The organism is Psychrobacter sp. Pi2-1 (assembly GCF_904846645.1).
Lineage (GTDB): Bacteria > Pseudomonadota > Gammaproteobacteria > Pseudomonadales > Moraxellaceae > Psychrobacter.
In genome coordinates this window covers 1-57,671 of record NZ_CAJHBO010000006.1, presented here as the reverse complement: position 1 = coordinate 57,671, position 57,671 = coordinate 1, and the positions used below count along the sequence as shown (strand labels likewise).

45 protein-coding genes, 2 tRNA genes and 1 pseudogene (1 of these 48 running past the window's edge) are annotated in these 57,671 nt (G+C 42.2%); 20 read left to right on the top strand and 28 right to left on the bottom strand.

Features of this window, described 5'->3' with window-relative positions; all coding sequences use genetic code 11:
- The 6 genes from JMX91_RS05190 to JMX91_RS05165 form a co-directional block, all read left to right on the top strand.
- Positions 1–185: the final stretch of an inovirus-type Gp2 protein gene (locus tag JMX91_RS05190; protein ID WP_201548005.1), read on the top strand. The gene continues 706 nt to the left of window position 1, outside the view; the window shows 185 of its 891 coding nt (coding positions 707–891); its start codon lies beyond the left edge, outside the window; the stop codon is at positions 183–185.
- A 176-nt stretch (positions 186–361) separates the two neighbouring features.
- Positions 362–640, top strand: a complete 279-nt coding sequence (locus JMX91_RS05185; RefSeq protein WP_201548004.1) for a hypothetical protein — start codon at positions 362–364, stop codon at positions 638–640.
- Positions 641–690: 50 nt separating this feature from the next.
- The gene (locus JMX91_RS05180; RefSeq protein WP_201548003.1) at positions 691–1,686 is read left to right on the top strand and encodes a DUF932 domain-containing protein; all 996 of its coding nucleotides are present in this window, start codon (positions 691–693) and stop codon (positions 1,684–1,686) included.
- Positions 1,687–1,808: 122 nt separating this feature from the next.
- Positions 1,809–2,942, top strand: a complete 1,134-nt coding sequence (locus JMX91_RS05175; RefSeq protein ID WP_201548002.1) for a lambda-exonuclease family protein — start codon at positions 1,809–1,811, stop codon at positions 2,940–2,942.
- Between the two features lie 108 nt (positions 2,943–3,050).
- Complete coding sequence (locus JMX91_RS05170) at positions 3,051–3,956, top strand: hydrolase or metal-binding protein (RefSeq protein WP_201548001.1); 906 nt, start codon at positions 3,051–3,053, stop codon at positions 3,954–3,956.
- A 167-nt stretch (positions 3,957–4,123) separates the two neighbouring features.
- Positions 4,124–4,375: a helix-turn-helix transcriptional regulator gene (locus JMX91_RS05165; RefSeq protein WP_201548000.1), complete on the top strand. Its 252-nt coding sequence runs from the start codon at positions 4,124–4,126 to the stop codon at positions 4,373–4,375.
- Between the two features lie 217 nt (positions 4,376–4,592).
- Here JMX91_RS05165 and JMX91_RS05160 read toward each other — a convergent pair.
- Positions 4,593–4,800 (bottom strand): annotated as a pseudogene (locus JMX91_RS05160) (hypothetical protein); the annotation flags it as partial.
- A gap of 237 nt (positions 4,801–5,037) precedes the next feature.
- On the opposite strand from JMX91_RS05160, the gene JMX91_RS05155 reads away from it, so the two are divergent.
- Complete coding sequence (locus tag JMX91_RS05155; RefSeq protein WP_201547999.1) at positions 5,038–6,393, top strand: hypothetical protein; 1,356 nt, start codon at positions 5,038–5,040, stop codon at positions 6,391–6,393.
- Between the two features lie 11 nt (positions 6,394–6,404).
- On the opposite strand, the gene JMX91_RS05150 is transcribed toward JMX91_RS05155, so the two are convergent.
- Positions 6,405–7,490: a helix-turn-helix transcriptional regulator gene (locus tag JMX91_RS05150; protein WP_201547998.1), complete on the bottom strand. Its 1,086-nt coding sequence runs from the start codon at positions 7,488–7,490 to the stop codon at positions 6,405–6,407.
- A gap of 115 nt (positions 7,491–7,605) precedes the next feature.
- Here JMX91_RS05150 and JMX91_RS05145 point away from each other — a divergent pair, with 115 nt between their 5' ends.
- Positions 7,606–9,660, top strand: a complete 2,055-nt coding sequence (locus tag JMX91_RS05145; RefSeq protein WP_201547997.1) for an alkyl/aryl-sulfatase — start codon at positions 7,606–7,608, stop codon at positions 9,658–9,660.
- A 524-nt stretch (positions 9,661–10,184) separates the two neighbouring features.
- Here the strand turns inward: JMX91_RS05145 and JMX91_RS05140 are convergent.
- Both JMX91_RS05140 and JMX91_RS05135 read right to left on the bottom strand, forming a co-directional pair.
- Positions 10,185–10,703 carry a Holliday junction resolvase-like protein gene (locus JMX91_RS05140; RefSeq protein WP_413786775.1) on the bottom strand — a complete coding sequence of 173 codons (519 nt, stop codon included), beginning with the start codon at positions 10,701–10,703 and terminating at the stop codon, positions 10,185–10,187.
- A 50-nt stretch (positions 10,704–10,753) separates the two neighbouring features.
- Entirely contained in the window at positions 10,754–11,641 is an 888-nt protein-coding gene (locus tag JMX91_RS05135; RefSeq protein ID WP_201547995.1) for a competence protein CoiA family protein, read from the bottom strand.
- Between the two features lie 111 nt (positions 11,642–11,752).
- Here JMX91_RS05135 and JMX91_RS05130 point away from each other — a divergent pair, with 111 nt between their 5' ends.
- Complete coding sequence (locus JMX91_RS05130) at positions 11,753–12,817, top strand: hypothetical protein (RefSeq protein ID WP_201547994.1); 1,065 nt, start codon at positions 11,753–11,755, stop codon at positions 12,815–12,817.
- Positions 12,818–12,961: 144 nt separating this feature from the next.
- Here the strand turns inward: JMX91_RS05130 and JMX91_RS05125 are convergent, their stop codons facing one another.
- From JMX91_RS05125 to JMX91_RS05060, 15 genes are all read right to left on the bottom strand, one after another.
- On the bottom strand, positions 12,962–16,210 hold the full coding sequence (locus JMX91_RS05125) for a type III restriction-modification system endonuclease (RefSeq protein ID WP_201547993.1): 3,249 nt from the start codon (positions 16,208–16,210) through the stop codon (positions 12,962–12,964).
- 11 nt (positions 16,211–16,221) lie between these two features.
- Positions 16,222–18,117 (bottom strand): site-specific DNA-methyltransferase, encoded by a 1,896-nt coding sequence (locus JMX91_RS05120; protein WP_227679285.1) that lies wholly within the window; start codon positions 18,115–18,117, stop codon positions 16,222–16,224.
- A 56-nt stretch (positions 18,118–18,173) separates the two neighbouring features.
- Entirely contained in the window at positions 18,174–18,968 is a 795-nt protein-coding gene (locus JMX91_RS05115; RefSeq protein WP_201547992.1) for a DUF4391 domain-containing protein, read from the bottom strand.
- On the bottom strand, positions 18,965–22,291 hold the full coding sequence (locus JMX91_RS05110) for a helicase-related protein (RefSeq protein WP_201547991.1): 3,327 nt from the start codon (positions 22,289–22,291) through the stop codon (positions 18,965–18,967). The genes JMX91_RS05115 and JMX91_RS05110 overlap by 4 nt, the downstream gene beginning before the upstream one ends.
- 154 nt (positions 22,292–22,445) lie before the next feature.
- Complete coding sequence (locus JMX91_RS05105) at positions 22,446–23,807, bottom strand: tyrosine-type recombinase/integrase (protein WP_201547990.1); 1,362 nt, start codon at positions 23,805–23,807, stop codon at positions 22,446–22,448.
- A 163-nt stretch (positions 23,808–23,970) separates the two neighbouring features.
- Positions 23,971–24,057: transfer RNA gene (locus JMX91_RS05100), tRNA-Leu, on the bottom strand.
- 124 nt (positions 24,058–24,181) lie between these two features.
- A tRNA-Cys gene (locus tag JMX91_RS05095) sits at positions 24,182–24,255 on the bottom strand.
- Between the two features lie 181 nt (positions 24,256–24,436).
- A complete protein-coding gene (locus JMX91_RS13305) occupies positions 24,437–24,571 on the bottom strand; it encodes a putative transporter small subunit (RefSeq protein WP_219621825.1) in 135 nt (44 codons plus the stop codon).
- Positions 24,572–24,655: 84 nt separating this feature from the next.
- Entirely contained in the window at positions 24,656–26,305 is a 1,650-nt protein-coding gene (locus JMX91_RS05090; protein ID WP_320157586.1) for a sodium:solute symporter family protein, read from the bottom strand.
- Positions 26,306–27,088: 783 nt separating this feature from the next.
- On the bottom strand, positions 27,089–28,171 hold the full coding sequence (fdhD, locus tag JMX91_RS05085; RefSeq protein ID WP_227679284.1) for a formate dehydrogenase accessory sulfurtransferase FdhD: 1,083 nt from the start codon (positions 28,169–28,171) through the stop codon (positions 27,089–27,091).
- Positions 28,172–28,265: 94 nt separating this feature from the next.
- Positions 28,266–30,587: an FdhF/YdeP family oxidoreductase gene (locus JMX91_RS05080; RefSeq protein ID WP_201547988.1), complete on the bottom strand. Its 2,322-nt coding sequence runs from the start codon at positions 30,585–30,587 to the stop codon at positions 28,266–28,268.
- 215 nt (positions 30,588–30,802) lie between these two features.
- Positions 30,803–31,597: an ABC transporter ATP-binding protein gene (locus JMX91_RS05075; RefSeq protein ID WP_057759272.1), complete on the bottom strand. Its 795-nt coding sequence runs from the start codon at positions 31,595–31,597 to the stop codon at positions 30,803–30,805.
- A 64-nt stretch (positions 31,598–31,661) separates the two neighbouring features.
- A complete protein-coding gene (locus JMX91_RS05070; RefSeq protein WP_101204314.1) occupies positions 31,662–32,561 on the bottom strand; it encodes an ABC transporter permease in 900 nt (299 codons plus the stop codon).
- Positions 32,562–33,002: 441 nt separating this feature from the next.
- Positions 33,003–34,043, bottom strand: coding sequence for an ABC transporter substrate-binding protein (locus tag JMX91_RS05065; protein ID WP_057759276.1), 1,041 nt, complete (start codon positions 34,041–34,043; stop codon positions 33,003–33,005).
- Between the two features lie 77 nt (positions 34,044–34,120).
- Positions 34,121–35,170: an ABC transporter substrate-binding protein gene (locus JMX91_RS05060; RefSeq protein ID WP_057759277.1), complete on the bottom strand. Its 1,050-nt coding sequence runs from the start codon at positions 35,168–35,170 to the stop codon at positions 34,121–34,123.
- A gap of 603 nt (positions 35,171–35,773) precedes the next feature.
- On the opposite strand from JMX91_RS05060, the gene JMX91_RS05055 reads away from it, so the two are divergent.
- Positions 35,774–36,163 carry a hypothetical protein gene (locus JMX91_RS05055; RefSeq protein ID WP_201547987.1) on the top strand — a complete coding sequence of 130 codons (390 nt, stop codon included), beginning with the start codon at positions 35,774–35,776 and terminating at the stop codon, positions 36,161–36,163.
- 112 nt (positions 36,164–36,275) lie between these two features.
- Here JMX91_RS05055 and metG read toward each other — a convergent pair whose 3' ends face one another.
- Together metG and JMX91_RS05045 are read right to left on the bottom strand one after the other, a co-directional pair.
- Complete coding sequence (metG, locus tag JMX91_RS05050) at positions 36,276–38,375, bottom strand: methionine--tRNA ligase (RefSeq protein ID WP_201547986.1); 2,100 nt, start codon at positions 38,373–38,375, stop codon at positions 36,276–36,278.
- 449 nt (positions 38,376–38,824) lie between these two features.
- Positions 38,825–40,240: a GntP family permease gene (locus JMX91_RS05045; protein ID WP_201547985.1), complete on the bottom strand. Its 1,416-nt coding sequence runs from the start codon at positions 40,238–40,240 to the stop codon at positions 38,825–38,827.
- Positions 40,241–40,649: 409 nt separating this feature from the next.
- Here JMX91_RS05045 and JMX91_RS13385 point away from each other — a divergent pair, with 409 nt between their 5' ends.
- The 7 genes from JMX91_RS13385 to dcd all read left to right on the top strand — a co-directional run bounded on the left by JMX91_RS13385 (position 40,650) and on the right by dcd (position 46,331).
- A complete protein-coding gene (locus JMX91_RS13385; protein WP_265089164.1) occupies positions 40,650–40,964 on the top strand; it encodes a TIGR00366 family protein in 315 nt (104 codons plus the stop codon).
- A gap of 26 nt (positions 40,965–40,990) precedes the next feature.
- Positions 40,991–41,497, top strand: a complete 507-nt coding sequence (locus tag JMX91_RS13380; RefSeq protein WP_265089163.1) for a TIGR00366 family protein — start codon at positions 40,991–40,993, stop codon at positions 41,495–41,497.
- 267 nt (positions 41,498–41,764) lie between these two features.
- Entirely contained in the window at positions 41,765–42,478 is a 714-nt protein-coding gene (locus JMX91_RS05035; protein WP_201547984.1) for a CoA transferase subunit A, read from the top strand.
- A gap of 125 nt (positions 42,479–42,603) precedes the next feature.
- Positions 42,604–43,233, top strand: a complete 630-nt coding sequence (locus JMX91_RS05030) for a 3-oxoacid CoA-transferase subunit B (protein WP_201547983.1) — start codon at positions 42,604–42,606, stop codon at positions 43,231–43,233.
- Between the two features lie 141 nt (positions 43,234–43,374).
- Positions 43,375–44,175 (top strand): 3-hydroxybutyrate dehydrogenase, encoded by an 801-nt coding sequence (locus JMX91_RS05025; RefSeq protein ID WP_201547982.1) that lies wholly within the window; start codon positions 43,375–43,377, stop codon positions 44,173–44,175.
- A gap of 196 nt (positions 44,176–44,371) precedes the next feature.
- On the top strand, positions 44,372–45,595 hold the full coding sequence (gene apbC / locus JMX91_RS05020) for an iron-sulfur cluster carrier protein ApbC (RefSeq protein WP_201547981.1): 1,224 nt from the start codon (positions 44,372–44,374) through the stop codon (positions 45,593–45,595).
- A gap of 160 nt (positions 45,596–45,755) precedes the next feature.
- The gene (gene dcd, locus JMX91_RS05015; protein WP_058024138.1) at positions 45,756–46,331 is read left to right on the top strand and encodes a dCTP deaminase; all 576 of its coding nucleotides are present in this window, start codon (positions 45,756–45,758) and stop codon (positions 46,329–46,331) included.
- Between the two features lie 149 nt (positions 46,332–46,480).
- On the opposite strand, the gene JMX91_RS05010 is transcribed toward dcd, so the two are convergent.
- The 6 genes from JMX91_RS05010 to JMX91_RS04985 form a co-directional block, all read right to left on the bottom strand.
- Entirely contained in the window at positions 46,481–46,918 is a 438-nt protein-coding gene (locus tag JMX91_RS05010; RefSeq protein ID WP_102078541.1) for a ClpXP protease specificity-enhancing factor, read from the bottom strand.
- Between the two features lie 132 nt (positions 46,919–47,050).
- Entirely contained in the window at positions 47,051–47,665 is a 615-nt protein-coding gene (locus tag JMX91_RS05005) for a glutathione S-transferase N-terminal domain-containing protein (RefSeq protein ID WP_201547980.1), read from the bottom strand.
- 195 nt (positions 47,666–47,860) lie between these two features.
- A complete protein-coding gene (locus tag JMX91_RS05000) occupies positions 47,861–48,574 on the bottom strand; it encodes a cytochrome c1 (RefSeq protein WP_201547979.1) in 714 nt (237 codons plus the stop codon).
- On the bottom strand, positions 48,574–49,779 hold the full coding sequence (locus JMX91_RS04995; protein ID WP_201548053.1) for a cytochrome b: 1,206 nt from the start codon (positions 49,777–49,779) through the stop codon (positions 48,574–48,576). Before JMX91_RS04995 ends, JMX91_RS05000 begins: the two co-directional genes overlap by 1 nt.
- Before the next feature lie 22 nt (positions 49,780–49,801).
- The gene (petA, locus tag JMX91_RS04990) at positions 49,802–50,386 is read right to left on the bottom strand and encodes a ubiquinol-cytochrome c reductase iron-sulfur subunit (RefSeq protein WP_201547978.1); all 585 of its coding nucleotides are present in this window, start codon (positions 50,384–50,386) and stop codon (positions 49,802–49,804) included.
- Positions 50,387–50,907: 521 nt separating this feature from the next.
- The gene (locus JMX91_RS04985; protein ID WP_201547977.1) at positions 50,908–52,851 is read right to left on the bottom strand and encodes an ATP-binding cassette domain-containing protein; all 1,944 of its coding nucleotides are present in this window, start codon (positions 52,849–52,851) and stop codon (positions 50,908–50,910) included.
- Positions 52,852–53,082: 231 nt separating this feature from the next.
- Between JMX91_RS04985 and JMX91_RS04980 the strand changes: the two genes are divergently transcribed.
- The 3 genes from JMX91_RS04980 (at position 53,083) to JMX91_RS04970 (ending at position 56,859) form a co-directional block, all read left to right on the top strand.
- Positions 53,083–53,340, top strand: a complete 258-nt coding sequence (locus JMX91_RS04980) for a SlyX family protein (protein WP_201547976.1) — start codon at positions 53,083–53,085, stop codon at positions 53,338–53,340.
- 219 nt (positions 53,341–53,559) lie between these two features.
- Entirely contained in the window at positions 53,560–55,059 is a 1,500-nt protein-coding gene (locus JMX91_RS04975) for an outer membrane protein transport protein (protein WP_201547975.1), read from the top strand.
- Positions 55,060–55,434: 375 nt separating this feature from the next.
- Positions 55,435–56,859, top strand: coding sequence for an outer membrane protein transport protein (locus JMX91_RS04970; RefSeq protein WP_201547974.1), 1,425 nt, complete (start codon positions 55,435–55,437; stop codon positions 56,857–56,859).
- A 424-nt stretch (positions 56,860–57,283) separates the two neighbouring features.
- Here the strand turns inward: JMX91_RS04970 and JMX91_RS04965 are convergent.
- Positions 57,284–57,671: transposase (locus JMX91_RS04965; protein WP_201547973.1), on the bottom strand; the 388-nt coding region annotated here is incomplete at its 5' end.

Genomic DNA, 57,671 nt, shown 5'->3' with positions numbered 1-57,671 from the left:
GTCTTGCACGCTACGGCAAACTTGGTATCGGGATGATCCATCGTAACAACATGCAAGAAGTTGAGAATGCGGTTGAAGCTGCCTTGTATTTAACCCGTCCTGATAAGCGTGATGGTAGCTATCAACGTCTTAAGGTGTCTGTACCCAATATGAATACCTTTGGGCAAAGCATGCCTTCTAGCTAGGTCAATGGTCAATACACCTAAAACGCGTGGGCGTATCTCATAGCAAAATAATTACAGATATATAGTATCCCCATGAGATAAGGAGCTATTGCTTCCTCATCAATCTAACCCTAAACGTCTAATCAAGGTCTGCTTTATAGCAGGCCTTTTTTATGCGCCACTCTCAAGGAGATCCTATGAAACCTATTTGCCCTTACTGTCACTCATCCGATGTAATCAGTCAATCTAATCCCGTCTCATCAATATTCGAGCAGTTGTGCTCTCAAGCAACGCTGACAAGCCTTGGTGTGAGCATTTGTAAATACTACAAAGTCAATCCTGCCATTGGTGTGATCACAGCCACCGCGATTGCCTCTGCTGTTAGCGTAGCAACGCGCCGCGCACAAACGCCGCTGATCACAATCCCTCAGCAAAACTACCTTTGTCAGCGCTGTTTTAAACCCTTCACGCTATAACCTTATTCATCAGTAATCATTTCATTAAAACTTATCAAGGAGCAGTACTCATGGCACATTTAATCGAATCAATGGCATACGTCGGTGATACCCCCTGGCATGGACTAGGACAAGAGTTGTCCCCTAAGCAGCCTATAGAGGTCTGGGCTAAAGAGGCAGGTATGGACTGGCGTATTGAGTCCTCAGACGTCAGCTACATGGCAAGCAATGAAAAAGGGCAAAGCCTGATCATGCCGTTTGACAGCAATAAAGTGTTGTATCGTTCAGATAACCTAGAGCCATTATCAGTAGTGAGTCAACGCTACCAAGAAGTACAACCGCGTGAGATTTTAGAGTTCTATCGGGATCTGACTGAGCAAGCAGACTTTGAGTTAGAAACGGCAGGGGTGTTAAAAGGCGGCCGTAAGTTCTGGGCACTCGCTCGTACTGGTCAATCGGCAACGCTACGTGGCGGTGATGTCAGTCATGGCTATTTGCTGCTAGCAACCGCTTGTGATGGTACGCTTGCCACCACAGCGCAGTTCACTAATATCCGTGTGGTGTGTAATAACACCTTAGCAATCAGTCTGGCTGATGGCAGCGGCGGCGTGGTCAAAGTTCCGCATAGCACTACCTTTGATGCCGACAAAGTCAAACAGCAACTAGGCGTATCGGTCAGTCAGTGGGATGACTTTAACTATGAGATGAAACAGCTTACTAATAGACGAGTGACGCAAGCAGAAGCGGCTAATTACTTAAATCGCGTGTTTAACGATGTCAAAGACGATGGCCTTATTCTATTTAATACCGCTAAGAAGGAGAAAGAAGCGGTTCCGAATGCTCGTGCCATGAATCAGGTGATGACGATGTTTAATGGTCAGGGTCGTGGTGCGGATCTAGACTCTGCTAAAGATACCGCTTATGGCCTGCTGTCAGCCATGACAGAGTTTGTGGATCATGAACGCCGTGCTATGTCGAGGGATCATCGCTTAGACTCAGCTTGGTTCGGTGCAGGGGCTAAACTTAAAGATAAAAGCCTCGATGAAGCGCTGCGCTTAATTGCCTAATCTCTTAATTACTGTAGTTACTTGATAAATCAACCACGCCTTTGAGCGTGGTTTTTTTATGCCGTCAATCAAACAAAGCACTGCATTACTTATTAATAATAAATCTAATGAAGGAGTTCACTATGAACATGATCGCATTAAATAATACAAATACGACGCAGCCAAGACTTAAGCGTGCCACCGTTAAGGGTAAAGTCCCACTAAACGCTCGGCACAATAGCGTAGAGATGCCAACAAAGCCTAAGGCTGAAAATAAACCCGTTAAGCCGTCTGCTAATCAATCAAGCACGGCTAAACGTTTGGTCAACACCAAATCGTTAAGTCATGAAGAGTGGCTAGCTGTTCGCAAGCAAGGTATCGGCAGTAGTGACGCTGCTGCCGCTTGCGGTATTCACCCTTTTCTATCCATGCTTGAATTATGGATGATTAAGACTGGGCGTATGGCATCAAATATTGATGAAGGTGCTGAGGGTTATGCGCCACTGTATTGGGGTAACACCTTAGAACCAATGGTGGCTAGATATTATCAAAAGCACACCGGCAATAAGGTGCGCCGCGTCAATGCTGTCTTACAGCACCCTGATCCTGACAACCACTTTATGTTAGCCAATTTAGACTACTCGGTGGTTGGCAGTGATGAAGTACAAATACTTGAGTGCAAAACCACAGGGGAGCATGGAGCCAAGCTTTGGAAGCATGGCGTGCCGTTATATGTGACGTGCCAAGTACAGCATCAGCTAGCGGTCACAGGCAAAACGGCGGCGCACATCTGCGTACTACTCTGTGGACATGAGGCTAAGATTTATAAAGTTGAGCGTGACGAGCGCTTGATTGAGTCTATCATGGAGCATGAGCGTCTGTTCTGGCAATACGTATCAACCGATACACCGCCAACGCCTGATCATTCTGAATCTGCAGCTCAGGCATTAAAGCAGCTGTATCCAACGCCTAAACCTTCAAGCAAGGTTGATCTGCGTGATGACGATGGCGCTAACAAGCTATTTGAGCAATTGCTGAGCTACCGTGATTACATGCAAGAGTTAGAGCAGCGTCATGATCAGGTAAAGCATCAACTACAAAGCCTGATCAAAGACCATGAGGTGGCGATCTTTGATAAAGGGGCTATCTCATGGAAACGATCCAAGGACAGCGTAAGCTTAGATACCAAGGCGGTGATCAAAGCCCATCCTGAGTTTATGGAAAAGTTTAGTAAAACCCGTCAAGGTAGCAGACGCTTTGTTATCTTGAACGATTAAAGCGCTATCTATTCAATCGACACACACAAACCAAATCTAGCGCATAACCGCCCACCTAGCACAGGTGGGCTTTTTTATGGCTAACTAAAACATATAAGGAATATCACTATGATTAAAGGTCTCACCATAACCCCGCCCGTACTTGGTCGTATCAGTATTGGACGTGTCATTCAAAAAGACGGTAAACGCCTTCCTGCTAAGGACGATCAATTCACCATTACCAGCCAAGTGCAAAATAAAGACGGCTGGATCAATCATCCACTAGACGAAAAACTACGTGCAAATAATGACGGTAAGCTCAGACAAATACCCGTGCGTATGCTGTTTAATGATCCTGAGCTTAATTTGCGAGCTGAGTACACACTGTTTGATCGGCAAACGGGCAGACCGCTATGTGTAGGTGATGGTGAGCAGTGTCAGCGCCGAACCAATAATGGCGTGGAAACACTACCATGCCCATCACCTGATCGTTGTCCACTGGCCCAAGGCGGTGCTTGTAAGCCTTATGGCAGGCTCTACGTCAATTTATCTGAAGACGACGAGTTAGGTACGTTTATCTTTCGCACCACTGGCTTTAATAGCATTCGTACACTTGCAGCACGTCTAAGCTACTTTGCTGCGGTATCAGGCAATAAGCTGTCATGCTTGCCGTTGCAACTCACCTTGCGAGGTAAAAGCACGACGCAAAGCTATCGCACGCCGATTTACTTTGTGGATTTGACGTTACGTGATGGGATAACGCTTAAAGATGCGGTACAACATGCTAAAGCGATTGATGCAGAGCTGTGTGAACACGGCTTTGATCAAGCGGCGTTAGAGGAAGCAGCTAAGGGCGGTTATAGCAATTCGTGTTTTGAGGTTGATAACGATGGTCTGCTAGATGTGGCTGAGGAGTTTTATCCAGTCGAGATAGGGGATAGTAGCAATCAGCAAAGCTTTAATCACGGTATTGCTACGCATAACGTGACTAGCATTGAGCAAGGATTACGGCAAAGCGTGACGGCTGTGAGTTAAGCCAATCAAGTCAGATAGGCAACATAGAAAAGAGCTGATTCATTCAGCTCTTTTTTATTGCGTTATCTAAGAGTAGCCGCCGGACTATATAAGATGCCGTAAAAAAATATAGGACTCCCTCACTGTATGAGAAGAAAGATTCTCATAAACTTATAAAGGAGATCACCATGGAACAATTAAACGCAGCACAACCAGTAATCGAGCAATGCAATCATATACCGCAGCTACTTAGCCTCAAAGACGTCAAAGAATATACAGGTATTAGCCGTTCGACTATCTATGCAATGGCCGATGTGAATTCTGCTCAATATGATCCAACGTTCCCTAAAAAGGTAAAACTGACAGAGAAGAGGGTGGCGTGGGTAGCAAGTGAGATTGCAGAGTGGATTAATAATAAGATAGATTCAAGATCGGCTTAAGGTTGTCAAGCCGCCCTAAATTTAGAAAGTAGGGCGGTTCATTTTTTTGTCTCGTTTTAAAACTGATAGTTCAAAAAAACACCATTTGATAAGTTTAATTAGTAGTCTATATATTACGCAGTGCTGAAATAATAATAGCCATCCCTAGAAGTGCTGCTGATGTAGCTAATATATCTCATGTCGATAGTTGTATCCCACCAACAACTCATAACTATGGTATTGCCACTATTACATACACACCGCTATAGGTAGCATAAACTCTGTCAACAGCGGTTGGGTGTAAATTCAGCAACCAAACTAAGCGTACTGGGTACAAGAGGCCATATTAACTTACTCTCTCTCGGCCATAAATATGTCAAATAGCAACCTATAATCTCTGCTAATGCTGTAATGGCTAAGTGCTTAACTATCTTTAATTCAGACAAAAAGCTTTCCCGTATAGTTATGCGTAGTAAAGCCCTTAAGCTGACTATGTCATTACTTAAATAGATGGCTTTTTTTAACTACGAATATGTACTATGAACCTATGACCCGAATAGACATAGGGGCTGTATTTGGTTGACTCGAATAAACCTATTTAATTAGTAACAATCTTGTTAGATTTATTACAGTAGTCAGCATAATGCTGTACAAGGACGTAATGATGATAAACAGGAGTGACTATGATTAATCTAAAAAGACTTACCTTAACCATTGCTATGATCGTTAGCATTAGTTTGTTGACAGCTTGTAATGACGATAATGAAACTACTGTTATTATTCCAGATACTAATGAGCCTGAGGACGTTGGAGGCTGTTTCTGGGGCGGCCCCTACAGTATTGATAATCCAGAATCAAACTTTGCTTACCCTGATACGGGCGCCACTTATTGGCACGCTAAATATAGCTTACCAGAAGGAGCTAGTTTAAAGCTAAATGGAGAGTTCCCTTACGCTCGCTACATGTCATTCAACAGTTATCGTCAAGATAACTCTCCGGCATTTGCGCTAAGAGATCAGCAAATACTTGCCAATAATGGTTCAATCAACCCTTTTACTCAAGGAGCAGAGCGTAATAATGACAAACGAAGCTATCAGATCGAATTAGCAGCGGGTCAAGCTCCAATAATACCTCCAAATAATATTGTTTATGATTATGCACAGGACAATAATGGTGAGGCACGGTTATTGTATCGAGTTTACGTGCCAAACAAAGGTAAAGATGCTACGGGTGGAGTAGGTTTACCAACTCCAGAGCTTACTTTAACTAATGGTCAAGTGTTGAAAGGGCAGTCGGCTTGTGACAAGCTAGAGTCTGAAAAAGAATTAGTGAAAGTTCCTGTTATACCACCTGATACTTATGCTCAACTTCGTCAAAACAATCCTGCTAAGGAAAATCCAATTTGGCGAGCGGTCTATAACGTACAGTTTGGATTTAAATGTTCATTTCTAAACCAGTGTGAAGGAAATCCTGTTAGACAAGTCGCTCGATATGCTAATTTAGATAACCAGTATATTAGTGCCTACGTGGATAGAAGTATTAAACCAATTGTCGTTATACGAGGGAAAGTTCCGAAAGTTCCTAAAACCATAAATGGTGATGCAATCTTTGATGAGAGCGATGCACAAATGCGCTACTGGTCTATGTGTCAAAATGAGTATTATTCTCAAAAAGTTACAAGTTGTTTATACGACGAGCAAGTTGCTATAAACCCAGACGGCTACTATACAATGGTTTCAAGTTTACCATCTGATCGACCTGTTAATGCAATTGATCAATGTGGTGTTGGTTTCTTACCTTGGTCTAGCGATGGTGATGGATTCTCTATTATTTCCGGGAGACAAAATAACGCTACAGATGGATTCTTGCTTATGAGAAACATGCTGCCAGCTGACAGCTTCGATAATGCTATTAAAAACACATCAGTACCTGGCGATGAAGCTGAAGTTCTAGGTGATTATCTACCCACTATTCAGTATTTTACAAAAGCAGACTTTGAGGCATTAGGTTGTGATGCTTATAAGTCTTTACCTCAATAGCTAACTACATTTCAATAATCTGACTTATTGTGACCCTGGTGCAACTTTTGATAAGCTATCGGGGTCATTGAATACCAGCGTTTAAAAGCTTGGAAAAATTGACTGTGCGACTGATAGCCTAGTAGAAAAGCCACATCAGTAGCGGAGAGATTCTGCTCCACTAAGAATTTATCAGCCATCACTTTTTTCGTATGTAGTAGTACTTTTTGAAACGAGGTTTCCTCTTCACGTAACCGTCTTTGCAAGCTACTGACGCTCATATTTAGGACTTGCGCTACAGTCTCACGGGTTGCTTCACTAAGTCCTATGATAGTCATCAAGATATGTTGGCAGCGCTCAGCGTAGCTCAAATCAGGAAACTCTTTATCAAGCATATAGTGCAACGGCCCAATGAAAAAGCTACTTTCAATTGATATGTCAGCACCTGCCGATAAGTTCAAATTTGATTGAGAGCTATAATTTTTCATTAATGGATAATATAAACTATTTTTTTTGCTAGCAAGCTCAGCTGGGATGCCTAAAAGTTTTTTATAGAGCTCACTGCCGTGTGTTGAGTTCCGATGCGCGATAGTAAGTCTTACAGGCTGTAGAGCACTGAATTCGGCTAATATTTTATGTACAGCGAGTATGACACCATCAATTTGATGGTTATTAGCTAGCTCTGGCATACTTGGATTAAAGTCTAACCGTAATAAGCTTTTTTCTATCACTAAAGTAACTTGTATGGACTCGGTAATAACTTTGAAGTAACGGCTAACCAGACGGCAAAGCACAATAAATGGAATCTCTAGTTCAGCTTTTAGTAAAGGATTAATGCAAAGTTTTATACCTTTATACAAAGGTAGTGCTTTTACATCAGTGAGTTCCATTATTTTTAGCCCTATGTACTCTTCTTGAAGGAGCTGTACGGCTAAATCAATTTCACGGGTGACAATCTCCAAGGGAACACGATCACCTATAAAAGTATCTAAATCTACTGATAATGCCATGATTTTAGGAATGTCATCAGCACGATTAATCTTAAATAAGTATAAAGCTAGCGCCTTTCGATTAGAAAGCACCATACTTTTATGAACAGTAAATTTTTTGTCTTCCATATTCATTCTTGTTTATCTATGCGCTTAACTAATAGAGAAAATATTGTCCAAACTTTGAACCATTGTGTCATTAAAATTTAAACTAATGAAGTTTACTAAAAAAAAGGAATTTGTAATGGTAAACCCCATCTCCTTAACTAGGATTCGTTCTAATGTTTTGAGATCAAGTCAACTGCTACTACTTTGTAGTAGTATGCTGCTAGTAGCCTGTAATGACTCATCAACAACTAAAATAGCCGTTAATGACGGCGAACGCGCTGCAACGGCCAGTACAATAGAAGCAAACCATCAAGTCGCTAATGAGCTTAATATAGCAGATCAACAGGATTTCGAAGATGCGCGTCGTGGCCTAATTGCTAGTATAGACGGTATGCAAATAGCATCTTCATCTGATGCTACCAAGAACGTTTGGGATATGTCTGCTTATAATTTTATAAAGGGCGACGCTCCTGACACCGTTAATCCTAGTCTATGGCGACAGGCTAAGCTTAACAATATTCAGGGACTGTTCGAAGTGACTCCCGGTATTTACCAGTTGCGTGGTTTCGATTTGTCCAATATGACCCTTATCAAAGGAGATGGTGGCTGGATTGTAGTCGATACGATGACTTCAAAAGAAACGGCAAAGTACGCTTTTGATTTTGCCATGAAGCATCTGGCTAAGCGTTATCCAAATACGACTAACATTAGCGCTATTATTTTTACCCATAGTCATATTGACCACTTCGGTGGGATATTAGGTATTATCAGTCAAGAAGAGATTGCCAAACAGAACATTCCAGTGATTGCTCCTGGTGGATTTATGGAAGAAGCGACCAGTGAAAACATTCTTGCTGGTACCGCGATGAGTCGTCGTGCCGTTTATATGTACGGTAAAGATTTAGCACGTGATGAGTACGGTCATGTCGATACAGGTTTAGGTAAAGGTCCAGCCTTTGGTCAATTTAGTATTACTAAGCCTACCCAACTCGTTAATGCTACACCTACGAACCTAAAAGTAGACGGAGTAGATTTTAATTTTCAATATACCCCAGAATCAGAAGCACCAGCGGAGCTGACTTTTTATCTGCCTAAATACAAGGCTTTTGGCGGAGCTGAGCTAGTCTCACGCAATATGCATAACCTCTATACTTTACGAGGTGCGAAAGTTCGTGATGCGATGAAATGGAGCAGTTACATTGAAGAGGCGCGTAACTTATTTGCCGACGCTGATATTTACTTTGCTAGTCATCATTGGCCTATGTGGGGTCAAGAAAAAATCCAAACCTTTTTGACCCAGCAGCGCGATACGTATAAATTCATTCATGACCAAAGCGTACGTCGAATGAATAAGGGTATGACGCCTGGTGAGATTGCAGAAGATATAAAGTTACCACCGAGTTTAGCCAAAGTATTCTCTAATCGTGAATATTATGGCACGGTCAAACATAATGCACGCGCTGTCTATCAGAACTATCTTGGCTGGTATGATGCCAATCCTGCGCATTTAGATCCGTTGCCTGACTTGCAGCGAGCGAGTGCTTATGTAGCGATGATTGGTAGTGAAAAGATGCTAGCACAATCGCAGACTGCATTTGATAAAGGAGATTATCGATGGAGTGCTGAATTATTGAACCATTTGGTATTTGCTGAACCCAATAATACGGCTGCCCGAAAACTACTAGCTAGCAGTTACGATCAGCTTGGCTATCAAGCAGAGTCGGGACCTTGGCGCGATGTTTATTTGACAGCAGCGCTAGAGCTTCGTCAAGGCACTCCTAATACAGGTATTGACATGGCTTCTATGAAAGGTGTTTTCTTGCAAACACCCGTATCGAATTTCTTTGATACCCTAGCAGTTCGTCTAAAATCTGAGAACGCTACTGATAAAGACTGGCGTATCAAGATTAATTTTACTGATTTGAATGAAAGCTATTTATTATGGGTAGAGAATTCGGTTCTACATCATCGGTTATTAGATAACAAGATTCCATTACAACATGAAGTCAATGCTACGCTCAGTCTTACTCATCCTTTGTTTATTGATATGTTAATCGGTGAAGCAGGGGTTAAAAAAATACTATTGTCTGATGAGTTGACTATTGATGGGAGCAAGATAGATTTAGTGAGGTTCTTAAGTCTATTTGAGAAACCGCCGACATCTTTCGGTATAGTACTGCCAGAGGCCTAAAGCTCTCGGATTTCTAATATTCGTTAAAGTGATAACGGTTCTAGTAGCCTTTGATACCCGTAGGTAATTTAGCTACTAGTTGTCAAACCATTCCTGACATGACGGTTCTAGTAGGAAGGGGACTTATTTTATTATCTAGAAGTAGTATTGTTATCCTTTGCACTTGCTGCTGGTTGTTTTGCTGCTTCAATCAGTCTTGACTTCACTCATAGAGTTAATAGGCAGTTGGATGAAGGTTTTAGGTGGCCAGGTGCTAATCGCTAGTAGTGTGATCATGGCTGTTTAAAACAAATCTGTTATAAATAATATTGCGAGTTTGCATTTATAATCGATAGGATTATAAATAGTCTTTTCAATAAAAAGACTATTTATAGACTATTTTAAAATAAAAAAACTATATAAATCAATGTTTTAATCTTGTCTCTAGAGATTAAGTAAAAAGTCTTTTCTATTAATAAGTCCTATTAATTACCATCTGCATTGAAAAATGCTAGCAAATTACATAAGAGTCAAAACGTATAGTTTTACTGATTTATACGCTTACCTGAACGCGTATCTTCACAGTGTTTTATCCTAAGCTCTTTAAAGCTAACCTGCCCATTTTCGATTACTTGTTTAATAATCTTCTGCCGTTGGTTTAGCCTAGCATTCCCTGTTTTAACTTCTGCAATAATGAGATGCACGTCCTCGATAGGCACGTTGCCATCGGCGCATTCATGCAAATTTTGGAAGATGATGTAGTCAATCGGTTCACCCATGAATCGGCAGTCTGAAGGGTTGTAAGGAAAGTCAGTAATAAAGGGCGTGAACTGTTCGCCAATTTGACCTTTTAGCACATTGCGCTGCATATTGTTGGAACGCTTTTGTGCCTCTTTAATTTCTTTTGCTAATTGCTGTTGAAAGCCTGCTTCTCTTTCAAGCATATCGTTCCTAATTTGCGCAACATCTCGTTCACTCTGTAGCAGAGCCTTATTTTGAAATTGTATTCGCTGCATAGTCCATACGAGCAGTGCCATCATTAGTAAGATTATAATTAGCAGCATAGTGGTGAGTGTCATAGTTTTATTCTCCGTGTTATCAAACAGAATCATATTTAAGCAGTAGGGGTCATATCCATTTCTTGCAGTCGTTTCAAGACAGTATCTGAAAACGGTTTAAAGTAATTCCATGATTTGTATTTTTGGTTATACTTGCCGCCGCCTTCGTTACGCCACTGCTTTAGTATTTCGATGGCATCGTGGTTATAGGTCACGCATTTCACCGACACCATGCCTGAATTAAATACCCTCACATCTACCCAGCTGTGCTTGATCGTAAAGCGATAAGTGCTATACCCCTTATCAAAGCTTTCATTGCTATCTTCTTCAGTGGTCTTTTGACAGTTATCAGTAGGTTCAACTGATAGAGTAGACGCTGTTGTAGTACTTGGTTTAGGGAATATCCATTGCTTATTACTTACGCAGTCTAAAATGTAGTCTTTCGCTTCAGTACTCGGCAGTTCCATATTCTGTTTAATAATCTCACGCAAGTCGATCTCTATCGTCTTAATACCAAGCTGCCTAATAAATGCAGTTTTATCGGCATCGATAAATGACGTTACTGCCACTTCGATAAACATTATCTCGTCATCAATAGTCGCAACTAGATCAGGTCGTATAGAGCCGATAGCTTGTTCTGCGACCAGATGATCAAACTGCCAAGTTTTGTAGTCATCATTTTGTTCATCAGGCAATGCTGGTAGCGTTAAATAATTCTCATCCATAATGACTTGCTTGGCAAACTTGTGTAGGATACTTTCAGGGTGAATCGCACAGCTTTCTTTATTACTTAGATGCGAGAAATGATGCTCATTTTTTTCACCTTTACGAGCCACCACAGGTTCACCGCACTCAAAGCAAAAACACATACAAGCCAGCCCTCGCTCGACTTGCTTAACATTGACGATTTGCTTTTGCTCATTAACAGCGATTGACATAGACATAGTTACCATCCTTTTATTAGTTGGTTAGGAGTGAGGTAACTATGTGATAAAATTTAGTTTTAAAACAGGCTGCTATAGGGGTATTAATAGGGGTTTAATCGGTACATTTATATGGAAAACAATCACCTAGTAGTATTCAATGAACTGCATGATCAGCTGATGAATTATCCCCGTGATACGCTTTGGGATACGTATTTAAAGATTATCGTCAGTGAACAGCTAAGAAAAATTGAGTATTCGGATGAAGCGTTTGAGCCAGAAAAGCTATCAAGACAGCAAATTTATGCTAAAGCGAAAAATATCGATGAAAAAAGTGTAGACAGTCAAACCGCTAAAAATGCGGTTAAAACGTTAAAGTTAGAAGCGACTCTGGAAGCGTTTATTAACGATCAGCCGGACTGTAAAAAAGCGTTTATCACTCTAGGGTATAAGCCAATAATTGTAACATCGGCTTCAGGAGGAGGCTCGAAAAATAAGACTTTGCTATGGATGGATATTCAAACTTTCGATAGTGAACAGTCAGAGCAAGAGCAGATAGATAAGTTGGCTACCGTTAAAGCCGATAGCGATATTGAAGAGGATGAGGACTTAAGTACTATTACGTACGAGCGTAAAGCCACATCCGATATTAAGCCATCATTATTCACCAAGCTGTTTTTTAGGCAAGGTGAGCTTAAAATGCTGAGCTTTAAAGGTATTCTATTGATGTTACTGCTGCTACTGAGTTTTTTCCTAGATATACTGATTGCTATATACGCTGTTTTTGTTGTCATGTTAATGAACGAAATACCAAACTTGGGGCTTTGGCAGGCTTTCCTATTCGCTATTCTTATTCCTGTAGCTTATCTAAATTGGCGGTATTTTTTCATGCCATTATATTTACTGCCTTATCATCGCGTGATTAAAGCGCCTATGTTTTTTGCCAACGTGAATGTTGATAATGCTGATATTGAGATGTATAGAGATAAAGAAAAGTTAAACGTCGCTAGATTGACTGAATTTACTGCTATCTGTCCTATCTGCTCAGGAACAATCATACTGGCGCAAGGTAGACCTGATCAAAAGCAGCCGCTAGTGGGACGCTGCAAGGAATCACCTCATGCGCATGTGTATAGCTTTGATCGGATGACGATGAAGGGGTGCTTTTTGGGTGTTCCGGATTATCTAACAGATTAAAGTTCAAAGATTTGTGAGTAAAGCAATATAAATGGTAGTGAGCTGATAAAAAAGACTATTGCCGTACTGCATAGACCTTAAACTAGTAAAAAGCCACCTTAGCACTATGCAAGGTGGCTACATGTTTACTGAGTTATAGCCTTTTCATCTAACAAGTTTTAATAACTCATCAAAGCTATCAATCACATCGTATTTTACAGCTTGATCCTCAAGACTGCTACTTTCACTAGCTTTTGAATTCAATGCATAAAAGAATCGCTTGGCGCTCTCTATGCGATACTTTTCTTTTTCACGCAAGTCAGCATCTATCATCGATCCTTTAGTTTCAGCCACAAAGTAGATATGACGCACTTTACCTTCGTTAAAAGCAATGGCCCAATCAGGGTTGTAGTCGCCTACTGGTGTTGGAATTTTGAATCTATCAGGCAGCTTGGCATATACCGCTACATCATCAACAGCGCCTTCTAGCTCCTGAGCAAATCGTTTCTCGATGCTTGAGTCCGTTGCAACATAATCAAAGACATGCCGGTCAACCTTTAACGAGTCGCTAGGGATCTTCTGATTTGACACAAAAACTTCATTAAGTGGGTAGGTCTGGTCAGTCGTATAATAAGTAAGCCCTTGGATGACCATTCTGATTCGTGCTTCGTTAATTAGGCGAGCAACTTCACGAATAAAGGCTTCAGGATTATTCTTGAACTGCGCAAAAATAGCATTATTGATACTTTTCAAAATCGCCACGATACTACGACGAGTAAGGTCGGTCTGCTCACTGATTGAGCCTATCAAGTCGTATTTCACCTGTGAACGTACAGATGTATTTGCTGACTCAGTTGAAGTAGTAGGGTTGCTAAACGACTGCTTATCAAGCAACTCTTCATGAGAGATGGTGTCACGCTGAGTAGACTCAGCAAGCTTATAGCTAAGCGTTTCTACAAAGTTGTTGTTTCTTTTCTTTGCGGCCGCTTCGATAGCAGCGATACTTTGGCTTATGAGCTTAACACTATCAATCTGAATCTCAAATACTGCTTTGCGGTTAATACGGTTCCATAGCGCTAAGAACTCTTTTTTCTTGAGATTGTTTTCATTGATTGGGTTATGTGTGGTCTTATTATCGTTGTCCGTCATATCTTCAAGCGCTTTAGGATCAAATATACCACCGATCAATTTTATAATTTGATCACCATAAGGCTCAAGTACTTCAGGTAGAGGGGCTAAGCTATCGTTATTAATCGCTTCGTGATAGCTATCAGTAATATGCTTATCAAAATCTATATAATCATTTTTAATAAGATAATGGATAATCATGTCAGCGTCACGCTCGCTGACTTCATGTTTGCTACCATCTTCTAACGTCAGTACTTTATTATAAAAATAGTCTTTGGTAGCCTTAGTGGGTCGGCTAGACAAGGCTGCTGCCAGCTCTTTTTGTAGGTTTGTCACAAAGTCGGTGTAGCTTTCATTAGTGACGACAGTCAGGTTGTTGATTAGATGAATATCACCTTTAGATAAGTGATTGGCATCCATGCGCATACCGTCACTGCGTACCGCTAAGCGTAGACCGCGTCCGACTTCTTGTCGGCGAGAGATGGTGTTTTCAGAATGCTTTAGGGTACATATAACAAACACGTTTGGATTATCCCAGCCTTCTCTTAGTGCCGAATGTGAGAAGATAAAGCGAACGTTTTTCTTATGGCGTGTCTCCTCTGAGTCATTTGGCTGAGGGAAGGAGAGTAGCGTCTCTTTATCTTTTAAAATAAGGTCGTAAGCATCGATATCGTCGGTTAGACTGACTTTACCGCCTAGCTCTTCATCAACAAAGTTTTTGGTTTTGGGATCGATCATCTGCTGGCTTTTTTTATCGACTGAGAAGTAGCCATTATGAGTACGGTCGACGTCAATATTACGTAGATAATCGATGTAGGGGTCATTGTCTATATTTAGACCTATCATATCCTCAACGATTTGATTATATTGCTCAGCGAATATTTGCGCATACTCACCATCAACACGGTTACCTTGGTCATCGTACTGACGGTATTTTGCGACTTCATCGATAAAGAATAGGCTCAGCACCTTGAGGCCTTGATTAAACAGCACTCGTTCTTTTTCTAAGTGGGCGCGGATGGACTCTCGTATTTGAATAGTACGCATAAGCGTTTCATCGATTTGACCGAGTGCTTGACCAACATAAATTTTGATACCATTAGTAAACGTCAATGATTGCTCACGTGCATCAATCTCAGCGACCACGTAACGGTCTTTATACTGCTCAGCTTGTTTGGATAGCGCGTAGAGATCACTACCTTTGTTGACACGGCGGATACGGCGCTTGACGCCTGATTTGGTTTTTTCTTCGATATCAAGCCTAGCAGTAGGGTCGGATGAAGACACTTCTATATTCTGTAGATATAAGTAGCCATGAGCGCCTGATAAGCCTTTGACCTCAATGCCTTTAACGGTGATCTTTTTGACCAGTTTTTGATTATAGGCATCTAGTGCATCTAAGCGATAAATGAGATTGTAGTCGCGTTTATGGGTCGCCGAATAACGCATGATAAATAAAGGATCAAATTCAGCCAAAGACTTGAGCGCATTTTCAGAACCTAGCTTTTGGGGCTCATCAATAATGACGATAGGGCGGTTACGGCGTATCACGTCGATAGGGCGACGGGAACCAAAATCATCTAGCTCATCATAGATACGGCGATTGCTCTTACTACGTGAGTTAAAAGCTTGGATATTAATAATCATGACGTTAACGCTAGCATCCGAACTAAAGGTTTCAAGCTCATGCAGTTGGTCAGAGTTATAGACAAATGAGCGCGGCTTTTTCCCATAAATCTCTTGGAAGTGATCAGCGGTCATCTCGAAGGTTTTTGCCACGCCTTCACGAATCGCAATACTAGGTACGACGATAATAAATTTTGACCAGCCATAGCGCTTATTTAGCTCCATCATAGAACGGATATAGCAGTAAGTCTTACCTGTACCTGTTTCCATCTCAATATTTAGGTTGATAGGGCTGGTGGTTAGGTTTTGACCTTTACCGCCTTTGGTCGAGGTATCATCGGTAATAAGTTCAGATGACTGAGTTAAGCCTTGGCTTGCCTGTACACTTCTGATGTTATCTAATACTTTTGATAGGTCGTCAATAGGTGCGTTGGCATAGCCGATATGCAGCTCATCGAATAATAAGGACTGCTCAGTGCTCGCCAGCTCATCGTCACTAAATAAAGACAAGCTCTCACCCGTTGGGTTAATAGGTAGCTTTTGCTTGCCTTGGTCAATGGTGTACTGCTGTGCAATCTCTTTTGGTTGCCCGTTAAAGCAGTCTGCAACGGCATTGACGGCGTCTAGCTGATACTGGAGCTCTTTGAATTTAATTTCCATGATTCAGCCCCTTAGATGAACTTCACTTGTGTATCAGGTGATAACTGCGCAAAACGTGCTTTAATATTGGTCTTGTCTTGGTCATGAGCTATCGCTAGCTCACTTGAGACAAATTTTAGTGGTTCGTCCTTTGATATCTCATCGATCAAGTCAGTCGATATCGTGTCAAAACAAGCGACTAAGCTATCTATACCCACGTAATAGACGGTACTGCCTTGAATCTCTTTAACCTCAATAGGTAAAGATAAGGGCACGCCCCAATCAAGCATGACTTGAAAGAGCAAGTCTTCGCCAGTGCGGTCCTCTTTGATATGCGACTCTAGGTTATCAAGCTCTGCTTGCGAGTATTCATCAGGCGTGTAATAGACCTTTTTCATATTGGTCTCATCGATTTTTAGCACGCGAAAGCCAATATCTAAGTCGTTGATACCGTCTTTATCTTGATTCTCTTCTACGATTTTTTGACCAGCGCGGCGGATACGTTCTTTGGATATTTCAGAGATAGTAGAATAACCTGCTTTATTTCCAACTGAGTCGTCAGTAGTTTTCTCAGGAAGCTGAACCATAATAAACTTGCGGTTACCACCATCTTGAGCGTTCAGTTCCATGAGCGCATGCGCAGTCGTAGATGAGCCTGCAAAGAAGTCTAAAACTAAGTCATTCTCTTTAATCGAAATCTGAAAAATATGACTGAGTAACTCTATGGGCTTTGGCGTATCAAACACAGCTTTTGATTCAAATAAGCTTTTAATTTGTCCTGCTGCGCTCCTTGTAGTGCCACAATCCCTCCCAAACCATAGTGTTTCAGGCGTTCGGCCATCTAAGTTATTTAAATAGATTTTACGTGTTATTTTAGTTTCGTCTTCGTTAAAAATAACTTCTCCAGTCTCTATTTTTTTGTTCAACGTGTCCTTACTCCATCTCCATCCTTTTTCAGGTGGTGAGATAGTTTTTCCAGAGGGTGTTTTGATGTTATATATTAAGTTGGGTCTATATAGAGCATTTCGTACATCTCCTGCTCTCCATTTACCATTAGGATCATTATCTGGGTTTGAATAATTTTTATTGTGCTCTTCCGTGCGCTCTAGTAGTTGTAATTCAAAGCTATTACTTTTTTGAAAAACTAAAATATAATTGTGATGAATAGAGAATTTTCCAGTATATCCTTTAGGTTGAACGCTATGTTGCCAAACAATTTCAGCTAAGAAATTACTTAAACCAAAAACCTCATTACAAATTTTTCTTAAGTTGTATACCTCATTATCATCAATACTAATAAAAATAACGCCATCATCCTTTAGTAACGTTCTAGCTAGTTTAAGGCGACTGTACATCATAGTCAGCCAATCAGAGTGGAACCGTCCATTGCTTTCAGTATTAGTAATCAGCCGATTGCCTTCTTCATCCTTTTGCTCTGAACGCTCTAAGAAGTCTGCTGTATCTTCAGAAAAGTCATCCTCATATATAAAATCATTGCCTGTGTTGTATGGTGGATCTATATAGATCATCTTGACCTGACCGAGATAGCTTTCTTGCAATAGCTTTAAGGCGTCTAAATTATCACCTTCGATAAATAGATTTTCAGTGGTATCAAAGTTGACGCTCTCCTCACGCGCAGGACGTAGCGTCTTAGCAATAGGTGAGTTGGCCTCTAGTATCGCCTGACGCTTACCGGGCCAGTCGAGACGATAGCGCTCTTGCCCGCCCTCAACCAATGACTGTGACAGCTCTTGACGTAGTAAGTCAAAATCTACTGCTTTTTTTAGATTGCCATTTTCATCTTTTGACTCAGTAATACAGTTGGGAAACAGCGCCATGATCTTTTGGACATTGTCATCGACTAGGTTAGGGCTGTGCATGTCGAGAGTATCGTTATCAGGTTGATTTGCTTGGGCAGCGTTGGTCATCTAGATATTCCTAAAGCTATTGAGTATGAGTAAAGTATGATGATTATTTATAGGAGTTATTCAGCGATAAGCTGATTGAGCTCATCTCTAAGTTTATGCAAGCGCATATTTAGCTCAACTTTGCGGTTGAATTGAGCCTCTTTTCTGACCTTTTTTTGCAGTTGGTTGACTTGCTTGGTTAAGCTCTCTACTTGCTGCACATGCTTGAGCTTATCTTCTATGCTCACTGCGGCGTTTGTAGAGACTCTCGCCGTTGGGTTTAGCTCTGCCTTTGCCACTATACTCACAGCAATAGAAGGAGTATTAGCGTCGATGGCTTTTGGGTGAATAGCTTGACTAGGAGGCTTTAGCTGGTCTAAAGACGCATCGTTAGTGATACTAGGTAGCAACTGCTCGATCAAATGAGTATATAAGTCAGATAGATTGAGCACAAAGGGTAGAGGCTCACGCTGATCATCAGCGAGCCACTCTGAGCTATAGTATTTATTTAGCACGATTTTTGACTTATCTGCTTGGCTCACACGTTTATAGGTGGCAACGACCTGAACTTTATCATTATAAACAACCTCAAAAATAACGGGTGTCGGTATGAGCTTATCAATGTATTTTATGATTTTGGTATCGATGTCAGCGGTGCGTGCGACAATCCTAAATATCTGCACTTCTTGAAATAAAGTATCAGTTTGAATGTTTAGTGTGCCAGCCGATAGTTTATACGCCCATGTGATTTTTGCCACTTCATCGATAAACTTCTGCTTAAGCTTACTATTAGCAGCACCCTGTTCATAGAGCTTTTTTTTAGGTATAGGTCTATCGACGATAGCTGATTGAGGGTATTGGTATAAAATCATAACTCGCTAGTTGTACTGGTTTGTTGAACGTTGGATGAAGTAAGCTTTTCTACTACGATAAAACCAATAAGCTCAAAATCATTCAGCTCATTTAAGTCGTTTTTTAAAGCGGTAGTCGTCATGCCACTAAATAGACTGTCGATGTCTTTATCCGCTTTAACGTTCTTTATCGCTTCAATGGTTAAGTCGAGGAGCAAACTATAATGGCTCATATCTTGACCGTCAGCGGTGCGCTGATTGAAGGTCTCGCATACTGCTAGTATAGGTTCGGGTTTTCCACGACATGCTTGCCGCGCTAAACCCAGTAGATGCTTCGCTTGTGTATAGTCAGCTATTATATTGCCGTCATTATCAATATACATGAGATAATAAGGGTAGAGCTGGTTGGTCTTTTCACCGTCTACTGTAGAGACTTGACGCGATTTTAGAGCAAAGATAACGCCAGCTGGTAATCCCAACTCGTCAGCAGCAGGGACGACCGCGTGTAAGCCATTAGGCAGACGCTTTAGGTTAGGGTTCGCATCCAAATAGCTAAGCAGATCCATGCGAAAATCGTTGAGACCTAAGTCAGTGATAGACACACCTGTATTGGCATCCTCTAAATCTAAAACCTCAGTTTGCAAACGCTTGAGTTGCTCATGACGGTAAGCAATATCATTAGCCTTGGCACTCAGTACGTTGTCATCACCCGTGCTCGCCATATCGACAATGATCATGCGATTCTCGACACGTTCACGTAGATTAATGTACTCGTCTAAGCTGATATCTGGCCAGTAGTTGACCAACTGTATTTGCTCATTGCTAGAGCCAATGCGGTCTATACGTCCGAAGCGCTGAATAATACGCACAGGGTTCCAGTGAATATCATAATTGATAAGGTAATCACAATCTTGTAAGTTTTGCCCTTCAGAGATACAGTCTGTGGCTATAAGTATGTCTATCTCACGGGTCTCATCTGGAAAGATCTCGCTTTTTTGTTTAGATCTAGGCGAAAATAAAGTCAGTAGTCCTTGCATGTCGTAACCCTTACGGCTAACTACCATGCTTTTGATAGTTGAATGATTTTCAGTACCCGTTATCTTAGCAGTATGTAAGCTATAGTCGTGTAATAGTTCTGGCGCTATATGCTCATATAAGTAATTAGCAGTATCGGCAAAAGCTGTGAAGATCAGCACCTTCTGATTACCTGAGTTTATAGGATTATTGATTTTATCAATCAGATGCCCTTTAAGATGTTGTAGCTTATGATCACGCTCTGGTGTAACCGTACTAATAGTAGTGATTAGCCGTCTCACGATAGCATAATCTGCTTCTAAATCGGTATGCCATCTTAGTATATCCATATCATCAAGATGAACTTTAAGCTTACCGCCCACCCAATCGTTGGGATTGGTTGGCTCATCAAGTCCTTCATCATGGGCATTTTCATCATATCCTGTGCCAATATCAATAGACAGCAAATCATTACTTTTTCGAGCTTGATACTCAGTGATACTAGATAGCGCTTGCTCTAAGCGGTCTTTTAAGTTATGTAACGTCAGACGAAAAGCATACACAGAGCTCTCTAGTCGTTTGAGCAAGTTAACCGTCATCAAAGCTTGTAAGCTTTTTTCACGATCTTGTTGTTTGAGGCTTCCTTTACCTTCAATCTCAGTGTCGTATAGGTCTTCATACTTTTCTAAAGCACTAGGAAAAATATACGTGAGAGGCGCATATACAACCATTCTAATGGATGCTAAATCCTTATAAATCTGATTAAAGGTCACGCTCTCATCTGCTGTAATCGCACAGCGGTATGATAGTGGCTTTAGACGTGTCGGGAACTGACCGACCTCTTTTGTATCATAAAATTGTTGAATGTGCTTGCGCGAGCGTGCAATGGTGACACTGTCTAGTAGCTTAAAGAAATCAAAATCGAGCATATCTAGTATTGCTTTAGTGGTGCGATGCTCTACGGGTAATTTTGACCAATTGTTAAAACTGGCTTGTGCATTTCTAAAGATAGTCTCAATATCGCGTTTAGTATCAAGCTTATCATCAAGATGCTTACTATCACCTTCATATGCTAAAGCCAGCTGGTTTTTTAAATCGTTAAAGCGATTGTTTACAGGAGTGGCTGATAGCATCAGCACTTTTGTTTTTACGCCTTGCTGGATGACTTGCTCCATTAAGCGATCATAGCGAGTCTTTTTGTCTTTAAAGTTGTCTCGGTTACGAAAGTTATGCGACTCATCAATCACCACTAAATCGTAATTGCCCCAATTGATTTTAGCTAAGTCTATGCCCAAAGTCTCACCGCTATTTCTCGAAAGATCGGTATGAAAGAGCACGTCGTAGTTGAAACGGTCTTTGGCAAAGATATTGGTGGTTAAATTGGCGTTATAGTTAGTCCAGTTAGCGCCAAGCTTTTTGGGGCAAAGAACCAATACACTCTTATTGCGTAGCTCGTAATATTTAACGACGGCAAGGGCAGTAAAGGTTTTACCTAAACCTACGCTATCCGCTAAGATACAGCCATTGTAGGTCTCAAGCTTATTGATGATACCGACTGCCGCATCGGTTTGAAAGTTATAGAGCTTTTGCCAGATAAGTGTGTCATGGTAACCTGTCAGGTCGTTAGGCATGACGTCTTCATTCAAGTCTTCAAGAAACTCTTTAAAGATATTGTAGAGTATTAAAAAGTATATACGCTCAGGATCGTTCTCTTGATAAACTGACTCGATATGACGAACGATCTCATCAGTGATATCAGTCACCTTTTGCTGATCTTGCCATATTTGATTGAATAAATTGAGATAGGGTAGCGCATAGTCTGAATCAAACCGATTGACCATGTTTGAGACAGCGTCCCCTTTTTCATAGCCAAGCCCAACAGGAGTAAAGCCTTGGATAGGCATATAAGTAAATGATGATGAAGTATCTTTAACGCATACAAATTCTTGCATGGGCGAATTAGTAGTATTGGACTTAAAGACAGCTTTGTTACGTATCCAGTCTGCACATTCTCTAGCAATAGCTTTTTGAGTTAGCTTGTTTCTAAGATGAATCTCAAATTCAGTACCATAGAGACTATCCTCTCTATCAAGCTTTGGTATAACAAATTCACGCTTTTCTTTTTTGAATTTATCAGTAACGCCATCAGGAATAAAAGTAGGCGAGGTGAATAAGAACTGCATACCGTCGATGTTCTTAAGCTCTTGCTTTAGCGCCGCATAAGCATAGATAGAAAAGAAAGAGGCTGCTATCTGTAGCTTGGAGCCAGTATGTAGATGTTCTTTTATGTCATCGCCGAATCTGTGGTTCAAGTTGTCTATAAGTTTCATGGGTCAGCTTTTAGTTGGGTGATGAATTAGTAGGGTAGTAGTTATTATTGATGCTGTAAGTATGTCAATTTTTATATATTAATAGAATGAGAAAACACTAATATTAGCTTTTTAGCTAATATTATATTTCTCAATTTATTTAAAAGTCAGGTGCTTAAGCCTTATTCTTCAATAGGGCTAACACCTGATCCTCTCCCAATTCAGCAATTAACGCTTGCAGCTGGGAGCTAGAATTAGCGTCGTCTTTTGCATCGGCTCTAAACTTAGCGGTATCTCTACCTTCTCGCAATGCGTCTAAATAGTCCGCCCAGTTTTGCATCATCTCGCTACGATCATCGATGTATTCAAACCGCCCATAGGCGGTTCCATTGGGATCTTTAGTCGTATGACCTAATGCCATCTCAACAAGCACAAGCGGATATTTTAGCTGCTCTTGTAGGATGGTCTTTGCTGTCGCTCTAAAGCCGTGGGCGCAGTGAATGTCTTTATAGCCTAAATCTTTTAATCGCTTATTCGCCGTTGCATCAGAGATAATCTGATGCTTTTTTGCCGTCTGGCTAAAAAACACATATGGAGTATGGCCATTGATTTTTTGCTGTTCTCGTAAGATAGCTACGGCTTGGCGAGGTAGGGGCACGACCATATCCTTGACCATGTTTACTTTGCCTTGTCCCTTTAGCGGCTTTAATGTCCACCTGCCAACATCCAAATCCAAATCAGCCCAACGCATACGCCTTAGATCACCATTACGCACAAACAGTAATGCTAATAGCCTAAGGGAATTTATGGTGTTTGGATCACCTTCTATAGTCTCTATGTCACGCATTAGCTTAGCAAGCTGTTTAGGCTTAGTGATCGCAGGACGATGACCGTAGTTTGACTTAGCAAGTTGACTTTTAATAAGAGCCGCAGGATTGCTCGTACAGAAGCCGCGAGCGCCAGCATAGACAAATACGTCACTTGCGATACCTGCGCAGCGTTCAGCCTTATCTGTGGGCTTGCCAGCTTTGTTTAATGAGTTGGCTTGGATGGCTAATAATACTTCAAGCATTTTAGGCGAGCTGATCTCACTAATCGGCTCATTGCCAATGTAGGAACAAATCAGCTCAAGCCGACCTCTTTTACGAATAAGTGTATTGCGCTTTTGCGTTTGATCTAAGCTATCAAAATACTCCCAAGCAAAACGATTAAAGCTGTTATTAGAATTGCTTAACAGTATTTTCTTTTCTTCTTCACGATAGTCTTTTGGGTCAATATTACGGCTAAGCAGTTCTTCATAGTCACGCCACATCTCACAGGCGCGCGCAAACGACACACTTGGGTAGACACCCAGTGAGATACGTTTATTTTTAGATAAGGTAGGGGACTTATAGCGATAAAGCCAAGACTTAGTACCATTTGGTCTGACCATAAGGTAAAGCATTGGATGATGTCTGACAGTCACTAGGTATTCTTTGTCAGCAGCTTTGTGGCTACTAATACTCCGATCGGAGCTAATAGGTTTGCGCTCTTCCATGACGACACCCTCAATGTACATTTAGAAACCAGTGTACATCACAGTGTACATTATATGCACGGATTGGGCTAGATAAGACAGGACAGTATAAGACGTCAGATACAGCAAAGCCCCTGATATCAGGGGCTTTGTCTACTCTATGAGATAGCATAGAACTATATAATGGTACCCGGAGCCGGACTTGAACCGGCACGCTATTGCTAGCGAGGGATTTTAAATCCCTTGTGTCTACCAATTTCACCACCCGGGCAAAACTTGTTTTATCTAAAATGTAAACTAGCTGATAGACCATCTAGTTACTAGATAATTGGTCGCTATTATAATCGGTTGTGATAATAATGCAAGCCAAAATTAACGTAAAGTTAATAAATAATTGGAGGCTGGAGTCGGAATCGAACCGGCGTTAACGGAGTTGCAGTCCGCTGCATGACCACTCTGCCATCCAGCCAATCAAGGTCGCCTATATTAGCAAAAATATAGTAAATTACAAGTCCTTTTTTCATTAAAAACAGCTTATTTATTATCTTATCTATATTTAGCCCCAATTTAGAAGCGTTTATACTGTTAATAGGCTTTTTCAAACTATTAGTAAACCAGTGTTTAATGATGATGGTTTAAAATATAGTGCGCTAAACAATATCTTTATTGTTACGTTTGGCACTTTTCACATCACGATAAGTGGCCGTGCAAATTAATACGAGTACGCCAAGAGTAATGGCGGGCCAAATTAAGATATATAAGCCGTAGATAAAAACGTTGTCCATGATATCTCCTTATAATATCGCTAAGTAAGTAGCGATTAGCCAAATACTTCTGGCCAATCGGCACTTGGATAAAGCGACTTTGATTTAAGATTTAAGTGACGATGGGATTTCCGACTTTTTATCGTAATTGCCCACACGCTGCTTAATTAAGTCGAAGTCGAAGTGTTCGTCTCCCATCAGGCTGATAATCACACAGACGACGGTACTAGCGCCGTAAGCTGTTAGAGAGGCTAGCAGGACCATATATTGACGTAAGAAGCCAGTAGCGAAGATAAGCATCAGCACTAGCGTGATAACTGCGGCGACCATGCCAATCTTACGACCTAAGAACCCAAAGACCATTAGACCAATAACGACGGCTGCACCGACACTAGCCAGTATTTCAAAGAATAGGGCAGTGACACCAGTGATTGGGAGTAATTCGAAACGGGCAACGCAAAATAAGAGTAGTCCGACGATAACTGCTGAGGTAAAGGCAGTGTTGGTGACGCGACTCCAAAACACACTGGCGATAACAGGGAAGACAATAGCCCCCCATAGTGCACCAACAAATACTAGCATGACGAGAATATCGAGCTTAAAGCTCGCAAAAATTAGTCCAGCTGCTGTCGCAACAATCATCGTGCCGCGACCAATTAGCATCATTGTTTTAGGTTTAACATGGCCTTTTTTGGCGATATTTTTACCGTAGACATCCGCCATCATAATGGTTGATAGCGCTGATAAATCTGAGTCAGCGGTCGAGGACAACGACCCAATCACTAAGATAAAGAATAAGGCGATAAAGACAGGATGCAGATAAGTACTGACCATTTGAGGAATGAGGTTATTCATATTGCCATCGAGTGGCTCCACGCCAATCGTCACAGCCATTAGTCCAATCATTCCAAGACCAATAACGATACCAGCATAGCCGACTGTAGCAGTGATAAACGTCGCTTTAATCTTAGTTTTATCAATCGCAAATAGGCGCTGAGTGATGGTTTGATTACCGATAGCATATGCTAATACAGCGACGAAGTAAGGCGCACCTTGTTGAAAGAATGCCTCAGAGGAGAAAAAGTTCTGCTGCTCTAACGTCAGGTTCGACAGCCCGCTGACCATAACCTCAGGGCCACCCATGCCAAATAACACGGCGGGAATAATGACAATGCCAATGGCCATTAGAGCGACCAACTGGGCGAAATCCGTAAAGACAGATGCTCGAAACCCTGATGTCAATGTATAACTCAGGACACCGATACCTGCGATCATTACCCCTGTTTGGAACGATAATGGCGACAGGACTGACACCAATGCCCCAGCAGCGGTAAAGTTGACCATCAAGCTAATTAAACTGCCCATAATATTGGATATGGCTAAGATTAATTGGCTTGATGAACCGTGGCGGGCATGAATCAGTTCACCTAGTGTATGGCCATCTGGTGCCAATTCACGAAAGCGCATACCAAAAGGGTAGATGAATAAAATCATCAATGCACCCCAAAAGCCATAATGTATCGGCCCTGATACGCCGTACTTATAGCCAGAGGTGGCCGCAGCGTAAAATGAGGCTGCCCAAATCCAAGTGGCGGTCATGCTGGCTGCACCCATACCAAAGCCAACACCGTGACCTGCGACCATAAACCCAGAAGTTGTTTCTTTATCTTTTTTGATTAATAAGGACAGTAAATAGGTGCCGCCATAAAATGCTAATAATAATAAAATAATCGTTAATGATGAAAATTGGAACAATGACTCAGTTTTCAAACTCAGACCTCGCAATTGTTAGTTGATGAATAAAGTTCAGTAAAATGAAAGATACCAAACCATTAGGAATACAGCACAGCCTACACAGCCCTCATACCGAACATATGTGGCTAATATAAATAGCGAAAATACCAACTGTAGTGGTAAGCAAATGCTAAGTGTCACGCCCAAATCTTGATGAGACAAATAGTGTCAAATCAAAAAGACAGGGACTACTCTCAATAGACGTCAGTTAATGGGTAAACCATTACGCTATTAATAGGCATACACAAAGGTAGCTACATGCTAAAGAAAACTCATGTGATGAGTGTCTATAGCGGAATTACGAATAAGCACTAAGCCATGATGGCATGACCCGAACTCGATTTAGACAGCCTTATCAGCTGTAACAAGCAATAGGTAGGAAGTCTCTACTTATCTATTGCGATTGATGTATTACCAAGCGGCATTAATAAGTAAAACTACATATTTGTTAAGTACCTGTAACATATTTGCGCGGTAAGAGTAACCTATTATGTCACCAACCTCAAACATTATCCGATATTTACCAGACAATGACTGAAGGTAACATATAAGTATTTATTTAAAGAGATTTAATAATATGTTTAATAAAGTATTGAAAGATAGGGCTTTATTATGAGTAGCATCGAGTGATATATCAATATGAGCTAAATTATAACCATGAGTAAGTAACTGAAACTTTCATTAGAAAGAAATAGATGATGGGCGATAGACGGGTGCTTTCAATGAACAAGTAGAAGTGAATTTTTATATATTATCTTGTTTGGTGTAGTAAGTGACTCGGTTATCACGTAAAAATCCAGCCAATCCAAGGCCATAACGCTTCGCCACGCGCACTGCTGTACTGGTAGGTGCTGACATGCCAACTAGCCACGGGATTTGACTTCGAATAGACTTTTGAACCAGCTCAATAGAGAGACGCGAAGTCATGAGCACACAGCTAACGTCTGCTTTTTGGCGTAATTGCCAACCGATAAGTTTATCAAGTGCATTATGGCGGCCTACATCCTCAAATAAACACAGCTGCTGATTATGTATCGTTGCTGCGGCATGTACCGCACCTGTCAGCTGATGTGTATGCTGCGCGGTATCCACTTGTTGACGCAGTGCCAGTAGGTAGTCAAGACTTGGAACAGTCGTCTTAGCACTATCGTTGCTTGTCGGTTGATTATGGTCGGACTGTAGACTGCTTTGAGAGTAAGCACTTAAATCAGGCAAAGCTTGTGTTAATCCAGTAATACCGCACATACCGCAGCCTGTGCGCCCTGCGAGCTGCCGTTTTTGTGCTTGGATACGTTGATGGCAGCGTTGGCTTAATACTAGTTCCACGACATAGATATCGTAATCTTGAAATTGTTCTAAGCTTTGCTCAATTGATACTGAGTCAAGGCTTTCATCATTCGAATCTTGAGCAAACTGCTGATAGCTAGCGACATCTGCAAGGTGAGTCACTTCCCAGTCGAGTAACTCGTGACTGTATTGAATTAAGCCTTCGCTAAATAAAAAACCAACAGCCAAATACTCTAGCTGATGTGGACTGGCCATCAGCACAGCATAATGAATCCCATTAATGATGATAGAGACCACAGCTTCGACTGCTAAGCTGGTGGTCTGAGATTCGATTTGAAGATGAGAGTCATGATTAGGGCCGCTACTAATTGATGGGTAATGATGTTTTTGTGCTAAGTGGCTACGAGCAAGTGGTGTCTCTGACACCCTATCATCGTTAGGCAATTCAGGTGTAACTATCTTAGTGCTAGTTGAATTATCTATCATAGCGGGTTCAATAGAAATCTCACTTTGCTGAGCGTTATCTTCAATGGTTATCACGATTTATCATGGCCTAGAAATATGAGTGTGCTTATGGTCATTTGAAGCGAGAGCTAATGAAAATGTCATTTGCATTGGCTCTTCGCAGGATGATTTACGCAGGCGTAGCTATCGATGTATTTGCCTCTACGCGCTCTAAAACGACGGTCGTCGATTTGTACGCTGGGATATGAGAATCTGGCGCATATGTCTCCAAATCAAAGAGATCATTGCACTCGGGATAGTAAGCGGCAACAGCGTTAGAGGCAATATCCATCTCGCTCAATACCAGTGTGCCTAATACGCGTGGTTGCTCTAGGCTGTTTTTGGCACGCTGGCGAGTGACCATAACACGGTCACCTTTTTGCCAACCTAAACGACTTATTTCATCTGGATGCATGAATAGCACATCACGGCGATCCGTTTGACGATAGCGGTCTTTAAACCCGAAAATCATAGTGTTGAATTGGTCATGGCTGCGGACACTGGTCAATTGCCAAACCTTTTGCGCTGTATTTTCAATATCATCGATATCGTTTGCAGCTGCCATTTGTGCAGCGACAAAAGTAATCGGATATTGTGGTACTTCAAACTGGGCTTTGCCGCTTTCGGTATTCCATACACGATGACGTGCCGCATGATACAAATGAAAGCCACGCTCAGAGATACGTATACGCTGATTAAAGTCTTCAAATCCATTAATGGCTTGAGCGATATAGTCTCGAATAATATCGAAATCCTCACTCATCGCCAGCCAAGGAATAGACGAGTCAGCGCCGAGTACATGGGTCGCGATATCCGCTACGATTTGCGCTTCAGATTTTAGAGTATCACTAACAGGTTTGAGCTTACCTTGAGTGGGTACGATCTGACACATAGAGTCTTCGATAGTGGCAAACTGCTCACCCTTTGTGGTGACAATACGTTCGGTACGACCTAGGCAGGGCAGGATCAAATTGTTAGCACCGGGGTATAGCATAGTCTCATTAAGCTTGGTACCTACAAATATATTAAGCTGAGTAGTGGTTAAGGCTTGCTCAATGGCGCTGGTATCAGGGGCAGCCACTGCGTAGTTACCACCCATACCCATAAAGACTTTTAATTTACCAGCTATAAGAGCCTTAGCACCAGTGACAACATCATAGCCATGCTCTTGCGGCATAGGATGCTCAAATACATGCTCTAAACCGTCTAGTAAGCTTTTGCTAGGGCGTTCATGGATACCCATAGTGCGATCGCCCTGTACGTTGGAGTGTCCACGTACTGGAGATGCACCGGCGCCATCGATACCAATCATGCCCATCAGCAGGAGCAAGTTGGTAATCATCGCGACATTGTCATCACCCTGTACGTGCTGAGTAATGCCCATGCCCCAAGTGCAAATCGTTGCTGGACTATCAGCCACGAGCGTAGCGAGATTAATAATATCTGTCTGAGAAATACCGCAGCCAAGTGTGATATCTGTCCATGATTGCTCTGTTAGCCACTGTTTTAGAGGTTCAAATCCTGAAGTATGAGTGGTAATAAAGTCATGATTGATTTTATCGTTTTCGATCAGCCATTTGGCAATGCCTGTCAATAATGCGGCATCCCCACCGATTTGAATCTGAATGACCTCATCGATCATGTCATCACTTTGACCGGCTGCCATATGAGTTGGTTTTTGTGGATTTCTAAATTTGCTTAGGCCTTGTTCACGCATGGGGTTGATTGAAATAATTCGACAGCCTTGCTCATGCGCATGGGCGAGCATCTCTAACATACGTGGATGGTTAGTCGCTGGGTTTTGCCCAAACATTAATATCAGCTTGGCTTGCTCGAAATCTTCTAACATCACGGTCGCTTTACCAATACCTAGCTGTCTGCTTAGCATTACTGAGGTTGGCTCGTGACACATATTTGAGCAATCAGGCAAATTATTGGTACCAAAGCAGCGTACGAACAATTGAAATAAGAAGGCGGGCTCGTTAGTCACACGGCCTGATGTATAAAATAATGCCTCATCCGGTGAATCTAGCTGTCCTAACTGCTCAGCGATTAAGCTATAAGCGGCTTCCCAAGGGATAGGGACATAGCGATCTTGCGCGGCATCATAATACATCGGCTCTGATAAACGGCCACTATGTTCAAGCTCGTAACCAGTCCATCCCTGTAGCTCAGTAACGGTATGTCTTGCAAAAAACTCGGCATCTGCTTTATGGGTCATAGTCTCACTGGCAATGACTTTAATACCGTTCTCGCAGACATCGATGGCTTTGTGTGACTTATGGTCAGGCCAAGCACAGCCTGGGCAATCAAATCCACCTTGAGGTTGATTGCTTTTAAATACACTTATACCGCCACGCAAAAATGTCTTATAGTCCATTAGCTTTTGAGTAGATGAGATCAGCGCAGGCCAACCAGCAGCAGGATGGGAGTAAATAGGAATTTTGCGCATGAAAGACCTCATAGATAGATGACAACAGCGAAGCTTTGATAGACGACAACTATATAATGGTCAGTGAAAAGTTCATATGATCATTAACTATAGATAACAAAAAACCTCCAAGAAAAATCAATTCTCTTGAAGGTTTTTGAGGTTGTCGGAAATGGTTATATCCGACAGGTACAAATTTATAAGTCGTAACTCATGGACAGCATTAGCTCAAAAACTTAGCTTAAAATCAGGCTGTCATCTTCAACTTTTTCGCCACGTGTTTGCTCGAACATATCGAGTAGATCATGTACGGTCATACCTTTACGAATGTCACCAGCCACATCCAACACGACTTGACCCTGATGCAGCATAACGGTGCGTGTACCATGTGCCAACGCTTGTTGCATTGAGTGGGTAACCATCATCGTGGTTAGCTTATTGTCCGTGACAATCTTATCAGTCAATTCTAAGACAAATGCCGCAGTCTTAGGATCGAGAGCTGCAGTATGCTCATCAAGCAGCAAAATCTTAGAAGGCTGCAATGATGCCATTAGAAGACTTACTGCCTGACGTTGACCACCAGAGAGTAGACCCATACGATCGGTTAGACGATTTTCTAGACCTAATTTTAAAACGGATAGTTTTTCTCGAAACAAATCACGGTTGTTCTGGTTCAATGCAAATTTCAGACCGCGATTACCGCCGCGTTTGTAGGCCAAAGCCATATTTTCTTCAATCGTTAGCGCTTCACAAGTACCGGCCATCGGATCTTGAAAGACGCGAGCAACCCAATGCGCACGTTGATGAGCGGATTTCTTAGTCACATCAATGCCATTTAGCAAGATTGAGCCACTATCGACGCGCGTCGTACCGCTTACCGCGTTCAAAAAAGTAGATTTACCTGCGCCATTGGTACCAATGACAGTGACAAATTCACCGTCAGCAATGTTTAAGCTGATACCACGTAGGGCAGGGTTTTCGATGGGCGTGCCTGGGTTAAAGGTCAACCGTAAATCGGTGGCTTGCATCATAATCGTTATTCCTTATTGTCTCTTCAAGCGAAGCAAGTGTTATAAATACCTGCTTTGACTGTCATTAGGCGCGAACCTTGCGTGATAAAAACTTGGTTTTCGCTTTTGGCAATACCAAGGCTAGTACCACGAGCAGTGCAGTAATCAAGTTCAAATCCTGTGGACCAAAGCCGATACTACGTAGCGTATCGCTTGATAGTGCGACCTGAATAAACAGTTTGTACAATACCGCGCCGACAACAACGGCAAAGGTGATCAGCCAAATACGCTTGGCAGGAATGATGGTCTCACCGATGATGACCGCTGCTAGACCAATGACGATTGTACCGATACCAATTGAGATGTCTGCGCCACCCTGAGTCTGGACAAATAGTGCTCCCGCTAAGGCAATCAAACCGTTAGAAATCGCCATACCGATGATAGTCATCCACGAGGTATTGATACCTTGCGCCTGTGCCATTCTTAGGTTTGAGCCAGTAGCGCGCATCGACAGACCTGTCTCGGTGCTATAGAACCAGTTCAAAAATAACATAGCAGCTGCGACGACGACACCGATAATCAGGCAGCGCATCCAATAACCATTACCATCGGTCACCAGGGTGCTAAACACTGTGGTTTCGCCAAGCAAGGGTAGGTTTGGCGCGCCCATGATGCGTAGGTTGACAGAATATAAGGCAACCATGACCAAAATACTGGCAAGCAGCTGCAAGATGCCAAGTTTGACATGCAACCACGCAGTGACGATACCAGCGACTGAACCTGCTAACATCCCAAAAGCACAGGCCAACCATGGGTTGATACCAGCGATGATAGAAATACCAGCGACTGCACCGCCCAACGGAAAACTACCGTCAGCGGTTAAATCTGGAAAGTCGAGCGTACGAAATGAGATAAGCACACCGAGTGCTACTAGGCCATAAATCAGACCACTTTCAAGCGCACCAAAAAAAGCAATTAAAGACATAAGAGATCAGTAAGTCATAACCAAGTGTCTAGCGTATGGTACCAAGATAAGTAAATGGCAATTGCCAAAATCATCTACCTGCTAAACAGCTAAGCGGTGAATTTAACAGATTAAGCAATCTGCGGTTAGGGTAAACCAAAACATATCACGATTAACAACGATCATAAGCTACCTTGGTTTGAAGCGATGGTTCAATGCACTGCAATGTAAGCCATAAACCTATCCTCTACTTAACAAGTATCAGATAAATGGCCAGACAAATACAGCACTATTAAACACGCTTGCAAAAAAGACTCTGTTTAGACAAGAAGCCCAGCCTAATAACTCATAGCTGGGTTTCTTGTTTAATCATTAGCCATATATTTAAGGTATACAACAAAGTATTAATTCGTGTCGCTTTCCTATTTATACCTGCTATTGTGAGACAAATACAAAGGTGCGTTATTCTACCACTTCTTTAGCTTTATCGATAACCGCTTGTGGCAACGTAATGCCTTCTTCTTTAGCATGTTTTGGACTGACGTATAGATCAAGGGCTTGTGGAGTGTAAACAGGGATAGCGCCTGCTTTTTCACCGTTTAAGATACGTACGACAATTTTACCAGTTTCACGGCCAAGCTCATAGTAGTTCACGCCTAGAGCAGCAACAGCACCGCGCTCAACTGAGCTAGTGTCTGAGGCAATTAGAGGAATCTTACTTTGTTTGGCGATTTGATAAAGTGACTCGTACGCTGATACCACGTTGTTGTCAGTTGACGTGTAGATCATATCGACCTTACCTTCGAGACTACGCGCTGCCATCGCGATGTCGTTACTACGCTGTGCAGGCGCTTCTAGTACATTGATACCTAGTGGTGTTAGCTTCTCTTTTAGATTTTTTAAGATAATCGTTGAGTTGACTTCACCTGGGCTATAGACATAACCGACGTTCTTTAATGATGGAATGATTTGACGCATCAAATCAATCTGTGGCTCATATGGTAGGGCGTCTGATGCGCCTGTAACGTTGGTGCCAGAGCCATCTAGCTTAGGTACCAGTTTTGCTGCTACTGGGTCAGTAACTGCTGAGAATACCAATGGAATGCTGCTAGTAGAAGCGGCAACAGACTGCGCAGACGGTGTTGCGATAGCGACGATAACATCTGGTGCATCAGCGACAAATTGCTTGGCAATCTGACCAGCAGTAGCAGTGTTTCCTTGCGCGCTTTGGAAGTTAACGGTTAAGTTTTCACCGTCTTTAAATCCCGCTTCGTTTAACTCGTCAATGACACCTTTACGTACATCATCAAGCGCTGGATGTTCGACGATAGCGGTAATCGCAACGGTCTTCATAGCTGTCGCTGAATCACCGGTAGCGGCAGCATCCGTGGAGCCATCATCTTGCGCTGATTGGTTACAACCAGTCAAGATAGCAGTACATACACCGCCTAATAATAAAGCCTTACCAAAATTAAAACGACCAAAACGATTTTGAGACAACATGGGTCTTACTCCTAAAATAATAGTGTGTCCGTACACTACATAAATAATTGACAAGCTAATAGATAGCTTACTACTTTTTATTTGGTTTCGGCATCAATATCAACATTGATGGCGTTTTTTAGTAACTCTGCTGACAAGCTGACACCTTGTGTTTTGGCGTGCTTAGGACTGACATATAAAGTCAGATCATTCATGACTTCAGGTTTGATAGTATTGACCGCTTCGCCGTTTAATACGCGATATACCATCTTGCCAGTGGTACGACCAAAATCATAGTCATTAACACCAAGCGCAGCAGTCGCACCGCGTTTTACACTGAATTCATCAGACGCGATAATCGGTAACTTTAGCTCATTTGCTGCTTGGGTCATGGCCTCAAAGGCAGAGGCAACATTGTTGTCAAATGAGGTATAGATGATATCTGCACGTCCTTGCAAACTGCGCGTCGCCATACCGATATCCGTTGGACGGTTGGCAGGAATGTCTAATAGGGACAGACCTCTTGCTGGCAAAGCTTGTTTTAGGTTCTCACGCAATGATACTGAGTTTGCCTCACCTGGGCTATAGACATAACCGATGGTCTTTAAGTCAGGTTTTATCTGCTGTAACAAATCCAACTGCGGCTCTAGCGGTAGTTGGCTTGATAGTCCAGTCAAATTGCTTTGAAAAGGCTTGCCATCTGCTGTGATGAGTTTGGCACCTAGCGGATCTGACACAGCAGTGTAGATAATAGGGATAGTGGTGGTCGCGGCTACCACTGACTGCGCAGAAGGTGTTGAGATTGCTACGATCGCATCAGGATTGTCTCCTGCAAATTGCTTGGCAATCTGTCCTGCGGTCGCTGTGTTTCCTTGCGCACTTTGAAAGTTAACAGTTAGGTTTTGACCTTCGACATAACCGTTATCAGCCAACTCATCAATAATACCGCGGCGCATATCATCTAATGATGGATGCTCAACGATTTGAGTAATGGCAATTGATTTGGCAGGTTTGTCTGTAGCCGTGCTATTTTCAGCAGTCGCTGCGGTCTCGGTAGAGGAGTTTGAGCAGCCGATTAGTCCAAGTGTGCTAATGGCACTAAGAGCAACGCCATATAGGCTTAAGCGTAGAGTAGAAGCGATAGTCATTATTAGGTTAACTCATAGGTTATATCAATCGCAAAAACTAAGTAAATACGGCCAGACTGACTGAGCCTACTAATTTATATAGTAGTCATTTTACTCATCTGTTTGGTGTACTTTGGTTTTTTGCCATGATATTGAAGAATGCAGATTAGCCAAGTCAATGCTATGTTGATGCTGAGATAGCAGGCTAACAATTAAATAAAGTAATCGTTCCATCGATTATTATGTTCATATTATGACAGTAATGTAAGTTATCGCAATAAGAAATTAATGTGTAGCGGTCATGGTGATGGATAATAAAAAAATCATCACTTCTTTTTATCTTATCAAGACGCGTGATGCATTGAAGCTTTTATGTAGATTTAAATATAAAGGATGCCACTAGGGTACTTTTGTTTGCTCAAACCATATGCAAAAGGCTTACATCCTAGCAACGCATCTATTACGTACTCACTTTATAATTAACGTAAGCTAATTTTCATACGAGAAACATGATAAGCCTAAGGATAATCCAGTCATTTTGATGACACTGTGCTGCCATAGTGGATATGAAATAGTGCTATAACTTATCTAACTTTTTCGAATGACTATTTTAAGGATAATATTATGAATACTGCTAATCTTAAATTATTAACCATCGTTAGTATAACAGCCACTTCTTTGATTGGATTGCCTGCTATAGCAAAAGATGGTCATGGAAACGGGCACGGTAATAGCAAAGGTAACTCTGCCCATGTCAGTAAAAACTATAAACATAGTGGCAATGCCCACCCAAGTATTAACGCTTATCGAAATGCAAGCCCAAACGCCTCATTTAAGCGTGATCTTGATAGATACGGTTATAGAGTAGTCGGCAAGATTGATAGAAGAGATTATGACCGCTCTGTCGTTTTAGATCGTTATGATGACCGTTACGTTCGTATTCGTACGCCAGAAAATAACATTGTGACTGTGATTAATGACACGTTGCAGATTATCGATATTTTGAGTAGATAAGTATTTTGAGCAGATAAATACAAGGCTTGGTTTTTAGTCATTTGAAAAATCAACCATAAAAAAAGATGCCGCTTAGGGCATCTTTTTTATTTTTTATTTCTAAAAATAACCGTTATGCCAGTACGTCACCAACAACACAAGCATCTGGCAAGGTAACGACAGTTAAGCCTGTCTTTGGCTCGCCAGTTGACAATACCATGCCTTCTGATACGCCAAATTTCATCTTGCGCGGGGCAAGGTTGGTCACGCAAATGACTTTCTTATTAATCAATTGCTCAGGCTCATAGAACTTACGAATACCACTAAACACGTTGCGTGGCTTATCTTCGCCAACATCTAGCGTGAACTGTAGTAACTTATCAGCACCTTCTACATGGTTACACTCTAAGACGTGTGCGACTTTCATCTCGACTTTGGCAAAGTCTTCGATACCAATATAGTCAGTTTGTTCAGCATCCACATTAGCGTCTGTTGCAGGTGTTTTGTCTTTTGCGACAGGCTCGCTATTGTCAGGCACAGCAGGAGCGTCTGCTTGAGTTAATGATGCTTTAGAATCCTCTACCATTGCTTCAATATCTTTTTCTTCGATACGTTGCATGAGTGGTTTGAACTTATTGATTTTATGACCTAGTAACCACTCATTACGACTGGCAAAACTTAAATCATCAAGGTTCAAAAACTCTTTGGCATTATTAGTCAGCTCAGGTAATACTGGCGCAAGATAGACCATCAATTGACGGAAAATATTGATAGCGACCGAGCAGACGTCTTGAACTTCTTGCTCAGTACCCTCCAATTTCGCTAGTGACCATGGTTTTTTGGCATCGATATATTCGTTAGCTTTGTCCGCACATTGCATGATTAGGCGCATAGCACGCGAGAATTCACGATTCTCATAAGCAGCAGCAATCTCATCACCCGTTTTGGTGATGTCTTCTAATAGCTCTGACTCGACGCAAACTTCTGATAGCATACCGTCGTACTTCTTAACCAAGAACCCTGCACTACGACTGGCGATATTGACGACTTTACCAACCAAGTCAGAGTTGACCTTTTGCATAAAGTCTTCTAAATCTAAGTTGATGTCTTCAACTTTATCAGACAGTTTGCTGGCGAAATAATAACGCAGGTATTCAGGATGTAAGTGCTCAGCATACGTCTCGGCCTTGATAAAAGTACCGCGTGACTTACTCATTTTTTCGCCATTGACCATCAAGAAACCATGGGCAAAGACACCAGTTGGCGTGCGCAGCTCACTACCAGCTAGCATGGCTGGCCAAAACAAGGCATGGAAGTAAACGATGTCTTTGCCAATGAAGTGATAGACTTCGGTTTTATGCTCGTTTTCTTGTGCCCAATAACGGTCAAAATCAAGTGCTTGGTCTGTGCCTGCACGCTTATCACATAGGTTCTTAAAGCTTGCCATATAGCCAACTGGCGCATCTAGCCATACGTAAAAGTATTTGTCTGGCTCATCGCTTGGGGTATCTGGAATTTGGAAGCCAAAGTAGGGTGCATCACGTGAGATATCCCAGCTGGCAAGTCCTGCCTCAAACCATTCTTGAAGTTTGTTAGCGACTGATGTTTGTAGACGGTTGTCACTGCGCGTCCAGTCCTGTAAGAACTGCTCAAACTCTGGCAAATCAAAGAAATAATGCTTAGAGGTTTTGAGCACTGGCGTTGCATTAGACAGTGTCGAATGCGGGTCTTTTAGATCAGTTGCATCGTAAGTGGTGCCACATACTTCACAGTTATCGCCGTACTGATCTGGTGAATCACATTCTGGACAAGTACCTTTGACAAAGCGATCGGCTAGAAATAATTGTTTTTCAGGATCAAATAACTGCTCGACATCTTTTGTGCTGATATGACCAGCATTATTGAGACGACGATAAATCAGCTCAGAGAACTGTTTGTTTTCTTCTGAATGGGTGCTGTGGTAATTATCAAAGTTGATTAGGAATTTTGAAAAATCTGCTTCGTGTGACGCTTTCACTGAAGCAATTTGCTCCTCTGGCGTGACGCCATTGGCTTCTGCTTTGAGCATGATTGCCGTACCGTGTGCATCATCCGCGCAGACATAGGTGACCTGGTGACCTTGCGCTTTCATCGCACGTACCCAAATGTCAGTTTGAATATACTCTACAAGATGCCCCAAATGGATATAGCCATTGGCGTAGGGCAGCGCACTGGTTACTAGAATCTCACGCACAAAATCACCTATATTTTTATATAAACGGGTTAGTTATCGAACATCTCAAGCGGTTCATCGCTCATCGATGCGACATCGTTAATGCTAAAAACTTCTAAAAATAATAAAAATTCAAAAAGTGTGCCTATGATACCGTAAATCAAATAAATTTGTGATATTCCTTGGTAATTACTTCTCATTTGGCAGGCATTTATTAACCACAAACAATAGCCTTGCATCGTATTTGATAGTTATAGAGTAGTTATCAATCGACGGTAATTACTTCTCATTTGGCAGGCATTTATTAACCATAAACAATAGCCTTACATTAAATCTGATAGTTATAGAATGGTTATCAATCGACCATGAAAAAACCCACCAAGCAGTATGCCGAGTGGGTTTTTTATTTATCTATTATTCGTTTAGATACCAGTGGTTAGTCATAATAAATGGCTAAGCGATAATCTACCTTAGAATGAACCAAACATCGTCCCTAAGATAATAACAGCAACCACAGCGACCAATGGAATAACCATCGTAACCATCGCCAAGTTCAAATAAGACTGCTTATGGGTCAAACCACAAATCGCTAGCAAGGTGATGACCGCGCCACTGTGTGGAAGCGTATCAAGACCACCTGCCGCCATAACGGCTACGCGGTGCATCAGCTCAGGGTCGATACCCGCATTGACGGCCATTCTTAGATAGTCTTCACCTAATGTCGACAGCGCAATACTCAAACCGCCAGACGATGAGCCTGTGATACCAGCAAGCGTGGTCATCGCGACGGCTTCTGAGATCAGAGGGTTGTCAGGGGTAAGGTTTAAAATGCTATCACGAATGATAAGGAAGCCTGCGAGCGACGCGATAACTGCACCGTAACCCACTTCTGATGCGGTATTAAAAATCGGCAACATAGAATCATAAGTACCACGGTTAATGGTTTTTTGTAGATTATTCCAATGTCCGATACGCAGCAGAATTAACACCACACAAGCCACGACCAACGAGATAATAATTGACCATAACCCAAGCGAGCCTGCGACATTTAAGTCTGGGAACTGAGTTTGTAGACTGCTGAAATCTATCGATGGGAAAACCATATAGGTCAATATAGCGTTTAGGCCAATGACCAATACAAGTGGAATCATCGCAATGGTAAAAGAAGTATGATGAGTGTTTAATACCTCAGCTTCTTTTGCCGTTGCGCCAACGCCGCCTACATCTTCTTCGTCATGCTGACCATAACCTTCGCCTGCTGCATTGGCTTTTCTGGCGCGTGACTGAAGCCACATCCAACCACAGACAAACATGATCGTACCACCGATGATGCCCAAAATAGGCGCGGCAAATACGTTGGTGTTGTAGTAAGGAATTGGAATAGCGTTCTGGATAGCTGGCGTGCCTGGCAGTGCAGTCATCGTAAACGTAAATGACCCTAGGGCAATCGCTGCTGGAATCAAACGCTTTGGAATATCTGCTGCTCTAAACAAGTCTTTGGCGATTGGATAGATAGCAAAAGCCACAACGAACAACGATACGCCGCCATAGGTCAAAATAGCACAGACCAAAATCACCGCAAGGATGGCTTTGCTAGCACCGAGTTTTTCGACGACCGTATTGGCAATGGCAGTTGCTGCGCCAGAGTCTGCCATTAGGCGTCCAAATAGTGCGCCTAGCAAGAATATCGGGAAGAATTTAAGTAAGAATCCACTTAACGCGCCCATAAAGACATCGGTATAAGCGGGAATGGTGCTTAAGAAGTCACCTGACAGTAAGACTGCTAGTGTCGCCATAATCGGTGCTAGGATCAGCACAGAATAACCGCGATAAGCAAAGAACATGAGTAATAATAGGGTAATGACAATAGCAAGTGTACTAAACATGACGGCCCTCCTTGGCAAAAAAATAAGGCAGCGAGTATGCCGTGCTTGTCGATGTAGGTCAATAAAATTAATCAAAATAAGCCTATTCCGTCTGTTTTATCAAACATAAATCTAGATTTATAGACTGCTAAGCATTAATATCTCGACAATTTAACTCCTGCACAGCCTTGACTCACATGCGCTGATGGTTATTTTCTAGTCGCTACGAAAATAATATGTTAAGTTAGCACAAGTGTTTCACGCATGATATAGCGAGATAGAATGTATTGTTATGAATACCAATATAAAATATAATGCTTGCCCTATATCAGATGTGGTGGCAATAACCGCACTCAAATCTGATAAGCGTTCAACAAGGCGCTAATAACAATTCTTAAAACCAAACATTAAATTTACAAGGAATGTGAATATGTTTAGTGCCATCACTAATATGAGCGTGCAGTTAGTCAATCGCTATCTACCATCCCCATTCGTATTTTCGATCGTTTTGACCCTTATCGCGTTTGCTGTAGGACTGGCTACTACTGGCCAAAACATGATTGCTATGGCAGGGCACTGGGGCAACGGACTATGGTCACTGCATAGCTTTGCCATGCAAATGGCGTTGGTCTTAGTGACAGGTTATGCATTTGCTAGCGCTCCATTTATTCAGCGCTTATTGGACAATCTTGCTAGTAGAGTCCACTCTCCATTAGCGAGTTTGGTAGTAACGGTTTTAACCTAGGGCTAAACATCGTCATTGGGCTATTCTTGTTCATAGGTTTGCTATCGCATGGCACGCTAGAGCGTTATTATCGTGCCGTACACTCAGGGATAGGTGGCATCACGGGTATTGTGCTATTGTTCCCGTTCTACGGCGGCATCATGGGCATTATGACGGGAGAAAATGCGGATGGTATCTCTATTAGTACGCAAGTGACCGAGTTTTTTGTCAATTCAGCTTCTGCCGACAGTTTTCCGATTTTTGCATTTTTAAGTGCTGGCTTGGTCAATGTCTTTGTACCGTCGGGCGGTGGACAGTTTGCAGTACAGGGTCCTGTTATGATTCCTGCTGGTATTGAGCTAGGTGTTAGTCCAGCCATTACTGCGATGGCGATTGCGTGGGGTGATGCGTGGACCAACATGATTCAGCCGTTTTGGGCCTTGCCATTATTGGGTATCGCAGGTTTGGATGCACGCGCTATCATGGGCTACTGCCTAATAGTACTGGCAGTATCGGGTGCCATTATCATGAGTGTGTTTTGGCTATTGGTATAGTCATTCCACTGTAAAAATATTACTGCGTTAACCTCGCTTGAAGTATTAGATATACATCTACACTCGGTTGCCTTGTACTATTTTTAAATTGAATTGACTATATGGCGTTATAACGCGCAAAAGAAAAACAAGCATAATGAGTTTTTGCTGTTAGGTTTTATTAAAAGCAACAATCAAACGGATAATTGAGATATTTAATTCAGCATTAGGGCATGTCCTAATATATGCACGGATTAAAAATATAAATAACAGTCATAGGAGACAAGCATGAGTCAATCAAAAGTATATAACAGTGCCGAAGAAGCGCTAAAAGGCGTCGTTAGTGACGGGCAAACACTCGCTATCGGTGGTTTTGGTCTATGCGGCATTCCTGAAGCATTGATCGAAGCACTACGTGATAGTGGCGTTAAAGAGCTGACCTGTATCAGCAACAACGCTGGCGTCGATGACTTCGGACTTGGTCTGCTACTACAGACCCGCCAAATCAAGAAAATGATTTCATCGTACGTGGGCGAAAACAAAGAGTTTGAGCGCCAGTACTTGGCAGGCGAGTTAGAAGTTGAGCTAACCCCGCAAGGCACCTTGGCCGAAAAGCTACGCTCAGGCGGTGCTGGTATTCCTGCGTTTTACACAGCAACTGGCGTGGGCACCTTGGTTGCCGAAGGTAAAGAGACACGTGATTTTGATGGTCGTACTTATGTGTTAGAGCATTCATTACGCGCGGATGTAGCACTCATCAAAGCACAAAAGGCCGATAAAGCGGGCAACTTGATATTTAATAAAACCGCTCGTAATTTCAACCCAGACTGTGCAATGGCTGGAAAAATCACTATCGTCGAAGTCGAAGAAATTGTCGAAACGGGCACATTTGATCCGGATGAAGTGCATCTACCAGGTATTTTTGTTCAACGTATTGTATTGAATGCTAGCCCTGAAAAACGTATCGAAAAAACCACGACTAAAGCGCTAGAAGGCGCTTAGATAAAATCATGGTTGAAAATTATCGTCAGTTTTTAGATTGATAATAACTTAGATAGCTAATTGTTTAGATAACTAACGATTCAGATGAATAAAAATAGAATATCGCAAAAAATAAGGAAATCAGCATGGCATGGACAAGAGAGCAAATGGCGCAACGCGCTGCAAAAGAGCTACAAGATGGCTACTATGTGAACCTAGGCATCGGTCTACCAACGTTGGTCGCCAACTACATTCCTGAAGGCGTAGACGTATGGCTACAATCAGAGAATGGCTTGCTAGGTATTGGTGAGTTCCCTACAGCAGAAAACGTCGATGCGGACTTGATTAACGCGGGCAAGCAAACGGTGACCGCAGAAGCAGGGGCCAGTTATTTTAGTAGCTCAGAGTCTTTTTCAATGATTCGTGGTGGTCATGTCAACTTGGCAATATTGGGTGCAATGGAAGTCTCAGAAAAAGGCGACCTTGCCAACTGGATGATTCCCAAAAAAATGGTCAAAGGCATGGGCGGCGCGATGGATTTGGTTGCAGGCGTACAGCGTGTGATTGTATTGATGGAGCAAGTTAATAAGCACGGCGATCCAAAAATTTTGGCAAACTGTGAGCTACCATTGACGGGTAAAGGCGTGGTTGATCGTATCATTACTGAACTTGCCGTATTAGATGTTACTGATAATGGCCTAAAACTGGTTGAATTAGCAGATGGTGTGAGCTTTGACGAGCTACAAGAAAAAACGCCAGTAAGTATTATTCAGTAAACTTTGTACAGTAAAGTGACTATCCTAAGATTAATATGTTTTCTCCCGCAAATAAATACGCCACTATGACTATAGTGGCGTATTTGTTCAGTTCAATTTTATAAAAACTAATAATATTTTAGACCATGATAAGGAATATGTATGGCGACCCAATTAGAACAAGATTTGACAGGCAAAGTAGCATTGGTCACTGGCTCTGCAAGTGGTATAGGACGTGACATCGCTGAAATTTATGCAAAAGCAGGTGCAGCGGTTGGTATCGCTGATATCAATCTCGAAGCGGCACAAAAAACCGTTGATGCTATTGAAGCTGCTGGTGGACGTGCTCTGGCGATTGCTATGGATGTTACCTCAGAAGATGCGGTAAACGATGGTGTGCAACAGCTAGTTGATACTTTTGGTAGTATTGATATTTTAGTTTCTAATGCTGGTATTCAGATCATCGACCCTATTGATAAAATGGCATTTAGCGATTGGAAAAAAATGCTGAACATCCACTTAGATGGCGCTTTTTTGACCACTAAAGCCGCGATTAAGCACATGTATAAAGGTGATAAGGGCGGCACAATTATTTATATGGGTTCTGCGCACTCGCATGAGGCCTCATTATATAAAGCCCCTTATGTGACCGCGAAGCACGGACTACTAGGACTGTGCCGTGTACTGGCCAAAGAAGGTGCAGCGCATAAGGTACGCTCGCATGTAATTTGTCCAGGCTTTGTTAAAACACCTTTGGTAGAAAAACAAATCCCCGAGCAAGCAGCTGAAAAGGGCATCAGTGAAGAGTCAGTGATCAACGATATTATGCTGGTGAACACAGTAGATAAAGAATTTACCACGGTGGAAGACATTGCCCAATTGGCACTATTTTTGGCGGCTTTCCCAACCAATGTATTCACTGGACAATCTATCGTGGCCAGTCATGGTTGGTTTATGAATTAATATATATACAATTTGAATATACCACAACGTCAGACCTACTGGCGTTGTGGTTTTTTTATACGTCCAATTCAGCTACACTGTCACGATAGAAGGTTTGGCTAATATACTCATCAACGCTATCGGTTGTGAGATACGCAATGAGATGACTTGAGCGATTTGCCAGATCTACCCACTTGTATAGGCCATAATAGTAGCTATGTTTAACTTTATGAAGAAAAAAACCACAAAAACCGAAACGCCTCAGCAGCAGGCAGAGCGTGATAGTGCCGTCGACAAAGTCCTACTTGGATATGAGATAGGTGCCGTCAGTATTGCCACGATGGTTACAGGACTTGAGCGTGATGGCGAAGCACTTACCTTAGACCTGCGTTTGCCGAAAGACAGCAATCCTGAAGTTATCCAACAGGAGCTTGGCCAGTTGCTACATCCACATGGTATTACTACGATTCATATGAATGTGCGTCTGCCTGCGCCAGAAAAGGGTTCAGGTTCAAGCTTACCAAAGCAGATGCCAAAGACAACCAATGCGATGGAATCCCAGCCTTCATCTGGCGCTAATAACAATACTAGTAACACTAACGCTGAGCCACCGATTACAAAAGCTGCACCTACCCAAGCTTCATTGGCAGCGCATCCTCGTATCCGTCATATTATTGTCGTAGCATCAGGTAAGGGCGGTGTTGGCAAATCAACGACGACTGTAAACATCGCACTAGCATTACAGAAGCTGGGCAATCGTGTTGGTGTACTGGATGCCGATATCTATGGCCCTAGTATGCCAACCATGCTAGGCGTTGCCGATGTGAAGCCGCAACTGGAAAACGAGCAGTTCGTGCCAGTTGATGCGCATGGTATGGCAATGCTCTCTATCGGTAGTTTGCTCGATGGAGATAATACGCCGGTTGCATGGCGTGGACCAAAAGCCACGGGTGCATTGATGCAGCTATATAATCAAACCAACTGGCCGCAGCTGGACTATCTAATGATTGATATGCCGCCAGGTACAGGTGATATACAGCTGACATTGGCGCAGCGTATTCCAGTCACGGGTGCTGTTATTGTCACGACACCGCAGCATGTTGCACTGCTTGATGCGCAAAAAGGCGTTGAAATGTTTAACAAAACCAACATTCCTGTGCTTGGCGTGGTTGAAAACATGGCGCTACACACTTGTAGCAACTGTAATCACACCGAAGCGATCTTTGGTACGGGTGGCGGTGAGTTTATCGCTGAGCAATATCAGGTACCGCTATTGGGTCAGCTACCACTTGCCAGTGGCATTCGTGCACAAGTTGATAAGGGTGTGCCAAGTGTATTGGCTGATGATGAGTTTGCACGATATTACCTAGATATTGCCAAAAACATCGAAACCAATATCAATAAATTCGCAAAGCCTGTCGATGATAAGCGGATTTTCTAGTGTCTAATGATTAAATAGGGTGCTGGTTGCTTAGCTAGTCTAAAACCAATGTATGATAAAACAGCCATCACGCTATAAATTCAGCCATCAATTCCGTATAATCGTCGCTATCAAAATACTGTTATCATAACCGCTATTAAATATTTGCTAAGGAACAACAATGTCTATCAAGTCTGACCGCTGGATTCGTAAAATGGCCGAAGAGCACGGCATGATTGAGCCATACGAGCCGGGTCAAGTACGCTTTAATGATGCAGGCGAGCGTTTGGTTAGCTACGGCACCTCAAGCTACGGTTATGATGTGCGCTGTGCTCCTGAATTTAAAGTTTTTACCAACGTACATTCAGTGGTCGTTGATCCTAAAAACTTCGATGATAAAAGCTTTATCGATATCGTTGGTGATGAGTGCATCATTCCACCTAATTCGTTTGCTTTAGCCCGTACTATGGAGTATTTCCGTATTCCGCGTGATGTATTGACTATCTGCCTAGGTAAGTCAACTTACGCGCGCTGCGGTATTATTGTCAACGTAACGCCGCTTGAGCCTGAGTGGGAAGGGCACGTCACTTTAGAGTTTAGTAATACGACCAACCTGCCAGCCCGTATCTATGCTGGTGAAGGCGTAGCGCAAATGCTGTTTTTCCAAAGCGATGCTGATGATGTCTGTGAGACGAGTTATAAAGATCGTGGTGGTAAATACCAAGGTCAGCGCGGCGTGACACTGCCAAGAACCTAATCAGTAAGCGTACGTTTAAAAGCTTATCAGTTATAGAAAGTTAATAAGCCTTTAAATAGTTAATAAAAAAGCTAGTCATATTAAATATGGCTAGCTTTTTTATTGTGTTAAATAGAACTGGTCTAAGGTTCTATTTATTTCAAGACTTTCTACTTTAAGACCTTTAAACCTGCTTTATTATCACGCTTTGGTTTAGGTGCTTTGGCAGGACTGTTGTTAGACATTGGTGCTGAGTCGTCTTCTGGCTGATAGTTATCATATTCTTTTGGATCAAAAAACATCCCTTGCGAGTTCTCTTTAGCATAGATACCCATCACCGCAGTAAGCGGTACCCAGATTTCTTGTGATACGCCGCCGAAGCGCGCGCTAAAATGAATATAGTCATTTTCCATACTCATGTTACCAGTAGCACGGCTAGCGATATTTAATACGATACGACCATCTTGCACATGCTCGGTTGGTATTTGTACGTTGTCAGCGGTAGCATCGACCATCAAGTATGGTGTCAGAGCGTTGTCTTCTATCCATTGATATAGCGCGCGTACCATATAAGGGCGGGTAGGTGTAATAGAGGTGGTTTCGCTCATCTAATGATTTCCTATACTAATAATTATTAATAATGAAAAATATCTCGTTCAACGATTTATCAAATGACAAATGCTAATTAACGTCTATCTTATTTATACTTTATTTTAGGACAGCTTTTGATACTTGTCTAATCAACGCACACTTTTTTGGAAGCTACTGCGCTCAAACACTCTCGTCTGGTATTCAAATAATGGACGGCTGATTGCACGTGGCAGCTCAATACCCATCTCATCTAATCGCCATAATAGTGGTGCTAACAACACGTCACACCAACCAAATTCATCAGCCATAAAATAAGGCTTATGAGCGAACAGCGGTGACAGAGTAATTAACGAATCACTGAGCTGTTTTTTGGCAATGGCAGCCTGTGCTTTATTAAAGCTATCTGGATGTGTCAACAAGCGCTTGCCAAGTACTAACCAATCACGCTGAATGCGCCAAGCCAATTGGCGAAACTGTGCACGTTCTTGCGGTGTCTCAGGGAGCAGTTTGTTTGTGTGATAACGCTCTTCAAGATATTCAAAAATGACGTTAATCTCATAAAGCGCAATCTCACGCTGCTGTAATACAGGCAAGGTATGATAAGGGTTTAGCTCAGTCAAATCTTCAGGGCGCTCAGAATGTAAGCGAGACAAATAGTAATCTAGTTTTTTTTCTTCAAGTAATAGGCGTACCACATGACTGTCGTAGCCGTCATCAGCATACAAAATTAGCTGACTACTTGGAATGTCATTCGCATCAATCATGAAAGCCTAATGTTAATAGTGAAGGCTGTCATCGTAAACAAACTCGCAACGTTTATCAAGGTAGTGTACGTAAACATTAGGACTGAGCGAATTATTTTCCGGATTATCTAGTATTTATACTCTATATCAAGGCACAAAAAAGCACTACCGGAGTAGTGCCTTTTTTAATTCTCAGAACGGTCTGTTAACTATGACTTATTTGACATCTTTCCAGAATTCTTTATTCAATAAGTAAACTGGGATGAGCAGTACTAATAAGAATAGAATGACAAAGAAACCAATTACTTGACGGTCGTGGCGAGCAGGTTCACCCATCCACGCCATAAAGTTAACCAAGTCACCGACTTCAGATTCAAACTCTTCTTGGCTCAACTCTTCTTGCATGTTATGCAAGACGTGAGGCATCGCTGCATTGGCCAGTACCAAGTTGTTCGCGCCCCAAGGACGGCTTGGATCTTCATAGAACGACAGTAGATAAGTATATACCCAGTCGTCGCCACGTAGACGTGTCTCAAGTGATAAATCAGGAGGTGCTGCGCCAAACCAAGACGCTTGAATCTCAGGATCGATTTCAGCAGTAATGTGGTCACCGATTTGATCGGTAGTAACCATCAAATACTTTTCAACCAACTCAGGCGGTATTTCTAAATCTTTGGCAATGCGTGAGTGACGAACGTACTTGGCTGAGTGACACCCAGCACAGTAGTTCATAAAGATCTTCGCGCCGTTTTGTAGTGAGCCCTTATTGGTAAAATCAATAGGAGCTGTACTACAAGCCAGGTGTTCATCAACGCCATCTGCATTGGTGAATGTACCGCAGCCACTGCCTGAAGCCATTGCCGTACCAGCAGTCAAGGTTAATGCCGCGCCTAAGCCTAGACCAGCTAGGGATTTCATTAGCGTGCTCATTAGTGACCTCCGGTAACGCGTTCTGGTGGCTGTTTACACTTCTCAATGGCAGTGTAGAACGGCATCAGTAAGAAGAACAAGAAATATAGAATCGTGAATACACGAGCCATAATAGTCGCAGTTGGCGTTGCAGGTGTCGCACCTAAATAGCCAAGTACGATAAAGCTAATGGCAAATATAGTAAGGGCAATCTTAGACAAGATACCTTTGTAGCGTATTGAGCGTACAGGCGATCTGTCAAGCCAAGGCATTAGGAACAATACGGCAATTGCAGCACCCATTGCGATAACACCACCAAGCTTATCAGGAACAGCACGCAAGATGGCGTAGAAAGGCGTGTAGTACCATACTGGTGCAATATGTGCTGGTGTTTTCAGTGAGTTCGCTGTCTCAAAGTTTGGTGGTTCAAGGAAGAAACCGCCGCCTTCTGGGAAGAAGAATACCACTGCAAAGAAACAGATAAAGAATACTACGATACCAACCATGTCATGCACAGTGTAGTACGGATGGAATTCGATACCGTCTAAAGGCACACCATTTTTGTCTTTTAGCTTTTTGATGTCGATACCATCAGGGTTGTTCGAACCCACATGGTGCAACGCCACAATATGCATAAATACTAAGCCCACTAGGACTAGCGGAATAGCAACAACGTGTAGAGCAAAGAAACGGTTTAGAGTAATACCAGAGATGATATAGTCACCACGTACCCATTCAGCAAGGCCATCACCAATAACAGGTAATGCCGCAGGTAAGTTCAAAATAACCTGAGCACCCCAGAATGACATGTTACCCCAAGGTAGCAAGTATCCAAAGAAGCCTTCTGCCATCAATGCTAGATAAATACCCATACCGATGAGCCAGATAAGCTCACGAGGTTTTTGGTATGAACCGTATAGTAAGGCTCGGAACATATGCAGATAGACAACAACGAAGAAGGCAGAGGCCCCAGTCGAGTGCATATAGCGGATGAGCCAGCCACCTTTTACGTCACGCATAATATATTCAACAGACGCAAATGCCCCTTCGGCACTTGGGTTGTACATCATCGTCAGCCATATACCAGTCACCAATTGGTTGACCAGTACAATCATTGATAGCACGCCAAAAAAGTACCAAAAGTTAAAGTTCTTTGGTGCGTAGTACTTTGACATATGGTATTCATAGGTTTCAGTCGCTGGAAAACGCGCGTCCACCCAATGCATCAATTTCTTACCAATACTCATATTAAGCCTCCCCAACCGTCAAGATGGTACCATCCATACCATATTCTGGGATGGGTAGATTCAGCGGTGCTGGAACGCCACTAAAGACACGTCCTGCTAAATCATACTTAGAACCATGACAGGGGCAGAAAAATCCGCCGAACCAGTCATTACCACCCAGATCGGCTGCGCCAACATCAGGGCGATAGTTTGGTGCACAGCCCAGATGTGTACAAACACCTTCAACCACCAAAACATCTGGTGAGATAGAGCGTTCTGTATTTTTGCAATATTCAGGTTGTAATGATGCTTCAGAATCTGGATCAGACAGCAAAGGTTTTACAGATTCTAAAGTCGATAACATATCTTCTGTGCGTTTAACCACATAGATAGGCTTACCACGATATTTGACGACGATCATTTGTCCTGCTTCGATAGCACCGATATCTTGGGTTACTGCAGCCCCTGCAGCCTCAGCTTTAGCGCTTGGGTACCAAGAACGGACAAAAGGTGTCGCCACGGCAGCTACCCCAGCTGCACCAATCGCGGCAGTTGAGGCAATAAGAACTCTACGGCGTTGTACATTAACGCCTTCGGCTTGGCTCATTAATACTTCCTCCAGGTGAATGAAATGGGATTATCCCACACTGGGTTTGTGGCTTAGAAAATATACAATATCAAGCCACTTTAGCTGTGCCTAATTTTGCTAATTGTTGCTATTCTAAGCTATTTCGGTGATAAAATAAATTATTGCGTTAAAAATAAAGCAACCTCAATAGGACATATTAGAAGGTTGAATATGACAATCAAACTAAAACAGTTGGATTATCAACGTTTAACGCTAACTTTGCTTTAACAAGGATTATGATGTGATGACCTTATAAATAATAAGGATTTTCAGCAATAGCGAATGATACTTGAAATTAAGGTAATGTTCACTAACTTTCACCATCTAACTACTTTGTAAGTTGCTGTAAAACAAATATCACCACTCTATATAATAAAGTAGTGATGTTTTCATAATGATTAATAAGGTTTTGTCAGACTATCAGAAACTTGTTTATCGAAATACGCAATACACAGTACATGTGCGATATTCCAATAAGCTTAGTTAAAGAGTTGCCAATACTAGCCTTCAAGCTCGCTCCAACGCTCAAGCTTATTCATCATTTCATCTTCGATTGTCAATAACCGCTCACTTGCGGCTGTCGCTGCATCAAAATCGGTATTAAACCAAGAGCCATCAGCCAGCTTTTCTTGTAGCTGAGTTTGTTCGGCTTCGAGTGCGGCGATTTCTTTTGGTAAGTTATCCAGTTCACGCTGCTCATTGTAGTTCAGCTTTTTGGCTACTTTTTTAGGCTTGGTATCTGCGCCAGATTTGTTTGCCACTTTTTTGCTGACCGCATTATTGGCAGGTGCTTTTGCGGCACGTGCTGCCTCTTCGCGAGTTTTTTGCACCAGATATTCTTGGTAGCCACCAACATATTCGCTGACCACTCCTTTGCCATCTTCATCTTCGCCAAATACCCAAGTAGAGGTAACCACGTTATCCATAAATGAGCGATCATGACTGATCAGCAAAATCGTACCACCAAAGCTAGCGACTGACTCTTCTAATAGCTCAAGTGTCGCCATGTCCAAGTCGTTGGTTGGCTCATCAAGTACCAAAATGTTGGCAGGTTTTAATAACTGCTTGGCCAGTAATACACGGTTACGCTCACCACCTGACAAGGCTTTGACAGGCGTACGTGCACGCTCTGGGGCAAATAAGAAATCTTGTAAGTAGCTCATAATATGCGTCTTACGGCCGCCAACTTCGACAAAGTCAGAGCCTTCTGAAACATTCTGTGCAACGCTCGCTTCAAGGTCTAACTGATCACGCAACTGATCGAAGAATGCAATTTTCAGATTAGTACCTAATTCGACGCTACCAGACTTAGTCACTTCGTCATCAGACATATCGAGTAGGGCTTTAATAAGCGTCGTTTTACCCGCACCGTTAGGGCCGACAATACCAATCTTATCGCCACGCATAATAGTAGTCGTAAAGTCATCTACTAGCACGTTACCGTCATATTCAAGATGTAAGTTTTTAACTTTACAGACAAGCTTACCGCTTTTCTCGCCTTGACCCATGGTAATGTTTACATTGCCCACTTGCTCACGGCGCTCGCTACGCTCTTCACGTAAGGCTTTTAGTTCACGTACACGGCCCTCATTACGGGTGCGACGTGCTTTGATACCTTGGCGAATCCAAACTTCTTCTTGTGCCAGTTTTTTATCAAAGTTGGCATTGTTTTTTTCTTCAGCCTGTAACTGTAGCTCTTTTAGTTCTTGATAGCGCGCGTAACCACCTTCGCCTTGCGTCACGTCATAGCTGGTCAATTGGCCACGGTCAAGCTCAATAATGCGAGTCGATAGCTTATTTACGAATGCTCTATCATGAGTCACGAACAACAACGTCAGACCTTGCCAATCCAGCAAAAAGCGCTCTAACCATTCGATACTTTCAACATCCAAATGGTTGGTTGGCTCATCTAGTAGTAGTACATCAGGCTTAGTAACTAGCGCCCGAGCAAGTAACACGCGGCGTTTACGACCACCAGATAGGGATGATAAGTCATCTTCTGGATTAAGGCCCATGGTCGTAATCAGACGCATGGCATCGCGTTCTAAGTCCCAACCATGTACCGCGTCGATATCATGCTGTAGGGTCGCCATATGCTCACAAGCATCCATATCGCCATTCGCGCACATATCGACTTGCTTATTATAGTTAATGAGCAAATCAGCTGTGCGACGACTGCCGCCCATAACGATGTCTAATATGCGACCGCTGGTCTCGGGAACATCTTGCTCTAGCATCGCTACACGCATGCTACTGTTGGTAATAATCTCGCCACTGTCAGGCTGCAATGAGCCATTGATCAGTTTAAACAAAGTAGATTTACCTTCGCCGTTGCGGCCAATCAAGCACACACGCTCGCCTGTATTAATAGAAAAATCAATACCATCAAGAACAGGCGCGACGCCAAAGGCTAAGTGAATGTCTTTTAAATGAATCAGTGCCATAGAGTATCTTAAGCTTATATAATAGTGAGGTAGGGGTTGTTGCAAAATTGCCTGCAGTATAACATGCCACCGCGTCACTGTAGTGGGAGTAAATAGTTTTATCAGTAGTATTTATTGCTTTTACTAACTGCTCCTATTCCATGACTATGTTTGTAGATTTATCACTAATCTACAGTACCTCTCAACAATCCATTCTTTCAATTTAATACTTACTATAATTTAGAGAAAAATATGAACCAATCTAAAACTACAGACGATACTTCTGATATTCAAAATGATTTGCAAGCCCAAGTAGTCGATCTGCAAATGAGCCTCGCGCATCTTGAAGTGACCGTCGAACGACTGGATGACGTAATTACGCGACAAGACAGAGATATTCATACGTTGCAACGTCAACTACAGCTGATTTATAAACAAATTGAAGGTCAAGATACGGAAAGTGGTATTGCACCGTTCGATGTAATGGCAGACAGACCACCACATTATTGATAAGTAAGATTTGAAAAGAAAAGCCTTTAATAGTAGAAAATATATACGCACTTTTATATATAGATACTCTCTGATGACTATGTGGTCATAACATAGAAATAATGTGTTTTTATAGTTGTTTTAGTGTTAAAAAATCTTTACTATCTTCCACCTCGGATACTGCTTATCTATGAAAATTAGGTAAAACAGTAAAACAATGCGGATGTTTGGAGATATAAAATGCGCCACACCTTTCATTTAAAAACTCTTGCAGTAGCTGTTGCTACTCTTTCTTTTGCTAGCGTCGCTAGTGCTGCTGGCCTTGATCGCTCAGGCCAAGATATCACCGCATTCCTACAAGACGGCACGTATGCAGAAGCTGTCTACACTTATATCGATGCTGATGTTACTGGTAAAGATACCTCAGGTAATAAGATCGATGACATCGCAGAGTCTTATGATTTTTTCCGTTATGGCGTAAAAACAGATATCAACGATACGTTTAGTGTTGGTATCCTATATGATGAGCCTTTCGGTGCAGCAGCCGATTACACTGGAAATAATAACTTTGTAGGCGCACCAACTGATGCTGTTAATAATATTATTGCATCGCGTCTAGGTGGATTAGGCGTTAATAATGTAGAAGAGTTGAAAGGTTTAGTTGAAGGTACTCAAAACCAGTTAACTGCTGCTGAAACTCGTTTAAATGCAGTTAGAGAGCAAGTAAGACAAGCCCAAGCAGCTGTTAATCAAAACCCAGCACTTGAGCCTGCACTGCGTCCACAGATTAATGCTGGTTTAGCAGGTATCGCCGCTGGCGAAACGCAGCTAGCAGAAGGTCAAGCACAGTTAAATCAACTTGAGCAATTAGAAGGCTTTGCGGATGGTCGCCTTGCGAATGATGAAGGCACAAATGTTGAAGTCCGTAGCGAAAGCATCACAGGTATCCTAGGTGCTAAGTTTGGTCAAAACAAAGAATTTCAGGTGTACGGTGGTCCTGTTGTTCAGCGTATCAAAGCTGATGTAAGTCTTCGTGGTAGTGCCTATAGTGCTGCTACAGGCTATACCGCTCATATTAGTCCTGATACCGACTATGGCTATATCGCTGGTATATCTTATAGTAAACCTGAAATTGCTCTAAAGGCGGCTTTGACCTATCGTTCTGAAATTGACCACAGCTCGAATATCGATGAGATATATCCAGTAGTAGCAGCTTTAGGTGGTGAAGCGAATCAAGGTAATACGCTAGATATTACTACACCTAAATCAGTTAACTTCGATTTCCAAACTGGTATTAACCCTACAACCTTAGCGACTGCCAAAGTACGCTGGGTACCATGGAGTGATTTTGCAATCGTTCCACCACTTTATAATGAAGTGAGCAAGCAAGCAACTAATGATGATAAAGGTTTATCTTTAGTCAGCTATGACGATGACCAATGGCAAGTAGAGTTAGGTCTGGCCAAACGCTTAGCGCCAGCATTGGCAGTAAGTGGTACTGTCGGTTGGGATAGTGGTGCTGGCAACCCTGTAACTTCATTGGGTCCTATCGAAGGCTACTACAGTGCTGGACTTGGTGCAAAGTATAATGTTACTGAGAACTGGGCCGTATCTGCTGGTGGTAAATATCTATGGTTTGGTGATGCTAAAGGCCAAATCCCAACGAAAGCTATTGTGAGTGACTTTGAAAGTAATGATGGATTTGTACTTGGGGTAAAAGTTTCTTACCAAGCTCAGTAATTTACAGCTTAGTTATATAGTAAATGTTTTAAATGTTATTGATAAAAAAGCGATCCTTAAAAGGGTCGCTTTTTTTATAGGCAGTATTGTAGTCATGGTGAGTCAGTTTTATCCCGAAAAAATTATCTTGTGGACGTATATATTTTTAGAAAATTCACATTTAAAAGTAGAAGTAAACGACATTGTTTGATTTATATCTTATTTGTACTGTTCAGTCATAATCAAGAAATAAAGCACTTTAATTGTTGTTTTAGTGTCAAAAAGCTATTAGTATTCAACTTAGGACACGACTTTGACACTTTCAATGTGAAGCGCAGCAATGCTATATATTGATTATCAAAGTAGTAATACAACAAGGACCGTTGGAGATACACAATGCGCACTACCTTTCACTTGAAAACCCTTGCAGTAGCAATCGCTACTCTCTCTGTCGCTAGCATGACTAATGCTGCTGGTCTCGATCGTTCAGGCCAAGATGTCACTGCTTTCTTTCAAGATGGTACCTATGCAGAAGCCGTCTATACTTATATTGATGCTGATGTAAGTGGTTATGATAGTGCTAACACTAACCCTTCTCAAAGTGATTATGTACGTGGTGATAAGACAGGTGATATTGCTGAGTCTTACGATTTCTTCCGCTATGGCGTAAAAGCAGACATTAACGATACTTTTAGTGTAGGTATTCTATACGACGAGCCTTTCGGCGCAGCTGCTGAATATACTCAAAGTAACTTTGTCTCACAAGGAGATGTCGACGCTTCTATTGCTTCTATTACTAATGGCGCAGCCCCAAGTCTTGCAGCGGCACAGGCTGGAATTGGTGCTCTGGCTGCAGGAGAAACAGCGGGTGTTTTGACTCCAGCACAGCAGGCTCAGTTAGATGGATTGCGTGGAGCAGTAGCAGTAGCACAAGCTGAAGCAGGTACCGCGGGCGAAAATACTAATGTAGAAGTTCGTAGCCAAAGCCTAACGGGTATTCTTGGTATGAAATTTGGTGCCAACAAAAATTTCCAAATTTATGGTGGTCCAGTTGCACAGCGTACTCAGTCTGAAACAAAATTACGCGGTTTAGCTTATGGACCTGCTAGCGGTTACACGTCAAACAGTAATCCTGATATGGACTATGGTTATATAGCAGGTATTGCTTATAGTAAGCCGGAAATTGCGTTAAAAGCTGCTTTAACTTACCGTTCTGAAATCGATCATGATATACAAATATCTGAGTCGTATCCGTTAGTCGCTATTAGAGCTACAGCAGCAGGAGCTACTCCAGAACAAGCGGCTGCAGCAGCAAATAGAAACAGCAAATACGAAATTACTACTCCTAAATCAGTCAACTTTGATTTCCAAACAGGTATCAACCCTACAACACTAGCAACGGCAAAAGTACGCTGGGTACCGTGGAGCGACTTTGTCATTACGCCGCCACTTTATAATGACACTAGTAAAATCAGTTATGGTCCTGATGGATTAAACTTGGTGGAATATAAAGATGACCAGTGGCAAGTGGAACTAGGCTTAGCGAAACGCTTAACGCCAGCATTGGCAGTAAGTGGTACTGTTGGTTGGGATAGTGGTGCTGGTAACCCTGTAACTTCATTAGGCCCGGTCGAAGGCTACTATAGTGTTGGTCTTGGTGCCAAATATAATGTCACGGAAAACTGGGCAGTATCTGTAGGTGGTAAATACCTATGGTTCGGTGATGCCCAAGGTCAATTACCAACAGGCAAAATCGTTGCCGATTTTGAAGACAATGATGGTTATATCGCTGGTGTGAAGCTTTCTTATCAAGGGAAATAATCTTTCTATATAGTTGTTAAATAATAAAAAAGCGACCTATGATGGGTCGCTTTTTTTACTGGTTCTCTGTTAAGTATTCTATTATTAGTGCTTAAATATAGGTACAACAGCAAAGATAATCTTTATAGTATTAATTTATATAGCATATCTACATTTTATTTGCCTAGTTTAGTTTAGTGTCCATATACAGCAAATACCCTTCCATTTAAGAACCTATACGCACTCATACCTTACCGAATAAGCTGTTAATAACTTAGCATACTTGAGGTGTATAACGATGTATAAGCAGGTAGCCAAGTACGGCGCTAAATAGAGACAAGGACAATTATATTAATAAAGGCCTACTGTTCAGGGATGGGTATCGGATGGATGGATAAATAGGCTAGGATAATCGAGACCATCCCGAATTCTGTGTAACTGCCATTTAGATTAAATGCTTACTGATACGGTCATCAAACATAATCATAAAACGATTCAGAGCAGACGTCCAGTTACGGATTGGCATCGACCACTTTTTGGATGCCTGCTGGGTGGCTAAGTACACCACCTTGAATGCTGCCTGATCAGAGGGGAACACCTTACGCTTATTCACCGCCGTCCGAATCACGCTGTTTAGCGACTCAATAGCATTAGTGGTATAAATCACTTTTCTGATGTCTTTAGGGTAACCAAAGAACACCGTGAGGCCCTCCCAGTTATTACGCCAAGACTTGATGACATGCGGATACTCCTTGCCCCATACCTCATCAAAGTGCTCAAGATTGGCCTCTGCCATCTCAAGCGTATCAGCGCCGTAGATGGCCTTTAAATCA

Bases quoted from the DNA above. Each gene is read 5' to 3' on its own strand.
- JMX91_RS05110 (WP_201547991.1), bottom strand. From the start codon at position 22,291: ATGAAACTTATAGACAACTTGAACCACAGATTCGGCGATGACATAAAA.
- JMX91_RS05180 (WP_201548003.1), top strand. From the start codon at position 691: ATGGCACATTTAATCGAATCAATGGCATACGTCGGTGATACCCCCTGG.
- JMX91_RS05135 (WP_201547995.1), bottom strand. From the start codon at position 11,641: ATGTCTATGTCAATCGCTGTTAATGAGCAAAAGCAAATCGTCAATGTT.
- JMX91_RS05125 (WP_201547993.1), bottom strand. From the start codon at position 16,210: ATGGAAATTAAATTCAAAGAGCTCCAGTATCAGCTAGACGCCGTCAAT.
- JMX91_RS05000 (WP_201547979.1), bottom strand. From the start codon at position 48,574: ATGAGCACGCTAATGAAATCCCTAGCTGGTCTAGGCTTAGGCGCGGCA.
- JMX91_RS04995 (WP_201548053.1), bottom strand. From the start codon at position 49,779: ATGCATTGGGTGGACGCGCGTTTTCCAGCGACTGAAACCTATGAATAC.
- JMX91_RS05145 (WP_201547997.1), top strand. From the start codon at position 7,606: ATGGTAAACCCCATCTCCTTAACTAGGATTCGTTCTAATGTTTTGAGA.
- JMX91_RS05165 (WP_201548000.1), top strand. From the start codon at position 4,124: ATGGAACAATTAAACGCAGCACAACCAGTAATCGAGCAATGCAATCAT.
- JMX91_RS05175 (WP_201548002.1), top strand. From the start codon at position 1,809: ATGAACATGATCGCATTAAATAATACAAATACGACGCAGCCAAGACTT.
- JMX91_RS05005 (WP_201547980.1), bottom strand. From the start codon at position 47,665: ATGATTGATGCGAATGACATTCCAAGTAGTCAGCTAATTTTGTATGCT.
- JMX91_RS13305 (WP_219621825.1), bottom strand. From the start codon at position 24,571: ATGGACAACGTTTTTATCTACGGCTTATATATCTTAATTTGGCCCGCC.
- JMX91_RS05045 (WP_201547985.1), bottom strand. From the start codon at position 40,240: ATGTTTAGTACACTTGCTATTGTCATTACCCTATTATTACTCATGTTC.
- apbC (WP_201547981.1), top strand. From the start codon at position 44,372: ATGTTTAACTTTATGAAGAAAAAAACCACAAAAACCGAAACGCCTCAG.
- JMX91_RS05030 (WP_201547983.1), top strand. From the start codon at position 42,604: ATGGCATGGACAAGAGAGCAAATGGCGCAACGCGCTGCAAAAGAGCTA.
- JMX91_RS05035 (WP_201547984.1), top strand. From the start codon at position 41,765: ATGAGTCAATCAAAAGTATATAACAGTGCCGAAGAAGCGCTAAAAGGC.
- JMX91_RS05070 (WP_101204314.1), bottom strand. From the start codon at position 32,561: ATGTCTTTAATTGCTTTTTTTGGTGCGCTTGAAAGTGGTCTGATTTAT.
- JMX91_RS05155 (WP_201547999.1), top strand. From the start codon at position 5,038: ATGATTAATCTAAAAAGACTTACCTTAACCATTGCTATGATCGTTAGC.
- JMX91_RS13385 (WP_265089164.1), top strand. From the start codon at position 40,650: ATGTTTAGTGCCATCACTAATATGAGCGTGCAGTTAGTCAATCGCTAT.
- dcd (WP_058024138.1), top strand. From the start codon at position 45,756: ATGTCTATCAAGTCTGACCGCTGGATTCGTAAAATGGCCGAAGAGCAC.
- JMX91_RS05170 (WP_201548001.1), top strand. From the start codon at position 3,051: ATGATTAAAGGTCTCACCATAACCCCGCCCGTACTTGGTCGTATCAGT.
- JMX91_RS05150 (WP_201547998.1), bottom strand. From the start codon at position 7,490: ATGGAAGACAAAAAATTTACTGTTCATAAAAGTATGGTGCTTTCTAAT.
- JMX91_RS05075 (WP_057759272.1), bottom strand. From the start codon at position 31,597: ATGATGCAAGCCACCGATTTACGGTTGACCTTTAACCCAGGCACGCCC.
- JMX91_RS04970 (WP_201547974.1), top strand. From the start codon at position 55,435: ATGCGCACTACCTTTCACTTGAAAACCCTTGCAGTAGCAATCGCTACT.
- petA (WP_201547978.1), bottom strand. From the start codon at position 50,386: ATGAGCCAAGCCGAAGGCGTTAATGTACAACGCCGTAGAGTTCTTATT.
- JMX91_RS04985 (WP_201547977.1), bottom strand. From the start codon at position 52,851: ATGGCACTGATTCATTTAAAAGACATTCACTTAGCCTTTGGCGTCGCG.
- JMX91_RS05185 (WP_201548004.1), top strand. From the start codon at position 362: ATGAAACCTATTTGCCCTTACTGTCACTCATCCGATGTAATCAGTCAA.
- JMX91_RS05080 (WP_201547988.1), bottom strand. From the start codon at position 30,587: ATGCGCAAAATTCCTATTTACTCCCATCCTGCTGCTGGTTGGCCTGCG.
- JMX91_RS05065 (WP_057759276.1), bottom strand. From the start codon at position 34,043: ATGTTGTCTCAAAATCGTTTTGGTCGTTTTAATTTTGGTAAGGCTTTA.
- JMX91_RS05060 (WP_057759277.1), bottom strand. From the start codon at position 35,170: ATGACTATCGCTTCTACTCTACGCTTAAGCCTATATGGCGTTGCTCTT.
- JMX91_RS05115 (WP_201547992.1), bottom strand. From the start codon at position 18,968: ATGATTTTATACCAATACCCTCAATCAGCTATCGTCGATAGACCTATA.
- JMX91_RS05140 (WP_413786775.1), bottom strand. From the start codon at position 10,703: ATGCTGCTAATTATAATCTTACTAATGATGGCACTGCTCGTATGGACT.
- JMX91_RS05055 (WP_201547987.1), top strand. From the start codon at position 35,774: ATGAATACTGCTAATCTTAAATTATTAACCATCGTTAGTATAACAGCC.
- JMX91_RS04975 (WP_201547975.1), top strand. From the start codon at position 53,560: ATGCGCCACACCTTTCATTTAAAAACTCTTGCAGTAGCTGTTGCTACT.
- JMX91_RS05025 (WP_201547982.1), top strand. From the start codon at position 43,375: ATGGCGACCCAATTAGAACAAGATTTGACAGGCAAAGTAGCATTGGTC.
- JMX91_RS05120 (WP_227679285.1), bottom strand. From the start codon at position 18,117: ATGACCAACGCTGCCCAAGCAAATCAACCTGATAACGATACTCTCGAC.
- JMX91_RS05010 (WP_102078541.1), bottom strand. From the start codon at position 46,918: ATGAGCGAAACCACCTCTATTACACCTACCCGCCCTTATATGGTACGC.
- JMX91_RS05130 (WP_201547994.1), top strand. From the start codon at position 11,753: ATGGAAAACAATCACCTAGTAGTATTCAATGAACTGCATGATCAGCTG.
- JMX91_RS04980 (WP_201547976.1), top strand. From the start codon at position 53,083: ATGAACCAATCTAAAACTACAGACGATACTTCTGATATTCAAAATGAT.
- JMX91_RS05105 (WP_201547990.1), bottom strand. From the start codon at position 23,807: ATGGAAGAGCGCAAACCTATTAGCTCCGATCGGAGTATTAGTAGCCAC.